The 57671-nt window shown below is 56.4% G+C and carries 52 protein-coding genes and 2 pseudogenes (1 of these 54 cut by a window edge); 34 read left to right on the top strand and 20 right to left on the bottom strand.

Translation table 11 applies throughout. The annotated features are described in order from the left end of the window. Positions 1–31: 31 nt before the first annotated feature. On the bottom strand, positions 32–1255 hold the full coding sequence (locus D9V82_RS01735; protein WP_121910663.1) for an MFS transporter: 1224 nt from the start codon (positions 1253–1255) through the stop codon (positions 32–34). 94 nt (positions 1256–1349) lie between these two features. Between D9V82_RS01735 and D9V82_RS01730 the strand changes: the two genes are divergently transcribed. Next, positions 1350–2063, top strand: a complete 714-nt coding sequence (locus tag D9V82_RS01730) for a TetR/AcrR family transcriptional regulator (protein ID WP_121910662.1) — start codon at positions 1350–1352, stop codon at positions 2061–2063. Positions 2064–2295: 232 nt separating this feature from the next. Here D9V82_RS01730 and D9V82_RS01725 read toward each other — a convergent pair. Further along, positions 2296–3501, bottom strand: a pseudogene (locus tag D9V82_RS01725) (IS3 family transposase). Between the two features lie 175 nt (positions 3502–3676). Between D9V82_RS01725 and pgfA the strand changes: the two are divergent. The 3 genes from pgfA to D9V82_RS01710 all read left to right on the top strand — a co-directional run bounded on the left by pgfA (position 3677) and on the right by D9V82_RS01710 (position 12687). Then, positions 3677–4690, top strand: a complete 1014-nt coding sequence (pgfA, locus tag D9V82_RS01720) for a cell envelope lipid trafficking protein PgfA (RefSeq protein ID WP_121910661.1) — start codon at positions 3677–3679, stop codon at positions 4688–4690. Between the two features lie 374 nt (positions 4691–5064). Further along, positions 5065–8559, top strand: a complete 3495-nt coding sequence (gene rpoB / locus D9V82_RS01715) for a DNA-directed RNA polymerase subunit beta (RefSeq protein ID WP_121910660.1) — start codon at positions 5065–5067, stop codon at positions 8557–8559. A gap of 132 nt (positions 8560–8691) precedes the next feature. Continuing rightward, a complete protein-coding gene (locus D9V82_RS01710; protein ID WP_121910659.1) occupies positions 8692–12687 on the top strand; it encodes a DNA-directed RNA polymerase subunit beta' in 3996 nt (1331 codons plus the stop codon). Positions 12688–12881: 194 nt separating this feature from the next. On the opposite strand, the gene D9V82_RS01705 is transcribed toward D9V82_RS01710, so the two are convergent. Next, on the bottom strand, positions 12882–13610 hold the full coding sequence (locus D9V82_RS01705; protein WP_121910685.1) for an Abi family protein: 729 nt from the start codon (positions 13608–13610) through the stop codon (positions 12882–12884). A gap of 505 nt (positions 13611–14115) precedes the next feature. On the opposite strand from D9V82_RS01705, the gene D9V82_RS01700 reads away from it, so the two are divergent. From D9V82_RS01700 to tuf, 8 genes are all read left to right on the top strand, one after another. Then, positions 14116–14730: an ECF transporter S component gene (locus tag D9V82_RS01700; protein WP_121910658.1), complete on the top strand. Its 615-nt coding sequence runs from the start codon at positions 14116–14118 to the stop codon at positions 14728–14730. 13 nt (positions 14731–14743) lie between these two features. Further along, positions 14744–16171, top strand: a complete 1428-nt coding sequence (locus D9V82_RS01695; protein WP_121910657.1) for an ABC transporter ATP-binding protein — start codon at positions 14744–14746, stop codon at positions 16169–16171. Continuing rightward, on the top strand, positions 16164–16934 hold the full coding sequence (locus D9V82_RS01690; RefSeq protein ID WP_121910656.1) for an energy-coupling factor transporter transmembrane component T family protein: 771 nt from the start codon (positions 16164–16166) through the stop codon (positions 16932–16934). The genes D9V82_RS01695 and D9V82_RS01690 overlap by 8 nt, the downstream gene beginning before the upstream one ends. Positions 16935–16960: 26 nt before the next feature. After that, entirely contained in the window at positions 16961–17512 is a 552-nt protein-coding gene (locus tag D9V82_RS01685) for a nucleoside/nucleotide kinase family protein (RefSeq protein ID WP_121910655.1), read from the top strand. Positions 17513–17774: 262 nt separating this feature from the next. Beyond that, complete coding sequence (gene rpsL / locus D9V82_RS01680) at positions 17775–18146, top strand: 30S ribosomal protein S12 (RefSeq protein ID WP_121910654.1); 372 nt, start codon at positions 17775–17777, stop codon at positions 18144–18146. 6 nt (positions 18147–18152) lie between these two features. After that, the gene (rpsG, locus tag D9V82_RS01675; RefSeq protein ID WP_005276881.1) at positions 18153–18620 is read left to right on the top strand and encodes a 30S ribosomal protein S7; all 468 of its coding nucleotides are present in this window, start codon (positions 18153–18155) and stop codon (positions 18618–18620) included. Positions 18621–18941: 321 nt separating this feature from the next. Next, on the top strand, positions 18942–21071 hold the full coding sequence (gene fusA, locus D9V82_RS01670) for an elongation factor G (RefSeq protein WP_121910653.1): 2130 nt from the start codon (positions 18942–18944) through the stop codon (positions 21069–21071). Positions 21072–21461: 390 nt separating this feature from the next. After that, positions 21462–22652 carry an elongation factor Tu gene (tuf, locus tag D9V82_RS01665; protein ID WP_121910652.1) on the top strand — a complete coding sequence of 397 codons (1191 nt, stop codon included), beginning with the start codon at positions 21462–21464 and terminating at the stop codon, positions 22650–22652. A 370-nt stretch (positions 22653–23022) separates the two neighbouring features. Here the strand turns inward: tuf and D9V82_RS01660 are convergent, their stop codons facing one another. The 4 genes from D9V82_RS01660 to D9V82_RS01645 all read right to left on the bottom strand — a co-directional run bounded on the left by D9V82_RS01660 (position 23023) and on the right by D9V82_RS01645 (position 28729). Beyond that, positions 23023–24729 (bottom strand): ABC transporter family substrate-binding protein, encoded by a 1707-nt coding sequence (locus D9V82_RS01660; protein ID WP_121910651.1) that lies wholly within the window; start codon positions 24727–24729, stop codon positions 23023–23025. Positions 24730–24872: 143 nt separating this feature from the next. Further along, the gene (locus tag D9V82_RS01655) at positions 24873–26756 is read right to left on the bottom strand and encodes an ABC transporter ATP-binding protein (protein ID WP_121910650.1); all 1884 of its coding nucleotides are present in this window, start codon (positions 26754–26756) and stop codon (positions 24873–24875) included. Further along, positions 26753–27745 (bottom strand): ABC transporter permease, encoded by a 993-nt coding sequence (locus tag D9V82_RS01650; RefSeq protein ID WP_121910649.1) that lies wholly within the window; start codon positions 27743–27745, stop codon positions 26753–26755. Before D9V82_RS01650 ends, D9V82_RS01655 begins: the two co-directional genes overlap by 4 nt. Further along, a complete protein-coding gene (locus D9V82_RS01645; protein ID WP_121910648.1) occupies positions 27746–28729 on the bottom strand; it encodes an ABC transporter permease in 984 nt (327 codons plus the stop codon). Positions 28730–29075: 346 nt separating this feature from the next. On the opposite strand from D9V82_RS01645, the gene D9V82_RS01640 reads away from it, so the two are divergent. After that, positions 29076–29774 carry a hypothetical protein gene (locus tag D9V82_RS01640; protein WP_121910647.1) on the top strand — a complete coding sequence of 233 codons (699 nt, stop codon included), beginning with the start codon at positions 29076–29078 and terminating at the stop codon, positions 29772–29774. Here the strand turns inward: D9V82_RS01640 and amaP are convergent. The 6 genes from amaP to D9V82_RS01610 are packed head-to-tail and all read right to left on the bottom strand — an operon-like array spanning position 29763 to position 32983. Beyond that, on the bottom strand, positions 29763–30338 hold the full coding sequence (gene amaP, locus D9V82_RS01635; protein WP_121910646.1) for an alkaline shock response membrane anchor protein AmaP: 576 nt from the start codon (positions 30336–30338) through the stop codon (positions 29763–29765). The two genes, D9V82_RS01640 and amaP, sit on opposite strands and share 12 nt — an antisense overlap. Continuing rightward, positions 30331–30897: a DUF6286 domain-containing protein gene (locus D9V82_RS01630; protein WP_121910645.1), complete on the bottom strand. Its 567-nt coding sequence runs from the start codon at positions 30895–30897 to the stop codon at positions 30331–30333. Before D9V82_RS01630 ends, amaP begins: the two co-directional genes overlap by 8 nt. Then, complete coding sequence (locus tag D9V82_RS01625; protein ID WP_121910644.1) at positions 30890–31954, bottom strand: Asp23/Gls24 family envelope stress response protein; 1065 nt, start codon at positions 31952–31954, stop codon at positions 30890–30892. The genes D9V82_RS01630 and D9V82_RS01625 overlap by 8 nt, the downstream gene beginning before the upstream one ends. Next, positions 31954–32148 carry a DUF2273 domain-containing protein gene (locus tag D9V82_RS01620; protein ID WP_121910643.1) on the bottom strand — a complete coding sequence of 65 codons (195 nt, stop codon included), beginning with the start codon at positions 32146–32148 and terminating at the stop codon, positions 31954–31956. The genes D9V82_RS01625 and D9V82_RS01620 overlap by 1 nt, the downstream gene beginning before the upstream one ends. 2 nt (positions 32149–32150) lie before the next feature. After that, the gene (locus D9V82_RS01615; RefSeq protein WP_121910642.1) at positions 32151–32498 is read right to left on the bottom strand and encodes a hypothetical protein; all 348 of its coding nucleotides are present in this window, start codon (positions 32496–32498) and stop codon (positions 32151–32153) included. A 5-nt stretch (positions 32499–32503) separates the two neighbouring features. After that, complete coding sequence (locus D9V82_RS01610) at positions 32504–32983, bottom strand: Asp23/Gls24 family envelope stress response protein (protein ID WP_121910641.1); 480 nt, start codon at positions 32981–32983, stop codon at positions 32504–32506. A gap of 711 nt (positions 32984–33694) precedes the next feature. Between D9V82_RS01610 and rpsJ the strand changes: the two genes are divergently transcribed. The 11 genes from rpsJ to rpsQ are packed head-to-tail and all read left to right on the top strand — an operon-like array spanning position 33695 to position 38870. Next, on the top strand, positions 33695–34000 hold the full coding sequence (rpsJ, locus tag D9V82_RS01605; RefSeq protein WP_003848085.1) for a 30S ribosomal protein S10: 306 nt from the start codon (positions 33695–33697) through the stop codon (positions 33998–34000). Between the two features lie 23 nt (positions 34001–34023). Further along, the gene (gene rplC, locus D9V82_RS01600) at positions 34024–34680 is read left to right on the top strand and encodes a 50S ribosomal protein L3 (protein WP_121910640.1); all 657 of its coding nucleotides are present in this window, start codon (positions 34024–34026) and stop codon (positions 34678–34680) included. Beyond that, positions 34677–35330, top strand: a complete 654-nt coding sequence (gene rplD, locus D9V82_RS01595) for a 50S ribosomal protein L4 (RefSeq protein ID WP_121910639.1) — start codon at positions 34677–34679, stop codon at positions 35328–35330. Before rplC ends, rplD begins: the two co-directional genes overlap by 4 nt. Next, positions 35330–35632: a 50S ribosomal protein L23 gene (gene rplW / locus D9V82_RS01590; protein ID WP_121910638.1), complete on the top strand. Its 303-nt coding sequence runs from the start codon at positions 35330–35332 to the stop codon at positions 35630–35632. The genes rplD and rplW overlap by 1 nt, the downstream gene beginning before the upstream one ends. A 36-nt stretch (positions 35633–35668) precedes the next feature. Continuing rightward, entirely contained in the window at positions 35669–36505 is an 837-nt protein-coding gene (rplB, locus tag D9V82_RS01585) for a 50S ribosomal protein L2 (protein ID WP_005276935.1), read from the top strand. Between the two features lie 13 nt (positions 36506–36518). Continuing rightward, a complete protein-coding gene (rpsS, locus tag D9V82_RS01580; RefSeq protein ID WP_005276936.1) occupies positions 36519–36797 on the top strand; it encodes a 30S ribosomal protein S19 in 279 nt (92 codons plus the stop codon). Positions 36798–36800: 3 nt separating this feature from the next. Beyond that, a complete protein-coding gene (gene rplV / locus D9V82_RS01575; RefSeq protein WP_121910637.1) occupies positions 36801–37163 on the top strand; it encodes a 50S ribosomal protein L22 in 363 nt (120 codons plus the stop codon). Next, positions 37163–37909 (top strand): 30S ribosomal protein S3, encoded by a 747-nt coding sequence (gene rpsC, locus D9V82_RS01570; RefSeq protein ID WP_121910636.1) that lies wholly within the window; start codon positions 37163–37165, stop codon positions 37907–37909. Before rplV ends, rpsC begins: the two co-directional genes overlap by 1 nt. Before the next feature lie 3 nt (positions 37910–37912). Then, on the top strand, positions 37913–38329 hold the full coding sequence (rplP, locus tag D9V82_RS01565; protein ID WP_121910635.1) for a 50S ribosomal protein L16: 417 nt from the start codon (positions 37913–37915) through the stop codon (positions 38327–38329). Next, positions 38329–38559: a 50S ribosomal protein L29 gene (gene rpmC / locus D9V82_RS01560; protein ID WP_005276944.1), complete on the top strand. Its 231-nt coding sequence runs from the start codon at positions 38329–38331 to the stop codon at positions 38557–38559. The genes rplP and rpmC overlap by 1 nt, the downstream gene beginning before the upstream one ends. A gap of 2 nt (positions 38560–38561) precedes the next feature. Continuing rightward, a complete protein-coding gene (gene rpsQ, locus D9V82_RS01555; RefSeq protein ID WP_005276946.1) occupies positions 38562–38870 on the top strand; it encodes a 30S ribosomal protein S17 in 309 nt (102 codons plus the stop codon). 71 nt (positions 38871–38941) lie between these two features. Here the strand turns inward: rpsQ and D9V82_RS01550 are convergent, their stop codons facing one another. Next, entirely contained in the window at positions 38942–39763 is an 822-nt protein-coding gene (locus tag D9V82_RS01550) for a siderophore-interacting protein (protein WP_121910634.1), read from the bottom strand. A 100-nt stretch (positions 39764–39863) separates the two neighbouring features. Between D9V82_RS01550 and D9V82_RS01545 the strand changes: the two genes are divergently transcribed. The 4 genes from D9V82_RS01545 (at position 39864) to D9V82_RS01530 (ending at position 43837) form a co-directional block, all read left to right on the top strand. Continuing rightward, positions 39864–40814: an ABC transporter substrate-binding protein gene (locus D9V82_RS01545; RefSeq protein ID WP_121910633.1), complete on the top strand. Its 951-nt coding sequence runs from the start codon at positions 39864–39866 to the stop codon at positions 40812–40814. Then, the gene (locus tag D9V82_RS01540) at positions 40815–41894 is read left to right on the top strand and encodes a FecCD family ABC transporter permease (protein WP_121910632.1); all 1080 of its coding nucleotides are present in this window, start codon (positions 40815–40817) and stop codon (positions 41892–41894) included. Continuing rightward, complete coding sequence (locus tag D9V82_RS01535; RefSeq protein ID WP_121910631.1) at positions 41891–42925, top strand: FecCD family ABC transporter permease; 1035 nt, start codon at positions 41891–41893, stop codon at positions 42923–42925. Before D9V82_RS01540 ends, D9V82_RS01535 begins: the two co-directional genes overlap by 4 nt. 84 nt (positions 42926–43009) lie before the next feature. Next, entirely contained in the window at positions 43010–43837 is an 828-nt protein-coding gene (locus D9V82_RS01530) for an ABC transporter ATP-binding protein (protein ID WP_121910630.1), read from the top strand. Positions 43838–43933: 96 nt separating this feature from the next. Here D9V82_RS01530 and D9V82_RS01525 read toward each other — a convergent pair whose 3' ends face one another. After that, entirely contained in the window at positions 43934–44329 is a 396-nt protein-coding gene (locus tag D9V82_RS01525; protein WP_121910629.1) for a multidrug transporter, read from the bottom strand. Next, the gene (locus D9V82_RS01520; protein ID WP_121910628.1) at positions 44326–45210 is read right to left on the bottom strand and encodes a carbohydrate kinase family protein; all 885 of its coding nucleotides are present in this window, start codon (positions 45208–45210) and stop codon (positions 44326–44328) included. The genes D9V82_RS01525 and D9V82_RS01520 overlap by 4 nt, the downstream gene beginning before the upstream one ends. Before the next feature lie 20 nt (positions 45211–45230). Here D9V82_RS01520 and D9V82_RS01515 point away from each other — a divergent pair, with 20 nt between their 5' ends. Together D9V82_RS01515 and D9V82_RS01510 are read left to right on the top strand one after the other, a co-directional pair. Beyond that, the gene (locus D9V82_RS01515; RefSeq protein WP_121910627.1) at positions 45231–46439 is read left to right on the top strand and encodes a glycoside hydrolase family 32 protein; all 1209 of its coding nucleotides are present in this window, start codon (positions 45231–45233) and stop codon (positions 46437–46439) included. A 124-nt stretch (positions 46440–46563) separates the two neighbouring features. Then, complete coding sequence (locus D9V82_RS01510) at positions 46564–48591, top strand: sucrose-specific PTS transporter subunit IIBC (RefSeq protein ID WP_121910626.1); 2028 nt, start codon at positions 46564–46566, stop codon at positions 48589–48591. Here D9V82_RS01510 and D9V82_RS13060 read toward each other — a convergent pair. After that, a pseudogene (locus D9V82_RS13060) lies at positions 48527–49136 on the bottom strand (ABC transporter permease subunit). The gene D9V82_RS01510 and the pseudogene D9V82_RS13060 sit on opposite strands and share 65 nt — an antisense overlap. A 403-nt stretch (positions 49137–49539) precedes the next feature. On the opposite strand from D9V82_RS13060, the gene rplN reads away from it, so the two are divergent. The 3 genes from rplN to rplE are packed head-to-tail and all read left to right on the top strand — an operon-like array spanning position 49540 to position 50781. Then, on the top strand, positions 49540–49908 hold the full coding sequence (gene rplN / locus D9V82_RS01500) for a 50S ribosomal protein L14 (RefSeq protein WP_121910625.1): 369 nt from the start codon (positions 49540–49542) through the stop codon (positions 49906–49908). A 4-nt stretch (positions 49909–49912) separates the two neighbouring features. After that, complete coding sequence (gene rplX / locus D9V82_RS01495; protein WP_005276967.1) at positions 49913–50227, top strand: 50S ribosomal protein L24; 315 nt, start codon at positions 49913–49915, stop codon at positions 50225–50227. Positions 50228–50229: 2 nt separating this feature from the next. Next, positions 50230–50781, top strand: coding sequence for a 50S ribosomal protein L5 (gene rplE, locus D9V82_RS01490; protein WP_023025194.1), 552 nt, complete (start codon positions 50230–50232; stop codon positions 50779–50781). Positions 50782–52362: 1581 nt separating this feature from the next. Here rplE and D9V82_RS01470 read toward each other — a convergent pair. Together D9V82_RS01470 and D9V82_RS01465 are read right to left on the bottom strand one after the other, a co-directional pair. Continuing rightward, positions 52363–55842: a choice-of-anchor M domain-containing protein gene (locus D9V82_RS01470; RefSeq protein WP_121910622.1), complete on the bottom strand. Its 3480-nt coding sequence runs from the start codon at positions 55840–55842 to the stop codon at positions 52363–52365. A gap of 233 nt (positions 55843–56075) precedes the next feature. Beyond that, positions 56076–56477: a sortase gene (locus D9V82_RS01465; protein WP_234456934.1), complete on the bottom strand. Its 402-nt coding sequence runs from the start codon at positions 56475–56477 to the stop codon at positions 56076–56078. Positions 56478–56679: 202 nt separating this feature from the next. On the opposite strand from D9V82_RS01465, the gene D9V82_RS01460 reads away from it, so the two are divergent. Further along, on the top strand, positions 56680–57465 hold the full coding sequence (locus tag D9V82_RS01460; RefSeq protein WP_121910621.1) for a formate/nitrite transporter family protein: 786 nt from the start codon (positions 56680–56682) through the stop codon (positions 57463–57465). A 55-nt stretch (positions 57466–57520) separates the two neighbouring features. Here D9V82_RS01460 and D9V82_RS01455 read toward each other — a convergent pair whose 3' ends face one another. After that, positions 57521–57671, bottom strand: the end of a protein-coding gene (locus D9V82_RS01455; protein ID WP_147446186.1) for a GNAT family N-acetyltransferase. It continues 2411 nt past the right edge of the window; the window shows 151 of its 2562 coding nt (coding positions 2412–2562); the start codon falls outside the window, past its right edge; its stop codon occupies positions 57521–57523.

The following is a 57671-nucleotide window of genomic DNA, read 5'->3' as shown; positions in this document are numbered from 1 at the left end:
TTTATGGTTTTTGCTTCTAATCATAAAGAGATTATTCGCGGAACTCGGGGTGGTAAAAGCTCAGCAAAATCGCTGCAGCTATCAGGACTGTGCAAAATGTCATTGGTAGCCACGGAGAGAGCCCGTAAAGTGCAGTGGAGGCTATCGGTGCCACTACATAGGCTGCACCATTGTTAGCATTAATCAACCCGGCCAGCCCACCTTGCTCTTCGGGCTTCATTTGCAAAGTAGGCGCCGTGTTGTAGCCAGGCATCGCCAGGCCTAGACCAAAGCCTGTCAAGATGCTGGCCGCGATGAACAATCCAAGATTTAGTGGATAAACCAAGAGCAGTAACCCGAGAAGAACGATTATTAATCCTCTTCTAAAGAGCTTTTTAGCACCCCAGTTTAGCCTTGGAGCCACCAAGGCCTGCGCCAGTATCATCACCACACCCATTATTGACATGCACAAAGCGGTGAGCCCTGCTGTGGCGCCGGCCGCTAGCTTCAATACATCCTGCAGCAAAAAGCCGAAAAGTGTAGCCACAGTAGAAAAAGCGGTAAACATTAGGAAACCGCAAGCCAGGAACACGAATACTCTTGAATCAAAATAGGAAACTTTTGCCGGTTGAGCGACTTTTTCTTCTCCACCTGTGGGTTTGAATGTTAGCAGCAAAACGACAACACCTAAAAGTATAACCAGAGGCATCACCATCAAGGGCATCATGAGACCTCCTATAGCTGCAAGGCTGCCGCCCAATAAGGCTCCAAGAATGGACGAGAATCCTTGTGCAGCGCCCAAGACTCCCAGACCTTTTACCCGTTGCGTCTCACTGTAGGTATGAGTCACAACGTAGGTTTGCGCTGCTGGGGATACTGATGCTATAGCACCGCCGTACAGCACGCCCCTAGTTATTACTATTCCTAGAATCAACGCTATGCCGGTGAGCAGACCCTTAAATCCTAGCCACGCCACCATAGCGAATCCGCTTAGAGCCAGGATTCCGGCAAGCATGCCAATAAGCAAGATGCGCCGAGAGCCCCATCGCAATGAGACACGTCCCCACCTGGTGGAGGTAAGAGATAACATAATGGCAGCTAACGAAATAGTGGCGCCAATGTGCCATTCCTTCAACCCGATTTCGCGCGATAGTGGAGCCAGAATTGGATTAAGAATCATCTGCCCCATATATGCCAGTAACACCGTCAAAAACAAGGGAAATAGTCCCGTTATTTTTGATTCGACTTTCTTGTCTCTTTCATTAGTGGCGCACATTAAAACATCCTTTCCAAAGTGGGCTGCCAATCAAGCTAAAACAATACTAGAACAATGTTCTAGTATTGTCGAAGTTTGAGGGTATGCTGTTTTCATGGGAAAAAAAGACAAGCGGGTAAACACGGGTAGACGCGTCTGGCTGACGCAGGAAAAGATTATGTACGCCGCGATGGAACTGACCCGAGAGTGCGGTCTAGAAAAATGGTCGATTCGCGACCTTGCGCAGCGTCTGGGAGTAGTTCCCTCTGTCATCTACCATCATTACCAGAACCGTGACGCCATTACCGCTTCTGTAATCGGCGAAATCACTAGCACCATCGAGCTACCGGACGAGCAGCTGGAATGGAAAGATTGGTTCATCTCCCTAGCAGGAAATGTAAGGCCCGTATTTCTTGAATTTCCCGGAGTTACCGACAAACTGATGTATGGGCATATGGACGCCGCGTTGATTCCAATCTTGGAGGTGGCTTACGAAAAACTACGGGACGCTGGTTTTAGCCAGTACATTCACATCGCATACTCAATTATCATCAACACGATGCTTTGGAGCCTTGCTGCTCGCAACTTGCGCAACCCAACCAGGCAGGAACAGCGCCACGACCTAGGCCAAATGATTACCCGGCTTCAGCCCCTAGCTGCCTGCTCCACAACGCTGGCCGACATCCTCCAGAGTTACTTAATTCCGCTAGCCAACCCGGAAAACGAAGACCGCATGAGTCAGGAATACTTTGAAATCATCATAGAAGTCGTACTCGCCGGTTTAGAGATAGCGATCTTGCCTCGCGAAAAACGCCTAACGAACCTGTGAGCAAGAGATTTCATCAATACGCATAAGATATTGCCCAAAATCGGAAGGCGTCCAGCTAAAAGCAGAGCCTTTTCAGCCTTTTCCTCTATTTCCTGCATTTTCCAATGAATACAAGAAAATCCACCATGTCCAGAGCTTCCCAAATAACTGGTACGACTGCGTCAAATACGGCACAACCAATGAACGGACCTGAAGGGCTCGACCCATGAAAAGTGGACACGTTGGGGGTTAGCTATGCGGCTTTAGTCAGTGTAGCTGATGTGAGTGCTTCGAAGCCATCGGGGGCTAGAAGGTTGCACCAGGAGTGGCGCCTGCGGGTGTTACAAGCGCATGCACCACCGGAAGACTTCCTGACGGCAGGTGATTGGGTTGTCAAAGACTTTCCGATTTCGCATCACTTCTCGCTTTAAGGTGGCGTTAAACGATTCTGCTAGGGCTTCTATCCGCACTCGTTCCTACCGCTGTCATGGACTGGCGCACTCCCAGTGACGAGCAGTAGTTCCTAAAGGCTTGTGAGGTGTACACGCTGCCGTGATCGTCAATGGAAAACAAGCCCCGTCAAGACTGCCACGCACACCGTGTGTGTGGGATAGAGCATCGATGACCAGTAAGCCTTGCATGTGGGCTGCGAATGCCATAACCGGCACGTTTCCGTGAATAGGTGTCAATGACTGTGGCCACATACATGTTGTTGCCTCCCTTGTCATAAGCAGGTAGATACATGTTGCCGACATAGACACGGTTCGGCTCGTCAGCGGTGAATGTACGACCTACTAAATCTGGCATGACACGGTGGCCAAGCTTACGCCTAGTAGTGATACATCGGCGGCGTTTAATAAAGCCCTGAAGTCCCATGGCTTGTGATGATTCGTGCAACTTACTTGTGATTGACCGGGGTATACGCTGGGTCTTCCTTTGAGGGGTGCGGCGATGCGTTTGGCACCATAAAGACCGTGCTCATCATCAAAGATGGTCTTGATTTGTGCACCAATAAGAGCATCAGAGCATATCTTTAACCTGCGTTCTTGACGGGTGTAGACCCATGTGTAGAATGAGGAGCAATTGAGCTTTAACACGTGACACATCCGTGTGAGACGAGTACTCGGTTCGGTAGTCATAGCCACACTGGAAGCGCAACTCCCGTGAGTCTGCTTTTAGCAAAATACTTAGCAGCCTTGCGCAAAATATCGCGTTCTTCGCGCAGCCGCGCGTTCTCTTTTTCAAGCTGACGGATTCGCTCAAAATCAGTCGTCGCCTGGGCTTGATCGTGCACGGCTTTTATGCGGGCACGTTTGCCGGTGCCGTACTTTTTGACCCAAGAATGCAGCGAGGCTCGATTGATATCGAGCTTGGCTGATGCTGCGTTCAGCGAGAGGTCCTCGTTGTTTTCATAGAGGGCCACACCGTCGCGTTTGAACTGTTCGGAGTACCTGGACATGGTGGTAGATTACCAACCTTGCCAGCCCGACTGGGCTGGATATCAGGTGTCCACCAAATGGGGGTCAGGTCCGAGGGCTATGTGCCCCAGAAGTCACCGGACTCCGCGTCCAAAACCCATGAACATAACATGTGGAAACTAGGATCTGGGGTTTAGCGCTGTAGAATTGGCCCCCATGCTGCCCAAGTCTCGCATTTTTTCCGTCCTTTTACTTGGCCTCGGCGTAGCGCTGGTGGTCGCCGGAGTAGCGGCGCCGGCATTTTTGGATTTCTCGCCGCGGTTGCCGTTGGAGCTTAAAAACACCACGTGGACTCTTAAAGATGAGTCTGCTGATTCCCAAGTAGTGAACAAGGATGGAATGTCGCCTTATTCAGGGCCGATGACCTATCAGATTAACGCGAGCATCCAAGAGCCTTCGAATGAAGATACCGCGACGCTGCGCATAGGGGAAACGCGCCTGCGCGGCGATGGGCAAGGCCTCGATGATTTAAGCCGGGCGCAGGTGTGGACCTATCCCATCGACCGTTTAAGCGGTGAGGCCGAGGGTGAGGCAAGCCTGAGCCACACTTTGGCTAGCCCTGAAGAAAAAGTGTCCATCGATGGGTACTGGTTGAAATTCCCGGCGAATGCGGAAAAGACGAATTACCCAGTTTTTGATCCGACGCTGCGCAAGGCGGTGGACGCAGTCTTTGAAGAAGAGACTGAAGTAGAAGGTCGGACGGTATATCGCTATCACCAAGAAATTGAACCAACGAACGTAGCGCAGCTTTATGCGGCCGATGGAAATACCACCTCCTTCCCCAAGGAAGATGGGGGTCAGGAGCCCGGATATTTGATGCACTCGGGAAGTAGGGATTTCTACGTCGATCAAGCCACGGGCCTGGTGGTGGGCATGGAAATGGATATCGATGACTACTACGCGGACCGCGAGGGCGTTGGGCGCGAACCAGCTTTCGTCTTTAACGGTTCTAGCTCAGAGGGGGCCCGTGTGGCGCTGCTCGAGGAAGCAAAAACATTTCCGCGCAACCACGTGGCGGAGATCGTGCGCTGGGTTGTGCTGGGTATCGGTATTGTGCTCACGTTTATTGGGGTCATTGGAGCACTTGGAGTATATGATCGCAAAAACAAGCATGTGCGCCGACGAGGCAAGAAAAGCGTCAGTGAAATAAAGAGTGAAAGTTACAGCTAAGAGCCTTAAGCGTGGTTTGGGTTGCGGGTAAATGAGTTTTTAGTGGTACGGTGCTCGTGGTTGCCGCGTTAGTAGCTATGCAGTGATACTGCCGTGTTGGCGCAGTGGCGAGCGAGAGCTTGCCCCCTAGCACGGCGAAAAGAGCCGTAAAAGCGGTTGGTCTTTACATATCTGATTTTTTCCTATACACTATTTCGTTGCGCTGGAATCTGGATCTTCGGCGTACATTTAGCCTTTCGAGTTGGTGATGGCAAAACCGACTTGACAAGGTGATTTTGTGCATTCTGAACCCAGACACTCCACAGCAGACCGAATGCTAAAAATACCAGCGGTTTTGTTGCTCGTCGGCCAGGGCGAATAGCAATCCGCGTGAGGTGCTGGAAGGACCCATCTTGGCAGTCTCCCGCCAGACCAAGTCTGTGGCCAATATCCCCGGAGCCCCGAAGCGATACTCGTTTGCAAAAATTAGCGAACCTATCGCCTTACCGGGTCTCCTTGACGTACAACTCGATTCCTTTGCTTGGCTCGTCGGATCGCCAGAATGGCGCGAGCGTGAGCAGGCTGAGCGTGGCGATAACGCACGCGTGACGAGTGGCCTTGAGGACATCCTCGAAGAGCTCTCGCCGATTCAAGACTACTCGGGCAATATGTCCCTGTCCTTGTCGGAGCCTCGCTTCGAGCCGGTGAAAAACACCGTTGATGAGTGTAAAGAAAAGGACATCAACTACTCCGCGCCGCTGTACGTGACCGCAGAGTTCATTAATAACGATACCCAAGAGATTAAATCACAGACCGTCTTCATCGGTGATTTCCCGATCATGACGGATATGGGTACGTTCATCGTAAACGGCACCGAGCGCGTTATCGTCTCCCAGCTGGTGCGCTCCCCGGGCGTGTACTTCGATCGTTCCATCGATAAGTCCACCGAACGGCCGCTGCACTCCGTGAAGATTATTCCTTCCCGCGGTGCTTGGCTGGAGTTCGACGTGGACAAACGCGACACCGTCGGCGTGCGCATTGACCGTAAGCGCCGCCAGCCGGTGACCGTCTTGTTGAAGGCGCTGGGTTGGACCGAAGAGCAGATCAAGGAGCGCTTCAGCTTCTCTGAACTCATGATGTCAACCCTGGAATCTGACGGCGTATCCAATACTGATGAAGCGCTGCTGGAAATCTACCGTAAGCAGCGCCCGGGCGAGCAGCCTACCCGCGAGCTGGCGCAGTCCTTGTTGGATAACTCCTTCTTCCGCGCCAAGCGCTATGATCTAGCCAAGGTTGGCCGCTACAAGGCTAACCGCAAGCTAGGCCTTGGCGGTGACCACGATGGCCCGATGACCCTAACTGAGGAAGACATCGCCGTCACCCTGGAATACCTGGTACGCCTACACGTTGGCGAGCGTGAGATGAAGGCGCCAAACGGCGAGATGATCTCGCTGAACACCGACGATATTGACCACTTTGGTAACCGTCGTCTGCGCACCGTGGGTGAACTCATCCAGAACCAGGTCCGTGTTGGTCTGTCCCGCATGGAGCGCGTTGTGCGTGAGCGCATGACCACTCAAGACGCCGAATCCATCACGCCGACGTCCCTGATTAACGTGCGGCCAGTCTCTGCTGCTATCCGTGAGTTCTTTGGCACCTCGCAGCTCTCGCAGTTCATGGACCACAACAACTCGCTGTCTGGTCTGACCCACAAGCGCCGCCTATCTGCGCTGGGGCCAGGCGGTCTATCCCGTGAGCGTGCCGGCATTGAGGTGCGAGACGTTCACGCTTCGCACTACGGCCGCATGTGCCCGATTGAGACCCCTGAGGGTCCGAATATTGGTCTCATTGGTGCGCTGGCATCCTACGCCCGCGTGAACGCCTTCGGCTTTATCGAAACCCCTTACCGTAAGGTCGTTGATGGTAAGGTGACGGACCAGGTGGAATACCTCACCGCTGATGAGGAGGACCGTTTCGCCATCGCTCAGGCCGAGGTTGAGCAGGACGAGGAAGGCCGTCTGATTGGCGAGCGCATCGAGGTCCGCCTGAAGGAGGGTGACATCGGAGTGACCGATGCCTCCGGTGTGGACTACGTAGACGTCTCCCCGCGGCAGATGGTCTCCGTTGGAACCGCCATGATTCCGTTCTTGGAGCACGATGATGCTAACCGTGCCTTGATGGGTGCCAACATGCAGAAACAGGCGGTTCCGCTGGTTCGTTCCGAGGCCCCACTGGTGGGTACTGGTATGGAGCAGCGCGCCGCCTATGACGCTGGTGACGTGGTCATTACGCCAAAGGCCGGTGTGGTTGAAAATGTCACCGCGGACGTCATCACCATCATGGACGATGAGGGCCAGCGTGATAGCTACGTCTTGCGCAAGTTTGAGCGAACCAACCAGGGCACTAACTACAACCAGACCCCGCTGGTTTCCATGGGGCAGCGCGTAGAGGCCGGCCAGGTTTTGGCCGATGGCCCCGGTACCCACAACGGTGAGATGTCGCTGGGCCGCAACCTGCTGGTTGCGTTCATGCCGTGGGAAGGCCACAACTACGAAGACGCCATCATCCTTAACCAGCGCATTGTGGAAGAGGATATTCTGACCTCCGTCCACATTGAGGAGCATGAGATCGATGCTCGTGACACCAAGCTAGGTGCCGAGGAAATCACCCGTGAGATTCCAAACGTCTCCGAGGACGTCTTGAGCGACCTCGATGAGCGCGGCATCATCCGCATCGGTGCTGATGTTCGCGCCGGCGATATTCTGGTCGGTAAGGTCACCCCGAAGGGTGAGACCGAGTTGACTCCGGAAGAGCGCCTGCTGCGCGCCATCTTCGGCGAGAAGGCCCGCGAGGTTCGCGATACCTCCATGAAGGTTCCGCACGGTGAGGTGGGCAAGGTCATTGGCGTTGCTCGGTTCTCCCGCGATGATGACGACGACTTGGCACCTGGTGTCAATGAGATGATCCGCGTGTACGTGGCACAAAAGCGCAAGATCCAGGACGGCGATAAAATGGCCGGCCGGCATGGCAACAAGGGTGTTGTGGGCAAGATCCTGCCGCCAGAGGATATGCCGTTCATGGAGGATGGCACCCCGGTAGACATCTTGCTGAATACCCACGGTGTGCCGCGTCGTATGAACATTGGTCAGGTGCTGGAGCTGCACTTGGGCTGGTTGGCTCACGCAGGTTGGAAGGTCGACACCGAGGATCCAGCTAACGCCGAGCTCCTTAAGACCTTGCCGGAAGAGCTTTACGATGTCCCTGCGGACTCTTTGACCGCCACCCCGGTCTTCGATGGTGCCACCAACCATGAGATCGAGCGCCTTTTGGCATCATCCCGTCCGAACCGCGACGGCGACGTGCTGGTTGATGAGCACGGTAAGGCCACGCTTTTTGATGGCCGCTCGGGCGAGCCGTACAAGTACCCCATTTCCGTGGGTTACATGTACATGCTGAAGCTGCACCACTTGGTAGATGAGAAGATTCACGCTCGTTCCACCGGTCCTTACTCTATGATTACCCAGCAGCCACTGGGTGGTAAGGCACAGTTTGGCGGCCAGCGTTTCGGAGAGATGGAGGTGTGGGCAATGCAGGCTTATGGCGCTGCCTACACTCTGCAGGAGTTGCTGACCATCAAGTCCGATGACGTGGTAGGCCGCGTGAAGGTCTACGAGGCCATCGTGAAGGGTGACAATATTCCAGATCCGGGCATCCCTGAGTCCTTCAAGGTGTTGCTCAAGGAGCTGCAGTCTCTGTGCCTGAATGTGGAGGTTCTTTCCACCGACGGTACCCCGATGGAGCTATCTGGCTCGGATGACGATGACATGGAAAGCCCGTCGCTCGGCATTAACTTGTCTCGCGATGAGGGTTCTTCCGCGGACATTGCCTAAATAGATTCTCGGTCCACTGCGGAATCTACGGTTCCGGTGTTTATCACCGGTGCCGCCGCCGGCGGGCAATAAAGATTAATTCATTGAAAGCCATCAATTCCTCACATAACGAGGATGAAAGGGAGACATTACGTGTTTGACGTAAATCTCTTCGACGAGCTCCGCATCGGTCTAGCCACTGCCGACGATATCCGTCGCTGGTCTAAGGGCGAGGTTAAAAAGCCCGAGACCATTAACTACCGCACGCTGAAGCCGGAAAAGGACGGCCTGTTCTGCGAGCGCATTTTCGGACCCACCCGCGACTGGGAGTGCGCTTGTGGTAAGTACAAGCGCGTCCGCTACAAGGGCATTATCTGTGAGCGCTGCGGTGTTGAGGTCACCAAGTCCAAGGTGCGCCGTGAGCGCATGGGCCACATCGAGCTGGCTGCTCCGGTAACGCACATTTGGTACTTCAAGGGTGTTCCTTCCCGCTTGGGCTACCTGCTGGACCTGGCCCCGAAGGACCTTGAGCGCATCATCTACTTCGCTGCCAACATCATCACCTCCGTTGATGAAGAGGCTCGCCACAACGATCAGTCCACTCTGGAAGCAGAAATGTTGCTGGAGAAAAAGGACGTTGAAGATGATACCGAGTCCGAGATCGCTGAACGCGCTTCCAAGCTGGAATCCGACTTGGCGGAGCTGGAGGCAGCCGGTGCGCGGGCAGATGCCCGCAAGAAAGTCCAGAACGCTGCCGATAAAGAAATGCAGCACATTCGCGAGCGCGGCGAGCGTGAAATCGCACGCCTGGATGAAATCTGGAACACCTTCCTGAAACTTGCTCCGAAGCAGATGATCATTGATGAGACCATCTATGAAGAGCTGGTTGATCGCTACGAGGATTACTTCACTGGCGGCATGGGTGCAGAAGCCATTCAGACGTTGGTGCGGAACTTCGACCTCGAGGCAGAGGCTGAGGAGCTGCGTGAGATTATCAACAACGGCAAGGGTCAGAAGAAGATGCGTGCGCTCAAGCGCCTCAAGGTTGTTGCTGCCTTCCTAAATTCCGGCAACGACCCGGCAGGTATGGTGCTAGACGCTATTCCGGTTATTCCGCCTGAGCTGCGCCCGATGGTCCAGTTGGATGGTGGCCGCTTCGCCACCTCGGACCTGAATGACTTGTACCGCCGCGTTATTAACCGCAATAACCGCCTGAAGCGCATGATCGACTTGGGTGCACCAGAGATCATCGTGAACAACGAGAAGCGCATGCTGCAGGAATCTGTGGACGCGCTCTTCGATAACGGCCGCCGTGGCCGGCCGGTTAGCGGGCCGGGCAACCGCCCGTTGAAGTCTCTGTCTGACTTGCTCAAGGGTAAGCAGGGTCGTTTCCGTCAGAACCTGTTGGGTAAGCGTGTTGACTACTCCGGTCGTTCTGTTATTATCGTCGGCCCGCAGCTGAAGCTGCACGAGTGTGGTCTGCCGAAGCTGATGGCGCTCGAGCTGTTCAAGCCTTTCGTCATGAAGCGGTTGGTTGAAAACGATTACGCTCAGAACATTAAGTCCGCAAAGCGCATGGTGGAGCGCCAACGCCCAGAGGTTTGGGACGTACTGGAGCAGGCCATTTCTGAGCACCCTGTGATGCTCAACCGTGCGCCTACGCTGCACCGCTTGGGTATTCAGGCCTTCGAGCCGAAGCTGGTTGAAGGTAAGGCGATTCAGCTGCACCCGCTGGCCTGCGAGGCCTTCAACGCCGACTTCGACGGTGACCAGATGGCAGTTCACCTTCCTCTGTCCGCAGAGGCGCAGGCAGAGGCCCGCGTGTTGATGCTGGCTTCCAATAACATCCTGTCCCCGGCATCCGGTAAGCCCCTGGCTATGCCGCGTCTGGACATGGTGACCGGCCTGTACTACCTCACCATGGATAAGGCAGAAAATGAGATCGGGGGCAACGGTCGCTTCCGCGAGGCTAGCGATGATTACCCGGCAACTGGGGTGTACTCGTCTTACGCTGAGGCTCTGATGGCCTATGACCGGGGCACGGTAGGGCTGCAGGCACCGATTAAGGTTCGTATCGACCATCTGCGCCCGCCAGCGGACATTGAGGAAGAGCTTTTCCCCGATGGCTGGTCCAAGGGTCAGGCATGGTTGGGCTACACGACCATCGGACGCATCATGTTCAACGAGCTGCTGCCCTGGAACTACCCTTACCTCGAGGGCATCATGGTCCGCAAGGGCGGCGGCTCAGACGGCAAGGTGCTCATTGGTGACGTGGTCAATGACTTGGCCGCCAAGTACCCAATGATTACCGTGGCCCAGGTTTTGGATAACATGAAGGACGCTGGCTTCTACTGGGCAACCCGTTCGGGTGTAACCATTACGATGTCTGACGTGCTTGTGCTGCCGAATAAGACCGAGATCCTCGAGTCTTATGAGAAGGAAGCAGAACGCATTGAGCGGAAGTATTGGGAGCAGGGTGCTCTGACGGAGCGCGAGCGTTATGATCGACTGGTTGAACTGTGGAAGGACGCTACTGACACCGTCGGTGAGGCCGTGGAGAGCATCTACCCGGATTACAACCCGATTCCGATGATTGTGAAGTCGGGTGCGGCCGGTAACATGCGTCAGATCTGGACGTTGGCCGGTATGAAGGGCATGGTCGTGAACTCGCACGGTGATTACATCACCCGTCCGATTAAAACCTCCTTCCGCGAAGGCCTGTCCGTGCTGGAGTACTTCAACAACTCCCACGGTTCCCGTAAGGGTCTGGCCGATACCGCGCTGCGTACCGCTGACTCCGGTTACCTCACCCGTCGCCTGGTGGACGTCGCGCAAGACGTTATTGTTCGCGAAGAGGACTGCGGCACCCGCCAGGGCGTGCGCGTTCCTATCGGCGAGGTCTCCGGTGACAAAATCGTCTTTTCCGAGCTATGGGAGACCTCTGCTTCCGGTCGCGTGCTCGCCACTGATGCCAAGGACGAGAACGGCGAGGTCGTCGCAGAAGCTGGTTCGGATCTGACCGAGGAGCTTACGCAGAAGCTTCTCGATGCCAAGGTCACCGAGGTCAAGGTCCGCTCCGTGCTGACCTGCCAGACCCCGGCCGGTGTCTGTGCTAAGTGCTATGGCAAGTCCATGGCATCTGGCCAGTTGGTCGATATCGGTGAGGCCGTCGGCATTGTGGCTGCACAGTCCATTGGTGAGCCTGGTACCCAGCTGACGATGCGTACCTTCCACCAGGGTGGTGTCGGTGGCGACATTACCGGTGGTCTGCCGCGTGTCCAGGAGCTCTTCGAGGCCCGTAACCCGAAGAATCGCGCACCGATTGCCTCCGTCGATGGCACCGTGTCCCTGTCCGATGAGGGTAACTTCTGGACGTTGACCATCACCCCAGATGACGGGTCTGATGACGTTGTCTACGAGAAGCTCTCTAAGCGCCAGGGCCTGGCCCAGGTGCGTCGCCCGATGGAATCCAACCCGAACGCGATGATCGAGCGTTCCTTGAAAGACGGTGATCACGTTGAGACCGGTGACCGGTTGATGCGTGGTGCAGCTGACCCGCACGACGTGCTAGAGGTTCTGGGCCGCCGTGGCGTGGAGCAGCACCTCATCAACGAGGTGCAGGCCGTCTACCGCACCCAGGGTGTGGCCATCCACGACAAGCACATCGAGATCATCATCCGCCAGATGCTGCGCCGCGGTACCGTCATCGACGCCGGTACCACGGAGCTGCTGCCGGGTAACCTGATCGACCTTTCTGAGGCCAAGCAGATGAATGCTGCTCAGGTTGCAGAAGGCGGCGAGCCAGCGCAGCTGCGCTCGGAGATTATGGGTATTACCAAGGCATCTTTGGCTACCGAGTCCTGGCTGTCAGCGGCTTCGTTCCAGGAGACCACGCGTGTGCTTACTGATGCCGCTATTAACAAGCGCTCCGATAAGCTCATCGGCCTCAAGGAGAACGTCATCATCGGTAAGCTGATCCCGGCCGGTACTGGTATCTCCCGTTACCGTAATATCTCCGTCAAGCCGACCGAGGCTGCGCGCAACGCCGCATACTCGATTCCGACTTACGGCGATTCCATCTACGGCGACGATGGCTTCGGTGAATTCACCGGCGCTTCCGTCCCGCTGGATGAGGACTTCACCTTCTAAGTCCTAGAGCGCTGGTGCCCCGCGGCACCGCGTCCAAGTAGAGCCCCCGCTTCCGTTCACAACGGTATGCGGGGGCTCTTTTAGGAAATTTTACTTTTAATGCAGAGGGCATATACATTACCTCTGTTTCCAAGTATGCCCGTTGTTTGGAATAAGAGTTAGTGTCGCCTTAAACGAGGATCTTTTTGCAGAATTCAAGGAAGGGGATCGCTCGCTGAAAAATATTGAAGAACGATAGGATCCAAGCAGTTGAGTAATTCAAAAATCTCTTTCCTGTAAATGCCGCAATCGATATCGATCATTGACTCTTGGTGGCTAATTCTATTTCTAAGCAAAACAGCGTGATGCATGATATAGCTTGCTCGGTCAGGAGAAATAGTTTTAGGGCCAGATGACAGCGCCCGGCTAGTTATATTCTTGTACACGGACTTGAGATTCCTATAGGTGGTCTCGTTGGGGTAATACTTGCGGGTACCATCGGGGCGATTTTTTGGTTCTCGGTAGAAGAACGCTTCCTTCCATTGAGTTAAGGTGACTTGTGCAATAATGTCATCGCGGTTAATGGGTTGGTCTTTTCGCGGATGGGGTCCTTCGATGAGCCCAGTTCCGTTGTCGCGAATCCCTTTAGCATTCTTGGCTTTTGCTAGGGCTCTATTGGCGATTTGTTGGCTGACTTTGTCGAGAGGGAAGGACACATTGCAACTGGGATGTTCAATCCAATTCTTATTGCTTTGAGGCTCCTGCTCATCGCTCCATTCATCGATTGCTTTGCAAATCTTGTTTCTGAGGACAATCTCGAAAACGGATAGTAAGTTCCAAAGCGCGGCAGATAGTTGAAGGTCCCACCTATAAAGCTCCAGGGCTCGACCAGCATGATATCCCATTTGGGCTAAATATTTTTCAGTGCGCTGTTCTCCCAACATCTGTAGTACATGCTGTTCATGTCTGGATCCGTGCATTGTTTCGTCTTTCTCGGCATCGCGGAATAGTTTATCTTGTCATTTTGTGCTTTTTGGTCTATCCTCGGAGTGGAGAGAGTGATATAGCCGTCTAGGATCTTAATTCACTCCAGTAGGAAGGGTCACGTCCGAACACCGGTTATAAACCGAAGCATTGGACGGGGCCCTTTCGTCTTGGGAATGTCTGATGGTTTGAGTCTAGGTTTCATTACTAGGTGCCCATTCGGCCGCAGAATCGATTGTGGGCACTGGTATGGGTGGCTGCTAGTATGAGTAAAGTCGGTGGCTCAGATCAGTAAAATTTGGGCCCTGGGCTACTTGATTTACACCAGTACACGGGAGCTTTCAGAATTTGTGGGCCCGCAAGCCCACAGGCCGCACAGGCACAGAAAATGAAGGCTGAGATACTGCGATATGACGCGGTGAACCGTTGAACCTGATCCGGGTAATTCCGGCGAGAGGGAGAGAAATGACTACTAATACTTCTGGGGCCGCAGCACCAAAGCGTAACTTGGATTGGCGCGTGGTGGATATCGTGGTGGCATCCGTCTTGGGTGTTGCCTGCGGTTTCGTATTCTTGGGCTGGAATGCTGTGGGATATGCTTGGTACCAAGCGATGGACGCACTCACACCAGGTCTAGGCGGTTTGGCCACTGGTATCTGGCTTCTCGGCGGCATTCTGGGTGGGCTGGTCATCCGCAAGCCGGGAGCAGCGGTGTACGTAGAGGTTCTCGCGGCTACCGTATCCGCCGTCTTGGGATCGCAGTGGGGCATTAGCACCTTGTATTCGGGCTTGGCACAAGGCATTGGTGTGGAAATCATCCTCGTCATCTTCATGTACCGCCAATTCAACCTTGGCGTGTCCATCCTGGCTGGTATGGCAGCAGGCTGGGGTGCCTTTGTCCTGGAGCTGTTTACTTCCGGTAACCTCGCGAAATCCTTTGAATTCAACATTATCTACTTGAGCACTCTTACCATTTCCGGTGCCATCTTGGCAGGCGCCCTGGGTTTCTATGTGGTCCAGGCATTGGCTAAGACCGGTGCCCTTGATCGCTTCGCAGTAGGCCGCGAACAGCGCGTTTAGGGCCTAGACTGCTGTGACTGATTTTTCCCACTTAGCGGCAAACGCCACAAAAATCACGGCTCGCGGCTATGGGTGGACACATGCTGGGCGCTCCCAACCGGCGCTGCACGACATAGATCTGGTCATCGAACCCGGTGAAAGGGTTTTGCTGTGCGGGGACTCCGGTTCCGGAAAGTCCACGCTACTGGCCGCGATGGCTGGTGTCTTAGGTTCCGATGAGGAAGGAACGCGCACCGGCGAAATCATCTTGGAAGATTCTGCTGGCACGGTTGAAGAACCAGGCCGGACTATACCGGTGGGGTTGGTCCTGCAGGATCCGGATTCGCAGGTTATTTCCGCGCGCGTGGGCGATGACATCGCCTTTGGCTGCGAGAACCTGGCTTATCCGCGCGAAGAAATCTGGCGCCGGGTACAACAAGCCCAAGAGTTGGTGGGTCCCTATGTAGAACTAGATTTTTCTACGACGTACCTCTCAGGGGGGCAGAAGCAACGCCTGGCGTTGGCCGGGGTCATCGCCATGGGCGCAGGCGTGGTCCTATTGGACGAGCCCACCGCCAACCTGGATCCGGAAGGTGCGAAGGACGTGGTGCGGGCCGTCGGCAAGCTGGTCGAGCACACGGGCGCCACATTGGTGGTGGTCGAGCACCAACATATGGCGTGGGAAAGCGTGCTGGACCGCGCGGTCGAGCTGCAGGATGGGCGTATTATTTTCGATGGCCCCTTCGCTGACGCTGCCCGCAAGCGCCAGGTCACCGGTCTCTTACAGACAAAATCATTGGGAAGCGATGCGCTTGCAGAGTCCACCGCGGCGCTATGGAGCCAGGATTTGGTAACCTGCTATGGACCGCCCCGATCCATCTCTTTGCCGGCCGGGGCCTCGACCGTCATCACCGGCCGCAATGGCGTGGGGAAATCCACGTGGCTGATGACAATGGCGGGCCTATTGCCCGCCGAATCTGGGGAAATCGGCGTTGCTGACTTCATTCGCCGCGGAGTCAAGGGCTCGCCGTACCAGTGGAGATCCCGCGAATTGGCCGACCGCATTGGCTTTGTCTTTCAAAATCCGGACCACCAATTTGTCGCGCGCACCGTGGAGGAAGAATTGCGGGTTGCGCCCAAGGTCATGCGCGTCGAACCCCCAGAAGAACGCATTGCGCAACTGGTGGAATCGCTGCGTTTGGGGCACCTGCTAAAAGCTAATCCCTTTACCCTATCCGGCGGCGAAAAACGCCGCCTTTCGGTAGCAACAGCGCTGGTGACTGCGCCGGAGGTGCTGCTCTTGGATGAGCCAACCTTTGGCCAAGATCCCGGAACCTTTGTGGAATTGGTCGGCCTTCTGCGCCAGCTGGCTGATGACGGCATCACCATCGCCTCCATTACCCATGACCCGCTCTTTATCGCCGCCTTGGGCGACCACGAGGTGGAGGTGCGCGGTGCCTAATCTTTTGCGCAATGTAAACCCGCTGACTCGCATCTTCTTGATGTTTGTCTGGGTTACGCCTTTGCTTGCCTCCATCGACTGGGTTTCGGCGGCGCTATCGCTGAGCCTGACGCTCATCTTTGCGCCATTGTGTGGTGTCTCTTGGGTGCGTTTGTGGAAGGCCGGCTGGTTTCTCGTCTTTTTAGCTCCGCTTTCGGGAATTTCCATGCTACTTTATGGTGCGCCCGGGGGAGACGAGTACTTTAGCTGGTGGCTGGTTACGGTCACGGAAAACTCGCTTAGCCTGGCCATTGCGATTACGCTGCGTGTGTTGGCCGTCGCATTACCCATGGTGGTGCTCGCGCGCGATATCGATCCCACCGCGCTTGGTGATGCCCTCTCGCAGATCCTCCATCTTCCCTCCCGCTTCGTCATCGGCGCTGTGGCCGGCGTGCGCATGATGACGCTTTTGAAATCGGATTGGCAATCGCTCGGCATGGCGCGCAGGGCCCGCGGGCTCACGGATGAAGGCCGCTTCAAACACTTGCTCACGATGTCTTTTGGTCTACTGGTGATTGCTCTGCGCCGCGGCGGCAAGCTAGCGACGGCGATGGAAGCGCGCGGTTTCGGGCGCACCCCGCCCGGAGAAAGGCAGCGGACCTGGGCCCGAGAATCCAGGTTGCATGCCTGCGATGGGTGGGTCATGTTGTGCGGCCTCGCCTTTGCTTGTGTACCGGTGGTAACTTCGTTACTTACTGGGGCCTGGAGATTCTTTGGCCTTTAATCCGCGAAAGCAGTGATTCAAGCACTATGGATATTGATGCCGCACAAGCGCACCTTTTGGAGGACATCGTTAAGCTAGCCGCCTCGCGAAAGCGTGCGTTTAAACCCATCACGGTGCTTATTGATGGCCCTTCAGGCTCCGGCAAAACCTGGACCTCTGCCGCCTTGGCAGACCGCACTCACTGGCGGGTGGTTCACCTCGATGAATTCTATCCCGGTTGGCATGGCCTAGAGAAGGGTTCCAAGATGGTGGGCGAGCAGGTATTGCGTACCATGAACCCCGGCTATTGGCGCTGGGATTGGGAATCCAATTGTCCCGGTGACTGGGCCAGCCTCGATGTCCGCGATGATCTAATTGTTGAAGGCGTCGGTTCCGTGACTGCGGATAATATTGCGGCGGCGAAAAAGCGCGGGGCGGTAGTAACTGTGCGCATCGATGGTCCCCGCGAGCAGCGCTATGAGCGTGCAATTGCGCGCGAGCCAGCCTATGAGAAGTGGTTTACTACCTGGGAAGAGCAGGAAAAATCCTACTTTTTTAGCAAGGCTGCGGAGCCAGACCTGGCGTGGGAGTGGCGCTAGCCTCTCCACATCGCTGGTAGAGCGCACTTCCTGTTTGTATTTCGAGCGCTGGTTTTGCTAGTCTCACTCTTAGTTCATTATGTACCTTTCGCCCTGTATCGATATGATGTGCGAAAAGCGTAGTGAAAAGTCTGATACTTAACAAGGTGCCAGCCTTGGGAAGATTTCTGGACATGCGGAAGCGCCCCGGGAAAGAGCGCCCATTTTTGCATGTTTGGTTACCTTCTTGAGAATCGGTACAATTCGACAGAAAGACTGTTTAATGCCAACTATTCAACAGCTGGTCCGCAAGGGCCGCCAGACCAAGCGCAAAGAGGTCTCTACTGCTGCGCTGAAAGGCTCCCCGCAGCGCCGTGGCGTGTGCACCCGCGTGTACACCACGACCCCGAAGAAGCCGAACTCCGCTCTTCGTAAGGTCGCCCGTGTGCGCCTTACCAGCGGCATCGAGGTTTCGGCCTACATCCCCGGTGAGGGTCACAACCTGCAGGAGCACTCCATGGTTCTCGTTCGCGGCGGCCGTGTGAAGGACCTCCCAGGTGTTCGGTACAAGATCATCCGTGGCACCCTGGATGCTCAGGGCGTCAAGGACCGTAAGCAGGCGCGTTCTCGTTACGGCGCAAAGAAGGGACAGTAATAAACAATGCGTAAGAATGCTGCTCCGAAGCGTCCTGTAGTAAAGGACCCGGTATATAACTCCGAGCAGGTAAGCATGCTCGTCAATAAGATTCTCCAGGACGGCAAAAAGTCCACCGCTGAGCGCATCGTCTATGGTGCACTTGAGGCTTGCCGCGAGAAGACCGGTACCGATCCGGTTGGCACGCTGGAGAAAGCACTGGGCAATATCCGTCCGGACCTCGAGGTTCGCTCCCGCCGCGTGGGTGGCGCTACCTACCAGGTGCCGGTGGAGGTCCGTCCGGACCGTGCCAACACCCTGGCACTGCGTTGGATGGTGACCTTTACCCGCCAGCGTCGCGAGAACTCCATGATTGAGCGCCTCGCCAATGAGATCTTGGATGCCTCCAACGGCCTCGGTGCTTCCGTTAAGCGCCGTGAAGATACTCACAAGATGGCTGAAGCAAACCGCGCCTTCGCCCACTACCGCTGGTAATTTTCCAGCCCCTTCACCAATGGCCTAAGCAACGAGAAATAAGTTTCGCGCTGAATTTCGGGTTACCCGGCGGCGATTTAAAACTTCATATCTCCTGCTTGGGCCATTTTGGTGGCACTGCGTGTGATTTAGGCCAGCTCAACTGGCCTAGTCCAGCGTAGTCGCTTTGTCTCCAGTACACTAAAGCGATAGAAGTCTAGGAGCCGCAGGGCATCTAGCATGGCCACTCAAATGGCAATCTTTTCAAAGACCTTATCCATTCAGGCGTCTTAGCCAGAATTCTGGTCACGGCGTCGACGACTATTAAGTTGGGGTATAAACGTGGCACAAGAAGTGCTCAAGGATCTGAACAAGGTCCGCAACATTGGCATCATGGCCCACATCGATGCTGGTAAGACGACCACTACCGAGCGTATTCTCTTCTACACCGGTATCAACCGCAAGGTGGGCGAGACGCACGATGGTGCATCCACCACCGACTGGATGGCACAGGAGAAGGAACGCGGCATCACCATTACCTCCGCTGCCGTTACCTGCTTCTGGAATAACAACCAGATCAATATCATTGACACCCCGGGTCACGTCGACTTCACCGTTGAGGTTGAGCGCTCCCTGCGTGTCCTCGACGGCGCGGTTGCCGTCTTTGACGGTAAAGAGGGTGTTGAGCCCCAGTCCGAACAGGTGTGGCGCCAGGCCGCTAAGTATGACGTTCCGCGTATCTGCTTCGTCAACAAGATGGACAAGTTGGGTGCGGACTTCTACTACACCGTTAAAACCATCGTTGAGCGTCTGGGTGCTAAGCCGCTCGTTATGCAGCTGCCAATCGGCGCTGAGGATGACTTCGACGGCGTTGTTGATCTCCTGAACATGCAGGCCATTACCTGGCGCGGCAAGGTTGAAACCGGTGCTGAGCCTACCTACGAGGATATCCCTGAAGACCTCAAGGAAAAGGCTGAGCAGTACCGCGAGCAGCTCGTTGAGACCGTCGCAGAGTCTGACGAAGAACTCATGGAGAAGTACTTCGGCGGCGAAGAACTTACCATCGACGAGCTAAAGGCTGGCATCCGTAAGCTGACCATCAACTCCGAGGTTTACCCCGTGTACTGCGGTACCGCTTACCGCAACAAGGGTGTCCAGCCGCTGCTGGACGCTGTCGTGGATTTCCTTCCTAACCCGCTGGACGTGGGCGAGGTTATCGGCCACGCTGTGGGTGATGAGGACCAGCAGCTTACCCGTAAGCCTTCCGTTGAGTCTTCCTTTTCCGCATTGTCCTTCAAGATTGCAGCTCACCCGTTCTTTGGTCAGCTCAACTTCGTGCGTGTGTACTCCGGCCAGGTCACCCCTGGTACCGAGGTTATGAACTCCACCAAGGGCAAGAAAGAACGCATCGGTAAGCTCTTCCAGATGCACGCCAACAAAGAGAACCCAGTGGATCAGGCTGATGCCGGCAACATCTACGCGGTTGTTGGTCTGAAGGAAACCACCACGGGTGACACCCTGTGTGACAAGAATGATCAGATCATTCTTGAATCCATGGACTTCCCAGAACCGGTTATCAAGGTTTCCATTGAGCCGAAGACCAAGGCTGACCAAGAGAAGCTGGGTAATGCGATCCAAAAGCTTGCTGCTGAGGACCCAACCTTCACCGTTGAGCTGGATGACGAAACTGGCCAGACCGTTATCGGTGGTATGGGCGAGCTTCACCTAGACGTCCTGGTTGACCGCATGAAGCGCGAATTCAAGGTCGAGGCAAATATCGGTAACCCGCAGGTTGCGTACCGCGAGACCATTCGCCGCAAGGTGGAGTCCATCGAATACACCCACAAGAAGCAGACTGGTGGTTCCGGCCAGTTCGCAAAGGTTATCTGCACCATCGAACCGTACAACCCGGACCCAGAAACCCTGGAAGAGGGCGAGTCCGCAACCTACGCTTTCGAGAATGCAGTGACTGGTGGTCGCGTGCCGAAGGAATATATTCCTTCTGTTGACGCTGGTATCCAGGACGCTATGCAGTATGGCTACCTGGCTGGCTTCCCGATGGTCAACATCAAGGCAACGCTGGAAGACGGCGCCTACCACGACGTTGACTCCTCCGAGATGGCCTTTAAGCTGGCCGGCTCCCAGGTATTCAAGGAAGCAATGGCGAAGGCAAAGCCTGTTTTGCTTGAACCAATGATGTCTGTGGAGGTCGTGACCCCTGAGGAGTACATGGGTACTGTTAATGGTGACATCTCCTCCCGTCGTGGCCAGGTCTTCGCTATGGAAGACCGCTCCGGTGCCAAGGTCGTTAAGGCAAAGGTCCCTCTGTCTGAAATGTTCGGCTACATCGGTGACCTGCGTTCTTCTACCGCAGGCCGAGCTAACTTCACTATGGTGTTCGACTCCTACGCGGAGGTTCCTTCCTCCGTGGCTCAGGAGATCATTGAAGAGCGCACTGGCGGCGCTAGCTAGCAGCGACTCCCGTGCCCGTTCAGCGGTGGCTAAGGGCTGGTAGTCTCTGCCAGTAGATGCCATCCCCACCGCTGAATATGGCAATTGGGCCAGGGTAGTGGCGGGCTGAGTTTGCAGCCAAACCATTGGTTGTGAATTGAGCCAGCCGTTACCCTCCCAGGATCCTTCATTTGAAACTCTTGTTGAGGGAAATGGCCGCGAAGATACGCGGGGTTACCTCCTATAATGACGGTTTGAAAAAACCGCGGGATAAATCTAGGATCGTGTAACTGGCACGTAAAGAAAGCGTCATTAGCGCTTTGTCCCTAACAATGGGTCAGGTGCCAATGACAACTGTCAACCACGTGGCTGCGAAGGTCGTAGCCACCATATAGTCCAGGAGGACATACAGTGGCAAAGGAGAAGTTCGAGCGTACGAAGCCGCATGTGAACATCGGCACCATCGGACACGTCGACCACGGCAAGACCACCACCACCGCAGCGATCACCAAGGTTCTGGCTGACCAGTACCCTGACGAGAACACGGCGTTCGCGTTCGACATGATCGACAAGGCTCCTGAGGAGAAGGAGCGCGGTATTACCATTAACATCTCCCACGTGGAGTACTCCACCCCGAAGCGTCACTATGCACACGTTGACGCCCCGGGCCACGCCGACTACATCAAGAACATGATTACCGGCGCAGCTCAGATGGACGGCGCTATCCTGGTTGTTGCTGCAACCGATGGCCCGATGCCGCAGACCCGCGAGCACGTTTTGCTTGCTCGCCAGGTTGGCGTTCCGTACATCCTCGTTGCACTTAACAAGTGCGACATGGTCGATGATGAGGAAATCATCGAGCTCGTGGAGATGGAGATCTCCGAGCTTCTTGGAGAGCAGGACTATGACGAGGATGCTCCTATCATTCACATCTCCGCTTTGAAGGCACTCGAGGGTGACGAAAAGTGGGTACAGTCCATCGTTGATTTGATGGATGCCTGCGATAACTCCATCCCTGACCCGGAGCGTGCTACCGACCAGCCGTTCCTGATGCCGATTGAGGATATCTTCACCATTACCGGCCGCGGTACCGTTGTTACCGGCCGTGTTGAGCGTGGTCGCCTGAACGTCAACGAGGACGTTGAGATCATCGGTATCCAGGAGAAGTCCCAGACCACCACCGTTACCGGTATCGAGATGTTCCGCAAGATGATGGACTACACCGAAGCTGGCGACAACTGTGGTCTGCTTCTGCGTGGTACCAAGCGTGAGGACGTTGAGCGTGGCCAGGTTGTTATCAAGCCGGGCGCTTATACCCCTCACACCAAGTTTGAGGGTTCCGTCTACGTCCTTAAGAAGGAAGAGGGCGGCCGCCATACCCCGTTCATGAACAACTACCGTCCTCAGTTCTACTTCCGCACCACCGACGTTACCGGTGTTGTGAACCTGCCTGAGGGCACCGAGATGGTTATGCCTGGCGACAACGTTGAGATGTCCGTCGAGCTCATCCAGCCTGTTGCTATGGACGAGGGCCTGCGCTTCGCTATCCGCGAAGGCTCCCGCACCGTCGGCGCTGGCCGCGTTACCAAGGTTCTCGACTAATCGAGGCTGCGTAACCGCTCAGTAGAGCTTCACAAGTCCGCTGCACCCCATGTTGGGTGCAGCGGACTTTTTGATCTTTGTCCCTCTGTGTTTCTCGGTTTTGCCCGCGCGGCAGTGCCGATCATTAACTGCTCGGGTATGTTGCACTGCCCGGGTGCGGCCTATACTCGGCTAGTTTGATGTTCACACGGATGCCCTACCTCCGGTCTTTTCGCGGCGGGATCTCGAGCCTTATTAGTCCGCAGGCCGGTCTCACATACCGGGTATCCACCTAGCGGTGGCGGAGGGAGAACCCTAAAAGCCGAAGAAAGGCCTTCCACCTCGTAATAAAAGCGAGTGGAAGGCCTTTCCTCAGTAAGGGAATTGGCTATTACTTCTCCCAGCCGATGTTTTCCTTAGGGATGACGGCGAATCCGAGAGCACCCATGTTGGCGATGCCTTTCTTCAGACCGACCATTTGTGGACCGTTAGCGTATGGCAGCATTCCGTACTCTGCGAAGGCTTCCGACTCGAGTTCGTTGATGCGTTTAATTTGTTCCTCGCGAGTCGGCAACTTCTGCATCTCTTTAATCTTCTTATCGAATTCTTCGGTACCGGTGCCGGACTTGTTGAGAGTCGAGTCGCTGGCGTAGGTCTGGCCGAAAAATGCCGGGCCGAATGGGTCACTTGCGGCGAAGCCGGAGAGCAAGAGGTCAAAGTCGCGCTCGCTGATGATCTTGGAGAAGTCCGAGCTCGGGCGTTCCTCAACTTTCAGGTCAATACCGGCGTCCTTCAGCATCTTTTGGACAGCGGTAGCGGTGGACTTGGAAACCTCATCATCGCCGATGAGGATGTAGCGGAGGGACAACTTGTCCCCGTCCTTGGCGTAGTAGCCGTCACTGCCCTTGGAGTAGCCAGCATCTTCGAGCAGGCTCTTAGCTTTTTCTACGTCGTATTCAAGGACCTTAGAAAGGTTGTCCTTGTAGTCCTCCTGGGTTGGGTAGAGGGTCAGGGAGCCAGGCATTTCCTCCTCGTAGCCAAGACCGTTGTAGCGGATTTTTGCGAGCTGGTCGCGGTCAATGGCAGCGAAGACGGCGTGGCGAACATCCTTATCTGCCAGCTGCGGAGTCTTCGAGTTCAGGGTGAATAAGACGCTAGCTGGGCGGGTGGCTGCACGGATGTCGATGGAATCACCCATGTCTGCAGCGATGCTCAGGTTATTCTTGCTGCCCACACCCGCGGCGTCGATTTCGCCGGCCTGGAACGCGTTGATGGTTGCTTGGGCTTCCATTGCACGGAAGTTCACCTTATCTAACTTAGGTTCATCGCCCCACCACTTTTCGTTAGGAACGAAGGAGACGGTGTCGCCACGGAAGTCAGCGTTTTCAACCTTGAACGGACCGGCGCCGTACTGTGGGTTGAGTTTGCCCAGGTACTCCTGGTCAAATTTCTCGGCGGTATCAATTGCAGGGTGCAGGATGTCGTTAAAAAGACCTTGCCACCATGGGTATGGGCCTTCGAAAGTGACGATGGCTTCCTTGTCGTTTTTGCCCTTTTTTACAGATTCAATAAGTTCGTAGCCATCGGTGGAATTGACCTGGACCTCCATGTCCTTGCCATTATTGAAGCGCCAGGTGTTCTCAAACGCGGTCCAGTCGATGGGGGTGCCATCGTTGAAGATGGCGTCATCGTTGATGTCGTATGTAACGACGGTCTTATCGCCCTCGGTGGATTCGTCTACCGAATCCAGGTAAGCCGGGTTTGGAGTGTAGTTACCTTCGCCGTCATACAGCGCCATTTGCGGGTTGTACCAGCTCCATACGGTGCTGGTATCCACGGTCATATTGGCGTGGAATCTGTTCTGCTGCTCAGTTAGCTCGCCTAGCGCGAGAGTGAGCTCACCGCCGTCCTTAATCTCATCGCGCTCTTTTTCGTTGTAGTCACCGGCGGGCTTAACATCGATTTCGAGCCCGCCGACGGCCTTGTTGGAGGAACCTTGGCCGTCGCTACCGTCAGAACTCGAGCAGGCGGTGAGTGCAAGTGCCGTGGCGGAGACAGAGGCAACCGCAGCTGTGCGGAAGCGACCGAACTTATTCATTGGGATTACTCCTTGCGTGGGAGGAAGATGAAGTTGGTATTAACGGAGTGATAAGTAACCGCAAACTCCAACGGTGTGAATAACTATACATTATTCAAAATTGTGTCTGCAATCACTTCTAAAAAATGTCGGACCTAGGGTAGTTAGGCTCGCGACTTTTCCCTGCGTGAGCGGGCAATCGTGGGGTCTGGATTCGGGATGGCGTCCAAAAGTTTTTTGGTGTAGTCATCCTGGGGGTTATCGAAAATATCATCCGTTGCGCCAGACTCGACGAACTTGCCCTTATACATCACCGCAACGCGGTCCGAAAGGTGCCGAACAACGGATAGATCGTGGGCAACGAAAAGATAGGAGAGGCCGAGTTTGCGTTTCAGATCCTCGAGCAGGTTAATGACACCCGCCTGGATGGACACGTCCAGGGCGGAGACGGGCTCATCGAGCACGAGGACCGAAGGCCGCGTGGCTAGGGCACGTGCTAAGCCGATACGTTGGCGCTGGCCACCGGAGAAGTGGCTAGGGAAACGGTCCAGCTGTGAGGAGTCGAGGCCGACCAAGCCCATGAGCTCGTTAACGCGGGCATCGACATCGCCGTCGTAGCCTAAGGAATTAAGCGGTTCCGCAATGACCTCGCGAACGGTCAGCCGGGGATTGAGAGAGCTCATTGGATCCTGGAAGACGATCTGTATGTCCTTGCGGGCCTCACGGCGCTCGGATCCGTTCATGTCATTAGCATTCCTGCCATTGAGGACGACGGCGCCATCGTCTGGACCAAGGTCCATGATCTCCAGCAGCGTAGTGGTCTTACCGCAGCCAGACTCGCCGACGATAGCCAGGCACTCGCCTTCGCGGATATCGAATGAAATGCCGTCGATGGCCTTTACCGTGCCCACTTTGCGTTTGATTAACGCGCCCTTAGTAAGCGGGAACTGCTTGCGCAGTTCTTTTACGGCGAGGGTAGTCTTGCGATCTTCGCGGGGGACGTTGGCCAAGATGTCATCAGCAAGCAGCGGCGGTTTGAACATCAGCTCGCCATTAATCTTGCGGTTGTGGATCTCCGGCGCGCGCAGGCAGGCACTGCGGTGAAAGATGTTTTCGTCCTCTAGCGGAAGCAGCTTCGGCTCGCTGTTTAGGCAATCGTCTTGCGCTACGGGGCAGCGTGGGGCGAATTGGCAACGATCCTTCAGGTCCACCAATACCGGTGGGTTGCCCTCGATGGGAGTCAGGGGATCTGAAGCCGAGGCATCAGGGCGTGGGGTGGAACCAAGCAGGCCCACGGTGTAAGGCATACGGGGGGTAGAGAAGATGGTATCGACGTCGCCATGCTCTACCGGTTGGCCGGCATACATGACCATGACATCATCGGCGGTTTCTGCCACCACGCCCATATCATGGGTAATCATGATGGTGGCGGCGCCGGTTTCGCGCTGTGCCAGCCGGATGACGTCCAGGATTTGGGCCTGGATGGTAACGTCGAGGGCTGTCGTTGGCTCATCGGCGATGAGTACGCGTGGGTTATTCGCAATCGCAATAGCGATAACCACGCGCTGGCGCATACCGCCGGAAAACTCGTGGGGGAAGGACTTCAGGCGAAGGTGGGGTTCTGGAATACCCACCAGATCCAGCAGCTCGGTGGCTTGTTTCAGCGCTTCTTTCTTACCGATGTCCTGGTGGGCCTGGATGGCCTCCACCAGCTGGGAACCAATATCAAAGACTGGCGTAAGTGCAGAGAGCGGATCCTGAAAGATCATGCCGATGCCATTGCCGCGGACGCCAGACATTTCCTTGTCAGAAAGTCCGAGGAGTTCGCGACCTGCAAATTTAACGGAGCCTTCTACCTTGGCGTATTCCGGTAGCAGGCCCATGATGGACATGGAGGTCACGGACTTACCGGATCCGGATTCGCCGACGATACCCAGGGTACGGCCTGGATGCAGGTCGAAGCTCACACCGCGCACCGCAGAGACGGTACCCGCTTCAGAGGGGAAGCTGACGCGTAAGTCATTGACGGATAAGATAGGCGAAGTCATAGTTTTCCTCCGGATTTGGAGTTGGGATCGAGTGCATCGCGCAGACCGTCGCCGATAAATGCCATGGAGACGGTCAGCAGCGTCAAGGTAGCGGCGGGGAAGTAGAACTGCCACGGTGCGGATTGCAAGGAAGCGGTTCCGCCCTGCAGCAACGTACCCAGTGAGACATCAGGAAGCTTCACGCCCAAGCCCAGGAAGGATAGTGCGGTTTCGGAACCCACGGTGCCCACCACGCCGAAGACAAACTGGATGATAAGCAGCGAACCAATGTTGGGAATGACGTGGCGGACGATAATGCGCATCTTGGATACGCCCATATAGCTTGCGGCGCGGACATAGTCCTGTTCGCGGACGGTAAGGGCTAAGGACCAAATCACACGGGCCTGATACATCCAGCCGAAAGCGATAAGCACGACCATCAAAAGCTTCCAGTCACCCCCGGAATCTGCAACCACGAGCGCGATGAGCAGGAAGGTTGGGATGGAGAGAAGGAAATGGATAACGGCGAGAACGGCCTTTTCTGCGGTTCCGCCCCATAAGGCCGCGGCACAACCAATGAATGCGGAGATGACCAGAGTGGCGAAGGATACCACGATGGCGATGGTCAAGGACCTGCCAAGACCGTGGATGGTTTGGGCATAAAGGTCATTGCCGGAATCGTTGGTACCAAACCAGTGCTCGGGGCTAGGTGGCTCAGACAAAGCGAGGAAGTCCGGTTCCGTATAGTCCCACTGGGCAAAGAAATTGCCAAAAAAGGCGGCAAAGATGAGGAATCCTAGGATAACGACGCCTACAGTAGCCAACTTGTTGCGGAAGAAGCGGCGAACATAAAGCTTGTACCGGGCAGTGCCGCGAGGGACCTCTGGCAGCGTGGCCACGCGCTCAGCATTTTCCGTACCCAAAGGATCTTCGGATATGACCTCGGTGCGTGTAGACACCTCGCCACGGGGCTGTGTTTTGGAGATTTTTGTTTCTTTGGGATTTGTCATTTAGCTCACCCTTACTCGCGGATCCAAGGCGACTACAACGAGGTCAGCCAGGACGGCGGACACGGCCGTCATCGCGGCACCGAATGCAGCCACGGCTACCGCGCCATTGATGTCGTTCTTACTGATGGTCTGGATGAAGTATTGGCCCATTCCGTTCCAGCCGAAGATGCGCTCAGTCATCACAGTGCCAGTAAAGATGCCGGGTACGGAGAAAGCGACGGAGGTCGCTACCGGAATGATAGAGGTGCGCAGCGCATGTTTGCGGATGGCCTGCTGACGGGTAAGGCCCTTTGCGCGTGCGGTGCGGACATAGTCCGCATTGAGGTTATCGAGCAAAAGCGTGCGCTGGGTCATATGGTAGCTGGCGTAGCTGATTATCACTAGAGAGACCGTGGGCAAGACTAGATGCTGAGCGGAGTCCAAAAGCTTGGGGAAAAATCCCTCCACGCCCAGAGAACTAGAACCAACGACGTAAAAGATTTTCTTACCGGTCAGGTCGTTGATCTCCAGCGCGGCCCATACAACGGCGATGGAGGCGACAACCACGTGGGTATTCATCGCAATGATGGAAATCCCCTGCCACACGCGGTCACCGGTCTTGTACTGGCGGGAGGCGGTGTACACACCAACCGCCACACCGATGACGATGGACAGGATGGTGGCGAGTAAGAGCAGCTGCGCAGATACCCAGATGCGATAGCTAATCTCTTCATTGACTATTTCACCGACCGGAGACTGCCCCCAATCCCAATTCGTGAGGATGTTGGTCAGCCAAGTCCACCAGCGCTCCAGGAGCGGGGTTTGTGGGCTGAGGTTATAAGGCTCAAGGAGGCTATTGATTTCCTCATCTGACAGTGGTGGACGGCGTTCGGTGTAGTTAGAACGCGGGTCCAAAAAGGAGGCTGCCAAGAAATAAGCCAAGTTAGTGGCTAAAAAGATCATGAGGAACCAGCTCAGGACCTTTTTTATCAGATACTTAGTCATGGGGAGATTCTCCGTGCGCGGTTAAGCAGGAAACAGTGCAAATAAATATGAAGTCAAGGATAAAGTCATTGTATGTGACCAATCTAATAAGATATAAGCGAGGACACAATTCCCGTCTCCGGGTGACGTACATCGCCAATCAGATGACAGGTATTTTTTAGTCTAGCTGGTTTGGGTTCTGCGGAGAAAAATAGGATTCAGCTGCAGATTTAAAAACTCGAATTGCTCAGCAGTGATAAGCGAGACTTACCTGAAAATAAGTAAAAACGGGGGTAACCAAGCGACGAGAGATGGGTGCTGTCCCTTAACTGCAGTAGGGCCGACCGGGTCAGTAGGCTAGTATCCCATGGAAGATCCCACTCGCATTGATCCGACTCTGGCTGCACTGCGCAGGGCATGGGAGGGGCGGCCTGACATGAGCCTGCCTACTCTTTTTGCCTCATTGGCCAACCGTGGCATCGGCTGGGGTGTAAGCGATGTAGAGTTAGTCGCCGAACTTGAGCGGCAGGCCGAGGTTCACCCACCGTTATTGCCCCTCGAAAATCGCCGCATCGGATCAGACGTGTGGCTCGTGCTTAGCGATTCCCCCACCTGTCGCATCACCATGGATTCCTCCCGCATTATCGTGCGCACGGCCAATACTCAGCCGGTGGTGTGGGATTATAGCGCCATTAGGTCAACGGGGCCTGGTCGGCCCTTCGTGGTCACGGATACGGAAGGTTTTGAACACCGCCTGGGAATCGTTTCCAGCATAATGCGGTTGGATGAACCGCTGGCAGGACTAGACGGTCTGACCCGGTATGAGTTGGGTGACTTCGTCTATGTCCTCCGCTTGGAGGCCGCAATCAGGGTGTTAGACCACGGGTTGCATCTGTTCCACAAGGAAAATCGGCGAGTCGTTGCGCGCGATTATGCGTGGAGAAGAATAGAAAAGTGCCGCCCTGGAGAGGAATTAAAATTACTCCTCGAGGGCGGCGAGTATGCGCAACTAGGCAAGGTGGTTGAGGTCCTTATTGCAGAGACCCCAAACCCTTTATTCAGCTAAATCCTTCAACGGCTTCACCTTAGTGAAGTGCAGCTTATAGCTAGTATCCAGATCAGCGTCAGGGAAAGCATCCCGGAAGTCGCGCTCGTTGGTTTCTACAGCGTTAATCAGGCGCTCCAACGGTGTGTCTGGGTTAGCAACCACCGTGTACTGCAGCGTAGGGCGGGCTCGGTCGTACGCAACCAAGCGGTCGACACGCTCCACACCGGACAATGAATCTAGGTCCTTGGCCACCGCGGAGGCGATGGCGTTCATGGATGCAGAGATTGCACCTTGTTCATTAGAGGCGGCCGATTCCACAGTATTAAAGCGGCGTTGCCGAAGGTTTACGACGACGAGCCACAAACCGATGATCAGCAATAGTGCAGAAGCGCCGGCCAAGGCCCAGACCCACCAAGTATTGTCGCTCAAAGTGCGCCACGTATCGTGGTCTACCCACTCGGCCAAGTATTCAGCAAACTCAACATTGAATTTAATGAGGATTGGCCATACACCGAGCGCGATGAGGATAATACCAAGCAAGCCGAGGAGGATTCGGTCAAAGGCAGCAAGCTTTTTAGACATGATTATCCATCTCCGGAATCTTCTCAACGGCTACGGTGACCTGTGTTGGCTGTTTAAGCACGTCCAAAGCACGGGTGACGGCTCTTTCCACACGCCCTGGCAATTCGGGATCCTGTTCGTCGCCATTGACGGTGACCTTTGTGCGCTTGGTATCTGCGGACGTCTGCGCGGAAGCCACTCCCGGAACACGACGTGCTACGGCAGAGCTTAATCGCGCGACATCAACCGGGCGCATCCACATGGATGCGTACTCCGAAGCAACTTGAACATGGGTCGTGCGCCGCGTCTTTACGGCCGCGATAACGAAGATGAGACCAACCACTATGGAGCCCACACCAGCCCAGATCATCCACATCTCCAATTGCTCGGTGGCAATGAGGTTGAGGACGGGTTGGACCCATGATTGAGCGTTTGCATCTGTGCCGACGAGCCAGGTTTCACGTACGCCCACAATACCTACGGCAAGCAGTACGATACCCAGAATTACAGTCCACGTACGCACGACAGGAGACGCCTTAGGCTGCTGCCCGAAGTGTTCAGGCAAGTTCACTTTAGCCATTATTGCCTCCTTGCTTGTGGAACGGGGTAATGGTAATGGCACGCAGTGGCTCAGGCCGCGGCGCGTAGACGTGGAGCGTGCGCTTGCTAGCTGGCGATATCTCAATGCGCTTTAGTGGCTCCTGACGCGGTGCCTGGACCTTGCGTAGTAAGGCGGGCTTAGGCGTCTGGACGCGCTGCTCGCTGCGGGAATTGTTGATTTCTATCTTGCGCAGCGGCTCCGGTCGGGGAACAGAGACCTTTGAATTCTTAGCGAAACGGCGTACCTGTCCGCTCGGGAGCAACCTGCCAGGGCGTGGAGCGCGAACGCTGCGTACCCGTGTGGGCCGCGGATCGAGGATGCGACGCGGTTCGTGATCTTCTGGAGCGCTAATTTCTCGCAGCTTGTGATCTGGAAGATCAGCGGAAATGCTGCGCACCGGTACCTCTTGCGGCGTGTCGACAGAGCGCACCTGGGTGTCTCCAGCCGGCACCGATACTCCGCGAACGGCAACTTCGTTCCCAGTAGAGATGCCCCCGATTTCCGCTATAGGTGGAGCAGAGATTCCGCGAACAGTAGCCTCTCGAGGTGTTTCGACCTGACGGACCGCGGTTTCTTCCGGAGCTACGATGTCTCGCAACTCAACCGAGTCCTGGGTGACCGGATGGGTCACGGTGGAAGGGGTTACCTCCGGTGTGGAAGCCGAGGCGGCCGGTCGCTGCGCGATCTGTTCTGCGGTAACGCGAGTATCCGACACCGATTCACCAACGGTGACATTGACACGGGTGGTGGAATAGCCGGTATGGGCAGCGATAGCTTCTGAAATGGCGGTACGCGTACTTTCCGCGACTGCGGTAACTGGGGATGGCCATACGACAGCAATGGTCGCGCTCACGGCGGCGACTTCACGCTCAGGGTCCATCTGTACCGAAACCCGTGGATAACCGCGTCCGCCAATGCCAGCAAGCTTGGCATCCAAATCTTTTGTGCCAGGCACGCTAGCGATTGCGGCGGTCACGATTCGTTCCATGGTCCGCAGCGAGAAACGCGTGTGGCCCTTAGTGGAACCTTCTGACATTAGCCTTGGCCTTTCCCCTTGCCAATGAGGCTATTCCACACAGCGCCTAGGTCAATGCGTCCATCAAAATGGGAGCCGACGAGGCCACCGATAGCCGCAAACAGAACGGCGAGCAGCGTCCAACCCCAGCCTAAGTACAAGAAGAAAGCGAGGAGGAGGCCGATGACAATGCCCAATTTGGTGTAATTTTTCATATTTAATCCTTCGAGGGAGCAGCGGATAAGCCATCTACGGCGTCAGAAAACTCAACGTCGACCCGTTCTAGTTCCGTACATGCCTTGCGGGCAGTCGAGCGGATTTCTTCCGCCAGACGGTATAGATCAGGCTGCGCACTGATATCAACAAGAATATTGATTTGCAGGTGGCGACCGTCGCGGGGATTGGGTCGACGCATGCCGGTAACCCTCTCCCCCGGGAAGAGCAGGCTCACCGAGCCGTATGGTCCGCCGTCAAGGCCTGCGACACCGCTGAGCTTTTGCACCGCTTCCGCAATTGCGTGAGCATGGCTTACCTCGAGCTCAAATTGTGCTCGGGGTTGAGACATTGTTTTTATGCCCGGCCTTGGTTCAGTGCAGCCTGCTCTTCAGACTCGGAGTCTTCCTTCGGCAGCTTGACATCGTGGACTACGACGTCAACGCTCTCTACGGTGAGGCCGGTCATGCGCTCGACGGCGTTCATAATGTTGCGGCGAATTGCCTCAGCCAGCTCGTGAATAGCAACGCCGTACTCAGCGGTGATGGCGACCTCGATCTTTGCGGAGCTGTCTTCAACTTCTACGTCAACACCCTGGCGTACGTCCTCGGATGCGCCGAGGGACTCGCGGATGTTGCCAATCATCCGAGCGCCGCCGCCACCGAGGGCGTCAACGCCGGAGACCTCGCGGGCTGCAATGCCGGCGATCTTAGATACGACGACGTCATCAATGGTGGTGGTTCCGTACTGAGTTTCCAGGTTCTTGTTTACCTCGTCCTCTTTGGAAGCGGCAACGCTGTTCTCAGACTGCTTTGCAGGAGTTTTCTTCTCAGACATAGTCTTAAAGACCTTTCTTTAAGTATTGTTTTGCATGGTCGCAATATGAACTTGGAGGACCTAGAACCCCACGGTTCAAAATCCGTTCTCGAGTGTACCCACCGGCACGAGCCACGTGGGTTCTGCGTTAACAATATTTACCAAAACGTGATTATTGGCACTAACGCCGAAATGGTTTGAAAAATGCCGATCCATCGTGCTTAAATGTTGAGGTTGCTTTAACAGGGCAGCGCTAAACTTAGCTACGTCGTCTTACACGCTTAGCTTATTGCGAATGCGCTGAGCTGGTAAAGCGAACATGACACCTTCGTTGTTATCGTGCTTGAGAGCTTTCTCGAGACACGGACTGGAAGGTCATCTAATCGGGCTAGGTCCGCGCTAGAGCAGAGACATCCCGAGATGATGGACCGGAGGAGGGGCATGGCAAATAAACAGCGGCAGTTAGCGAATAGGACGCTCTCCACGTGTAATGAGTGAAAACCGTCCTCTTCACAATGTTCTGACTACGGGTCTTGTCCACCTTCAGGAGCACTGCAGACTGGAATTTCCATGCACTGTATCTCTTGGTTGTCATGACAGTCAGACCACTGGCGTTGTGTCAGGCCCCTGGCCCGGACAACGTTATAGAGAAATCGAGAAGCAATTTCCCACCGCTTCACGCCCCGGAAACGCCGGGAATGTGAAAGTGGGGAAGCGAGGAAGAGGATAAGCGTGGCGGGACAAAAGATCCGCATTCGGCTGAAGGCCTATGACCACGAGGCGATCGATGCTTCTGCAAAGAAGATCGTCGAGACTGTTACCCGTACGGGTGCTCGTGTTGTTGGCCCAGTGCCGCTCCCAACCGAGAAGAACGTGTACGCAGTGATTCGTTCTCCGCACAAGTACAAGGATTCTCGCGAGCACTTCGAGATGCGCACGCACAAGCGCCTAATCGATATTCTCGACCCAACCCCGAAGACCGTTGACGCTTTGATGCGCATCGATCTTCCGGCAAGTGTCGATGTGAACATCCAGTAAGCGACTTTGGTGGAGAACTAATCATGAGTGAAAACGAGATTAAGGGCATTCTGGGCAAGAAGCTCGGCATGACCCAGGTCTTCGATGATGAGAACCGCGTTGTTCCGGTTACCGTCGTTGAAGCGGGGCCATGCGTTGTCACCCAGATTCGCACGCCCGAAACCGATGGCTACAGCGCCATCCAGATCGCCTTTGGTGAAATTGACCCGCGTAAGGCAAATAAGCCTGAAAGTGGTCATTTCAAAAAGGCTGGCGTAACCCCGCGTCGTCACGTTGCGGAAATCCGCATGGACGACACCTCGGCATACGAGGTAGGCCAAGAGGTCAAGGTAGACATCTTCGAAGGCATCACCTTCGTTGACGTCACCGGCCAGACCAAGGGCCACGGCTACGCTGGTGCTATGAAGCGCCATGGCTTCCAGGGCCAGGGTGCAGCTCACGGTAACCAGGCCGCTCACCGCCGCGTGGGTGGTATCGGTGGAGCTGCTACTCCAGGCCGCGTGTTCAAGGGCAAGCGCATGGCTGGCCGCATGGGCCAAGACCGTGTGACGACCCAAAACCTGAAGATTCAAAAAGTCGATGTCGAGTCCAACCTGCTGCTCATCAAGGGTGCTATTCCTGGTGCGCGCGGTGGCCTCGTCACCGTTAAGACCGCAGTGAAGGGCGGTGCACACGCATGAGCAACCTCAAGCTAGACGTCCACACCTCCGAAGGTAAGACTAATGGATCTGTGGACCTTCCAGCGGAAATCTTTGACACCGAGGCATCCATTGCTTTGATGCACCAGGTTGTCAACGCACAGCTTGCTGCTGCTCGTCAGGGCACCCACGCCACCAAAACCCGCGGCGAGGTCCGCGGCGGTGGTCGCAAGCCTTTCCGTCAGAAAGGCACGGGCCGTGCACGCCAGGGTTCTATCCGTGCGCCGCACTACACCGGCGGCGGCACCGTCCACGGCCCGCAGCCACGCAGCTACGCCCAGCGCACCCCTAAGAAGATGATCAAGGCTGCTCTCTTCGGTGCGTTGTCTGACCGTGCTCGCAACGAGCGTATACATGTCATCGAAGAGTTGGTCCCCGGCCAGAAGCCTTCTACGAAGGCGGCCAAGGCTTTCCTCGAGTCCCTGACCGAGCGCGATAACGTGTTGCTCGTTATCGGCCGCGAGGACATCAACGCTCGTCGTAGCGCTAATAACCTGCCGAACGTTCAGATCCTGGACGCCGGTCAGCTCAACACCTACGACGTTCTCTACTCGGATGACGTTGTGTTCTCCGTTGAGGCGCTACACACCTTCATCACTCGCGCTACCGGCGCGGATAAGGAGGAGAACTAATGGCTAAGATTTCTAACCCGCGCGATGTCATCATCGCCCCGGTTGTATCTGAGAAGTCCTATGGTCTGATGGAACAGAACGTCTACACGTTCTTCGTTTCCCCAGACTCCAACAAGTCCCAGATCAAAGATGCCGTCGAGCAGATCTTTAACGTGAAGGTCGACTCCGTGAATACCGTAAACCGTGCAGGTAAGCGCAAGCGCACCCGCACCGGCTTCGGTCAGCGTAAGTCCACCAAGCGTGCATATGTGACGCTCCGTGAAGGCAGCGACTCCATCGACATCTTCGGCGCAGGCGCCTAAGCGTCCCCGGAGAGCCGAAAGGAATAAGGAAAAATTATGGCTATTCGTAAGTACAAGCCGACAACTCCGGGTCGCCGCGCCTCCTCCGTATCTGAGTTTGACGAGATCACTCGCTCGACTCCGGAGAAGTCCCTGCTGCGCCCGCTGAGCAAAACCGGTGGTCGTAATAACTACGGCCGCATTACCACGCGCCACATCGGCGGTGGCCACAAGCGCCGTTACCGTCTGATCGACTTCCGTCGAAATGACAAGGATGGTATTCCGGCAAAGGTTGCTCACATCGAGTACGACCCGAACCGCACCGCTAACATCGCATTGCTGCACTACGTTGACGGCGAGAAGCGCTATATTATCGCTCCTAAGGGCCTGAAGCAGGGCGCTGTTGTCGAGTCCGGCCCGAACGCAGATATCAAGGTGGGCAACAACCTGCCGTTGCGCAACATCCCGACCGGTTCGACCATCCACGCTGTTGAGCTCAAGCCTGGCGCTGGCGCTAAGCTAGCTCGTTCTGCAGGTGCTTCTATCCAGCTTTTGGGTAAGGAAGGTAAGTACGCTGTTTTGCGTATGCCGTCTTCCGAAATCCGCCGCGTAGACATCCGTTGCCGTGCCACGGTAGGCGAGGTTGGTAACGCCGAGCAGATGAACATCCGCTGGGGCAAGGCCGGCCGCATGCGTTGGAAGGGCGTTCGCCCGACCGTCCGCGGTGTCGTTATGAACCCAGTTGACCACCCACACGGTGGTGGCGAGGGTAAGACCTCCGGTGGTCGCCACCCAGTGTCCCCATGGGGTCACAAGGAGGGTCGCACCCGCAACCCGAACCGTTATTCCAACAACATGATCGTGCGCCGTCGTCGCCCGAACAAGAAGCGCTAAGAGGAGGTAAACAATGCCACGCAGCCTTAAAAAAGGCCCGTTCGTCGATGAGCACCTCCTCAACAAGGTGGATGCTCAGAACGATGCAGGCACCAAGCAGGTTATCAAGACCTGGTCTCGCCGCTCGACTATTCTCCCCGATTTCATCGGACACACCTTCGCCGTCCATGACGGCCGCAAGCATGTGCCGGTCTTCATCGAGGACTCCATGGTCGGCCACAAGTTGGGCGAGTTTGCACCAACCAAGACCTTTAAGGGTCACGTTAAGGATGACAAGAAGGGACGTCGATAAGCGATGAGTGAGACCATCACCTCCGCCTCAGCCACGGCCCGCTACGTCCGCGTTACCCCGATGAAGGCGCGTCGCGTGCTCGATCTGGTCCGGGGCAAGTCCGTAAGCGAAGCTTTGGCAATCCTGAAGTACGCACCACAGGGTGCTTCCACGCCAGTTGCCAAGGTTGTTGCTTCCGCAGCTGCAAATGCTGAGAACAACTTCGACCTCGACCCACGCACCTTGGTCATCTCCGAGGCATACGCCAACGAGGGTCCAACTATGCGTCGTTTCCAGCCGCGAGCACAGGGGCGTGCATTCATGATTCGTAAGCGCACCAGCCACATCACCGTGGTTGTCGAAAGCCAGCAGGAAGGGGCCAAGTAATGGGCCAGAAGATCCATCCTCACGGCCTACGTTTGGGCATCACTTCCGACTGGAAGACCCACTGGTTCGCGGATAAGGACTACGCGAACTACGTAGCCGAAGATATTAAAATTCGTAACTACCTCAACAAGGGTCTCGAGCGCGCCGGCATCGCCGACATCGTTATCGAGCGCACTCGTGACCGCGTCCGCGTTGACATTCACACTGCTCGCCCGGGCATCGTGATCGGTCGCCGCGGTGCCGAGGCAGACCGCATTCGCCGCGAGCTGGAGAAGCTTACCGGCAAGATGGTTGCCCTCAACATCCTCGAGGTCAAGCAGGTAGACGCAAACGCTACTCTCGTTGCACAATCCATCGCCGAGCAGCTTGTTAACCGTGTCGCATTCCGCCGTGCAATGCGCAAGGCTATTCAGTCCGCCATGCGCCAACCGCAGGTTAAGGGCATCAAGATTCTGTTGTCCGGTCGCCTGGGCGGTGCTGAAATGTCCCGCGTTGAGCGCTACCACGAGGGCCGCGTTCCACTGCATACTCTTCGCGCGGAGATTGACTACGGCATCGCAGAGGCCCACACCACCTTCGGCCGCATCGGCATCAAGGTGTGGATCTACAAGGGTGACGTCGTCGGTGGCGTACGCGAGTCCGAACTGAACGCTCCGGCACAGGGCCGTGGCCGCGGTGACCGCAATGGTCGCTCCCGCCGTGGCGGACAGCGCCGCCAGCGTGCACAGCAGAAGCAGGAGGGCTAATCCATGCTGATTCCTAAGCGTGTTAAGTACCGCCGTCAGCACCGTCCAGGCCGTCGTGGCGTGTCCAAGGGCGGCAACCGTATTAACTTTGGCGATTACGCAATCCAGGCACTGGAACCCGCGTACATCACCAACCGTCAGATTGAGGCCGCACGTATTGCCATCAACCGCCACGTTAAGCGTGGTGGCAAGGTGTGGATCAACATCTTCCCGGACCGTCCGTTGACCCAGAAGCCGCTCGGCGTTCGTATGGGTTCCGGTAAGGGCCCGGTTGAGAAGTGGGTGGCCAACGTAAAGCCTGGCCGCGTACTTTTCGAGATGAGCTACCCAACTGAGGCTGTTGCGATCGAGGCTCTGCGCCGCGCTGGCCAGAAGCTTCCTTGCAAAGTCCGCATCATCAAGAAGGAGGACCAGTTCTAATGGCAACCGGTACCCCCGCCCACGAGTTCCGTGAGCTCGACAACGCAGAGCTGGAAACCCGTCTGAAGGATGCGAAGGAAGAACTGTTCAATCTTCGTTTCCAGAAGGCCACCGGCCAGCTGACCAACAATCGCCGCATCGGCACGGTTAAGCGCGACATTGCCCGCATCTACACCGTTCTGCGCGAGCGCGAGCTGGGCCTGTCTGTCGCTCCGGGAGCTGAGGCTTAATCATGAGTGAGGCTAACGTGACTGAATCCAAGAAGGGACCAACTCCGAAGAAGGAGAAGGTCAAGGGTGCTCCTAAGGTCCGCACCGGCTACGTTGTTTCGGACAAGATGTCCAAGACCATCGTCGTCGAAATTGAGGACCGCAAGCAGCACGCTCTGTACGGCAAGATTATGCGCTCTAACAAGAAGGTTAAGGCGCACGATGAGGAAGAAATCGCAGGCGTAGGCGATCTCGTACGTATCGCTGAGACCCGCCCGCTGTCTAAGGACAAGCACTTCCGTCTCGTAAAGATCATCGAGAAGGCTAAGTAAACTCTAGCCAGCGCAGCCCCTGTACCGGACCAGATGGTTCGGGGCAGGGGCCTCTCGCTGTTTTAGGGCTCTTAAGGACGGGCCCTTCCATAAAACCAATAGGGCACCCAGGTGACGTCGTCGGTGGGCAAGCCCCAGCCTTTCACCGCGAGGCCGCGGACCTTCTTTGCCAAATCTCCCTCGCCGGAGACCCACACGTACCCTGGCGCCGGGACGCCGGCATAATCTGCTTCCAGAGCGGCAACGACGGAATCCGCCTCCTGGTGCGGCTCAGTGCGAAGGACACGCAAGCTGCGCACGCTGGGCTCCCACCTGGCCGTGAGCCCGGGCTCTACTTCGTCATCGCTGGTGACCACGGCCACGACATCGGTGGAAGCGAGCTTCGCCGGGTAAAGTTCCTCTTGGTAGGCAAGGATATGCCGCAGGGCTGGCAGGGCGGAGGCATCGGCGATCAATAGCTGCGCATCCTCGGTAGGCCGCCACATCTTGTTGCAGGTAAAGAACCCCGCTGTATCGCCGGGCTGCGCGCGCAGAATCCACCGCGAGCCGGGGCCGGAATCGCCGTGGGTGACCACATCGACATCGACAGTCGCGTCCTCAGGGTGCAGCGCGCGGATGGTATACCAGCGCAGATCCGGCCGCACCTCCTCGTCCATAGCGGCCACCGCCGCACGGATATTGACCCCATCGACGGGGAAGGGTCTAAATTCCTGCCCGGCTTGCGGCATGACGAGGCCAAAAAATTCATCGGGGCCGGCAAGCTCATACGTCCGGAACGCCTCAGCGTGAAACGTCAGGCGGTGCAGCCGCGGCCGGATCTGCTCATTGGCGGATAGCGTAACGGGAATTAATTCGTGTTCAGGCATCGTGGACGATTGTAAGGAAGAGTTCATACGTCCAACATACTTGTGCACAGTTAAGCCTTGCTTAATTCTTTCTGGGCGGATAATATATGCCACGTCATTTACCTCCTCTATTGAAAGGGTTAGCCTCATGAAGATTTTCGGACGCCGCACCATGGGTGTTGTGGCACTGCTGTCCGCCGGAGCCGTGGCCTTAGCCGGCTGCTCGCGCGGTGAGGGCGATGAAAGCACGCAGTCGTCCACCGATGCCGCAGCCGAGGAGCGCGTGGCCAGCCTGGGCTTGGGCGATGCCGATACGCTGCTCGCGCTGGGCATCACCCCCGTGACGGTGGCGCCGTGGGGCGCTGAGGGTGACGGCGATCCTTCCGGCGTTGGCCCGTGGTCAAAGAAGCTGCTTGGCGATGCCAAGCCTGAGACTATCTACAACACCGCAACCGGCTTTACTGCGGAAACCTTGGAGCAGATCACCGCGGCCGACCCCACCAAGATCATTGCTGTGAACCAGGCGGTGGATGCGCGCGCGAAGGAATCCCTGGAAGAGATCGCACCGACCACCGTTAAACCGGATGGGTATAAAGATTGGCAGATTCCCTGGGAAAAGCAGGTAGAGACCATCGCGGACGCTGTGGATATGAAAGACAAAGGCGATAAGCTTATCGCTGATACCGAGAAGGCCTTCGAGGAATTCCGCCGCGAGCACACCGAGTTGCAGGGCAAGTCCGCGGCCATCGTCATGCCTTATGATGGCAAGATTGGCCTGTACACCGATGAGGACGGGCGCGGACAGTTCATTGAGGATCTTGGCATGGAGATCCCCGATGAGTTGAAGGGCGATGGCAGCAGCTTTTTCGTCGACTTTGCTCCGGAAAACTACGCCAAGCTGAACCAGGTTGATTACCTCTTTGTCCTAGATTACAACGGCTCTGTGGATGCCTTGAAGAAGGATAAGACCTTCCAGGGCCTCGATATTGTCAAGGATGGGCGTGTGCGCTACCTGGACACGGATACCGGCAACGCCATGAGCATGCCGAACCCAGTAACCATCCCCTGGGCAATAGATAAGTTTGAAGAGAAGCTGTAATTGTCAGCAACCACGAAGGGTGGCCAGAATATTCAGACGGGTTCCACAGCGCAAAACCCCACAGCCACACCGGTGATGGCGCGGGGAAAGGGGCGCACGACGTTCCTTGTCGCCCTTATCCTCGCCAGCCTGGCGCTGGCGGTGGCGTCCTTGGCGCTAGGATCCCGTTCGATTCCACCCGATGAGGTCATCGCCGCGCTGCGCGGGGCAGGCGAACAGGATATCCGCGATATCGTGTGGAACCTGCGCATGCCGCGCACCTTCTTGGCCTATTTCGCCGGCGCGGCCCTTGCCGTCGCCGGTGTCTTGGCGCAATCGTGGACCAGGAACCCGCTGGCGGACCCGGGTTTTATCGGCATTACCGCAGGCGCATCGTTCTTCGTTGCCCTGGGCACGGCCATTGGCATCGCCACCACCACCGGTATGCGCACCACCCTCGCGCTCGTTGGCGCGGGCATTACCACGCTGCTGGTTTTGGCCGTCTCGCGGCGGTTCCAGGATCCGCTAACGCTCATTCTCGTCGGCGCCGGCGTCTCCGCCGCCCTGGGATCGGGCGCGGTGATCATCGGCCTTTATTCCACGGATGTTCTCGATAGCATGCGGCGGTGGACCATCGGCTCGACCTTTGGGCGCGGCCCAGAAGACGTCGCCATCGCTGGGTTAGGGCTGCTCATCGGCCTGGCGTGCGCGGCGATGGCGGCTAGGCCGCTCGACCTTTTGGCCATGGGGGAGGAGTCCTCGCTCGCCTTGGGCGGATCCCCTACCATCGCGCGGGTGGGCGCGGCACTGAGCGTCGTGGTGCTGGCCGGCAGCGCCACGGCGGCGACGGGTCCCATTGCCTTCGTCGGCTTCGCCATCCCCCACATCGTGCGGCGGGTGGTTGGCCCCAGCGTGGCCACGATGATCTTGCCCTCCGCGCTCTTGGGCGGTTGCGCCGTGCTTGCCGCTGATATCATCGGCCGGCTCATCGTGGGTAACTCGGAGCTAGAGATGTCTATCGTGCTTGCCATCGTGGGCGCGCCCTTCCTCATTTGGGGCGCCCACCGCGGCGTGGGCAGAGCGTGGGGCGATAACGCATGACAACAATTAGCAGTATCCTGCAAGCGCAGCAGCGCCGCAGGCACGTTCGCGTGCTCGCCTCTACGCTCGTATTTGGCCTTATCGCGCTTGCCGCCTACCTGGTATTGCTGGGGCAAGGGCCGCTGGAATTGAGCCCGCAGCAGGTCCTCGATGTGCTCACCGGAGGCGGCAGCGAGAGCCACATCAGGGTGGTGTGGGACTTGCGCCTGCCTGTTGCCATCGCCACCGTCATCGTCGGTGCCGCCCTCGGCGTGGCCGGTGCGTGGACGCAGACCATGGCGCGTAACCCGTTGGCATCGCCGGATATTTTGGGCGTTACCGGCGGCGCATCGGTGTTAGTAGTGCTGGGTACTGTGCATTCGCGCCCCAGTTTCGCAGATAGCATTCCGGACTTCTGGTGGCGTGCATGCTTGGCGATGATCGGTGCCCTCCTGGTGGTTATCCTCCTCGCCGTACTGGGTGGTATCGGCACGAGCAATCGCATTGTCATCGTCGGCATTGCCTTATCGTTGATGTTTCATGCCGTCGTGGCGTATTTGATGCGCAGCGCCCAGATTCAGCGCGCGGCGGAGGCACAAACATGGCTCGCGGGCTCGACCGGGTTCGTACGCATGGAAGTCATAGTGCCGTTGTTAGCTGCGCTGGCGCCGTTCCTCGCCATAGGCATCTGGTGCGCGCGGGAGTTGCCGCTGCTTGCCCACGATGATTCCTCCGCGACCACGCTGGGCGTGAATATCTCCCGCCAGCGCGCCCTGCTGCTGATTGCGGCAACCGGTATCTGCGCCGTGGTGGTCTCGGTGGTAGGACCCATTGGGTTCATCGCGCTTTTGGCACCGCACCTGGCGCGGATGGTGGCGCGCACGCCCACGCCATCGCCGGCGGCATCGGCACCCGCGGGCGCGGCTCTGCTCACCGTGTGTGCCGTTATTGCGGGTGCGATTCCGGTCAACGCCCCGGTGGGTGCGGTCTCCTCGGTCATCGGCGGCTGCGCCTTGGTGGTATTGGTGTGGAATGCGGCCCGGCGCATCTAAATGCCGTGGCGCGGCGCAGCGAAGTTCAGCCCAGCGCGCCACCCAAATAGTGCTACACACTCGTACGCGGATGAAGGAAAAGATATGACGGATAATCAGCCCACGAGCCCGAAGCGTCGGTGCAGCCTCCGGGCTACCGGCATCCATGCGGGATATAAGGACGGCGAGGTTATCCTCTCCGGCGTCGACCTGCACGCCCGCGCCGGTGAGGTCACCACGCTCATCGGTCCCAATGGCTGCGGCAAGTCCACGCTGCTCAAGACGCTGTCTAAAATCCTGGCCCCGCGGCGGGGCAGCGTCCTGGTCGGGGACGCTGATCTGCATGCGATGAACGCGAAGGAAGCCGCGCAGCAGGTGGCGCTGCTGCCGCAGCACCCCGTGGCCCCCGATGGGCTGCGCGTAGGCGAGTTGGTCGCGCGCGGGCGCCATCCCTATCAGGGCAGGATGCGCGGCCTTTCTGCCACGGACAGGGGGATTATCGCCCAGGCTTGCGAGGCCACGGAGATTGTGGACTTCCTCGACCGCGATATCGCCTCCCTGTCGGGCGGGCAGCGCCAGCGCGTGTGGCTGGCTTTGGCGCTGGCGCAAGATACGCCGGTGCTGCTTCTTGATGAACCCACGACCTTCCTCGACCCCGCCCACGCCATGAGCATGCTGGAGCTGGCTCGCGCACAGGCCCGCGCCGGCAAAACGGTGGTTGTGGTCCTGCACGATCTCATGCTCGCGGGCCACTACTCCGATTCCATGGTCGTGATGAAGGCCGGCGATATCATTGCGCGCGGCGCACCGAAGCAGGCGCTGGCCCCCAAAGTATTGGCGCAGGCCTATGGCATCGAGGCGGAGGCCTGGGACGATCCGCTTGGCGATGCCCCCATTATCGTCCCCCGCCGCGTCCTGCCTAGCGACAGCTGAACGCTTCCCGCTCTAATCGCCGGGAGCGTGTGGCGTTCGGCTCCGCTTTGCGTTTGGCGCAGCCTGGCGGTGGCCCCACCTTCGCGGTTGGCCCGGTTACTGCCGCGCCAACCGGCGGATGTCCAAAACCGAAATGGCAATGATGAAGAGGTTGAGTACGCAGCCCACGCTGAGCAGGAAATTGCCAATGCGGTAGGTTCCCGTGCCCACCGCTGCCATATTGCCGTAGATGTAGAACCAGATTACCCAGCCCACCAGCAGCACGATGCTGGCAATGCCGGATAGCAGCTTTAAGCTGCGCGGGGAGGCGGGGGAGAAGAACTTAAAGGCGGCATCGATAAGCGCGCCTGCTGCAAGGAGAATACTCAATCCGCCCGAGAGCCAGAGCGGGAGCAGAGCCGTGGTGCCAATGATAACGGGGAGGATGAATGCGAGGAATGCTAAGAGAAATAACCCCAGGTGTAGCCACAGCGTGCGTTTGGTGTAGTTCATAGGGCAGACTCTACTTCTTTGCGCACTGGGGGATTAGCGCCGGTGCGGGAGACGGTGATTCCGGCCGTGGTCGCGGCGAAGTGGAGGATATCGCGCCACTTTTCGGTGCTTAGTGCTGCGGCCTTTTCTGCATTGAGGCCGCGTTCATCTAGTTGGGTTAAAAGGGCGGCCATGATGGTGTCGCCGGCGCCGATGGTATCGGTGACCTCGACCGCGGCAGCGGGAACGTCAAGGTAAGTATCCCCAGCCCTGAGGCTAATTCCCTCGCCGCCGCGGGTGGTGACCACGATGGGTACCTGGTTGGTAAAGTCTTTGCCTAAAAAGTCCGCTTCTTCATCCGATAGTTTCAGCACAGAGACGTGTGGTAATAATTCCGTCAAGAACTTCTTATGCGCCTCGGTGGCATAAAAGGGCCGAATATTGGGATCCAGGGCCACTAGCGTTCCCTGTGCCGCGAAGTCTTTCAGTAGCTGCGCGTACCGGGAGGCGCCCGGTTCCAAGGCTAGGGAGACAGTACCGAAGCAGGCGATATCTGCCGGGACTAGCGTGGGTTCAACGAAGCGATCTGCGGTGCCTTCCACATAAAAGTTATAGGAGGCTGTGCCGTTATCCGCGATGGTGGTTACCGCTAAGGTAGTCGGTTCCTCCCCGCGCTGCACGTAGGAGGTATCGACGCCTTCTTCCTCAAGGCGGCGGAATAATTCCTGACCAAACCCATCGGTAGAAATCCGCGATTGAAACTCCACGTCCGCGCCCAGGCGTGCCGCGGCGATGGCCACGTTAAAGGGGCCGCCGCCCAACGCCGGGGTGAGGTCATTTAAGCGGCCAGGAGATACCGGAACCAGGTCCACGAGGCCTTCGCCGCACACATGAATAGTCATAGTTCCATAGTATCGGGGGCATGCACCACCGACCGAACTTTCACCTTGCCCCGCCGCTTGGCCGCCTCAATGACCCTAATGGACTTTTTGTGGATGGCGATATTCTGCACGCGTATTACCAACATGACCCTGCCTTTCCGCACAAGCCCAAGCGAACCGGCTGGGGGCATGCCATCACGACGGTATCCACGCCCACTCCGTGGCGGCATTATCCCGATGCACTCTATCCTGACATGCCCTATGACAAGGATGGGTGCTACTCCGGAGGGGCTGTGGTTGACGGCACTGACGTGTGGCTTTTTTATACGGGAAACTTGAAAGAAGACGGGCGCCGCATCCCGTCGCAGAACCGCGTGCGGGTTATAGACCCTTCCGGGCCGGAAGGCGGGATCTATGTCCGCGATACCGACAACCCGCTCATCGCTGATTCTCCGGAGGGATATACCGGCCACTTCCGCGATCCCCATATCTCCCGCGCCGCACAGGGATGGCGCATGGTCATTGGTGCGCAAACGGAAGATGAGCGTGGAGCCATCGTGCTGTATTATTCGCAGGATTTAAAGCAGTGGGATTTTCAGGGCGAGCTTGTTTTTGATGATCCCGCGCAGCTTCCCGGTGGCTATATGTGGGAGTGTCCTAACCTGCTGACTTTTGGGGATAAGCACGTTCTGATCTTCTGCCCACAGGATGAAACGGACCGCTGTGGCTATATCATCGGGACCTTGGATGGGCTTATATTCCACGTCGAGCGCGGCTTTACCCTGCTGGATCACGGCACGCAGTTTTATGCGCCGCAGGCAACCGAGGAAAATATCCTGCTGGGCTGGATGGGCATGCCCGCTCACGATGAGACACCAACGCAGGGGTGGGTGCATACCCTGACCATTCCGCGGCGGCTGTGGTTGGAAAATAACTACCTGTGCCAAGAACCGCTGTGGTCTGCGCTGCCGGAAACTCGCGGCAGGGAGGGCTTTGGCGCAACCATTGATGTCACGGGCGAGGGGGCCTATGCGCTTGTCGATGCCACCGGCGCGGAGGTATTCCGCGTGGTGCAGGGAGGTGGGACCATCTCTTTCAATAACGGTGAGCCGATTGCGTGCCCCGATGGAGAAATGCGGCTGATTGCTGATGGTTGCGCCGTGGAAGTTTTTGCCGGCGGTGGTCGCATTGCCGCGGCATTCGCGGTGTTTGGCGATGCCGCGTGGCAGGCGTGGGAGCCATTGGAATAAGGCCCTGCGGGATCACGGTTTCCAGCTTTTTGTTTTGTGGACATTTAGGCCGAAACAGGCTTAAATGAGAAGTAGTCAATCACATTCGGTCATTTAATGTGACGAAAATTACAAAGGTTGGTCCATGGAGCATAAAGAGGTTGCCGCCCGCACCCTGAAGGCATTAGGCGGCGAAGAAAACATTATTGCCCTTGCCCACTGTGCCACGCGCTTGCGCATGGTGTTGGATGATTTGGGCAAGGTAGACACCGCAGCGCTAGACAACGATCCGGATCTGAAGGGCACCTTTGAAACCGGTGGCGTGTTTCAGGTCATCGTGGGGCCGGGCGATGTCAATATCGTCTACCAAGAAATGACCAAGTCCATTTCCAGGGATGTCGCCGTATCCACCGATCGCCTGAAGGATATTGCGGCGGAATCCGGAAACTGGTTTTCCCGTGCAGTAAAGGTCTTGGCGGATATTTTCGTTCCGCTCATCCCAATCCTGCTCGGCGGTGGTCTATTGATGGCATTAAATAATGTGCTCACCGCGCCGGGACTTTTTGGGGATCAATCCGTCATTGAAATGTATCCTTCGTGGGAAGGGTTCGCCGGACTAGTCAACCTCCTGGCATCCGCTCCGTTTGCCTTCCTTCCTATCCTCGTGGGCTTTACTGCTACTAAGCGCTTTGGAGGTAATGAATTCCTCGGCGCGGGCATGGCCATGGCCATGGTCATGCCAGATTTGGTCAGTGGCTATAACGTTGCCGAGGCCATTGATAACGGCGAGATGTCCTACTGGGATATCTTTGGTATCGGCGTTGCCCAAGCCGGCTACCAAGGCTCTATCTTGCCCATTCTGGTCATCGCCTGGATCTTGGCGACGATTGAAAAGTTCCTGCACAAGCACCTCAAAGGGACCGTGGATTTCATGCTCACGCCCCTGCTTACCCTGCTGGTGACGGGCTTTATAACCTTTATGGGGTTGGGGCCCATCTTGCGTACTGCCGGTGAATGGTTGGGTATGGGGCTGGCCGCCCTCTATGATTTTGCCGGTCCCGTGGCTGGCTTGCTTTTCGGTCTGGTTTATTCACCGATCGTCATCACCGGACTACACCAATCTTTTCCGCCCATTGAGACGATGCTGTGGAATGAGGGCGGTTCCTTCATTTTCCCCATTGCCTCGATGGCCAATATTGCCCAGGGTGGTGTGGCCTTGGCGGTGTACTTCCTGGCGCGTTCCGAAAAGCTCAAGGGCTTAGCCGGAGCCTCCGGTATCTCCGCGGTGTTTGGTATTACTGAGCCCGCGATCTTCGGCGTTAACCTGCGCCTGCGTTGGCCGTTTTATATCGGTATGGCGGCATCGGCCATCGCTTCTACATTCATCGCCATTTTCGGCGTGCTTGCGGATGCCCTCGGTGCCGCCGGCTTCATTGGTTTTGTTTCCGTTCCCCGCTTTGTCCCAACCTTCCTGCTATGTGGTGTTATCTCCTTCGCCGTGGCATTCATCGGGGCCTACCTGTACGGGCGCGTGCTCATCCATCGCAACGGCACCATTGATCCTGATGAGAGCAATCCTCCCGCCGCACAGGTTTTGGCGGCCGAGGCCGCTGCGGCGTCTACCGTCAGTGCCTCCGCCGCCGCGAATGCCGCCACAATATTTTCTCCGCTAGAGGGAAAGGCTGTGCCGCTATCCAAAGTTAAGGACCCTATGTTCGCCGGAGGGAAGCTAGGGCAAGGCGTCGCCATCGAACCGACGGTGGGCAAGCTTGTTGCGCCTGCCGATGGCACCATCACCGTGACTTTTCCCTCCCATCACGCCTATGCCCTGCGCGTGGAGGACCCAGCGGTGGGGCCAATCGACATCCTTATGCACATTGGCTTCGATACGGTCAATCTCAAAGGCGAACATTTCACCTCGCATGTCAATAAGGGCGATACCGTCAAGCAGGGCGACGTCCTGGCTGAATTCGATATCGAGGCCATTAAGGAAGCAGGACTGCCGGTGACGACACCAGTTGTTGTGTCCAATGCCAAGAAGACAGGCCCTGTAATTCCCGCCGCGGACTTCCGCGAAGGCGAGCTCATCGGTTGTGGAACGGAACTATTTACTGTTGATCCAAAGGCGCAGCAGCAGACTGCGGAGACTTCTGCGAAGGAAGCAACGTCTTAAAACTGGGCTCAAGGATAATCACCGTGAGTATAATGGCCACGGTGTCGAATTGCTGATGACCATAGGAAACCGTCCGGTCACCGATGCCGCCGCTACCGATGGTGCCCGCCATCGCGGTGACAGAAATCAAGGTGATGGTGGATGTAGTCAGTGTCAAGATTATCGAGGCCTTAGCCTCCGGCAGTAAGAAATAGCGGATGGTTTGCCATAGGGAAGCGCCCATGGATTCCGCTGCTTCTAGGATGCCTTCACCAACTTCCAGCACCGATTGCTCGATGAGGCGAGCCATAAACGGCGCTATGAAGGCGCTATGAAGATGGTAAGCGGCACCAGCGCACCGTATTGACTAGGAAGTCTGTGATCCTGAACAGCACACGGTTGGGGTACATGCCTTGTGGGTGAGCAAGGACCAGGATGATTCCCAGGGTAACTCCGCCTATTGTCCCCAGGAAGAGGGAAATGCCCACCATATAAAGGGTTTGCCAGCTGGCCTCTAGATACTGATCGATAGAAACCTTAGTATCGAAAATTTCGGTTAAGTCCATTAGTTCATTACTTCTGCATTGAGCTGACCCTGCCGCTGGAAGATGCCGTGGAAGCACGGTCTTTACCAACTGCTGAGTCAGGGGTTGCTGAGGGGCAGAGGAAAGGCTGGATTCAAAGAGTACGAGGTTTACCACGGGCTACAGATGCACCCCGCTAAAGGACGCAACCCCTGTGAAGTGAAAACCCTGCTTTTTGTGTTTTGGAAGTAGCTAGTTTATGTGGTTCAATATGTTAGTTGCGAGAGCTGGTCGGTCCGCAGTGGTGCGTTTCCGAATCGCCGGTCCGAGACCCATCGACGCCGTACGGTGTTCGTTGTAAAAGTTCGCGCACAGCAAGTTTGTAGACCGCGTGTGGCAAGGACGGAAATCTTGCCGCACATCAATCCAGGTCAGGAGACCCATAGTGATTCAGCAGGAATCGCGTCTGCGCGTCGCCGACAACTCTGGTGCACGTGAACTTTTGTGCATCCGCGTTCTCGGTGGCTCAGTCCGACGCTTCGCTGGCATCGGCGACGTAATTGTCGCCACCGTCAAGGACGCTGTTCCAGGCGGCAGCGTAAAAGAAGGCGATGTAGTTAAGGCAGTTATCGTCCGCGCGAAGAAGGAAACCCGTCGTCCGGACGGCTCCTACATCCGCTTTGATGAGAATGCTGCAGTTATTCTGAAGGGCGATAGCGAACCTCGCGGTACCCGTATCTTCGGCCCGGTTGCTCGTGAACTTCGTGATAAGCGTTTCATGAAGATCGTTTCTCTAGCACCGGAGGTGATCTAATCTTATGAAGATCCATAAGGGAGATATGGTGATTGTCATTTCGGGCCCAGATAAGGGTGCGAAGGGCAAAGTTATCGAGGCGTACCCGAAGCGCGAAAAGGTCCTCGTTGAGGGCGTTAACCGCATCAAGAAGCACGTCGCAAACTCCGCTACTGAGCGTGGCGCCGAGTCCGGCGGAATTGTTACCCAAGAAGCCCCGATCCACGTGTCCAACGTAGCCATCGTTGACTCTGAGGGTAACCCGACCCGCGTGGGCTACCGTTTCGACGAGAACGGCAAAAAAGTCCGCATCGCGCGTAGCAACGGGAAGGACATCTAAAAATGAGCGAGAACTACACCCCGCGTCTGAAGACTCGCTACCGCGAGGAAATCCGCAAGAACCTGAATGAAGAGTTCAAGTATGACAACGTCATGCAGATCCCTGGCGTCACCAAGGTCGTAGTCAACATGGGTGTTGGCGAAGCCGCTCGTGACTCCAAGGTTATCAATGGTGCTCTCGAGGACCTGACCGCTATCACCGGTCAGAAGCCACAGCTGCGTCGCGCAAAGAAGTCCATCGCGAACTTCAAGCTTCGTGAGGGCATGCCCATCGGCGCACGCGTTACCCTACGTGGTGACCGCATGTGGGAGTTCCTGGACCGTCTGCTGACCATCGCGCTGCCACGTATTCGTGACTTCCGCGGTCTGTCTGATCAGCAGTTTGACGGCCATGGCAACTACACTTTCGGCCTGTCCGAGCAGTCCATGTTCTACGAAATCGACATTGACAAGATCGATCGTCCCCGTGGTATGGACATCACCGTCGTTACCAGCGCTACCAACGACGAGGAGGGCCGTAAGCTTCTGCGCGAGCTCGGCTTCCCGTTCAAGTAAATAGAGCGCTAAAAGGTCCCAACTCCATGGAAGGAGTTGGGACCTTTTAATTTTGTTGTCATCTGTGGATTCTAGGGGTCATTGCAACGATGACGGTTACTTGGGTGTGATACTACCGGTTTGTGTCAGGGCGTTGGTCAGGACTTCGGCTGATGTGCGCCAGTTGAGTGCTTTGCATGGTTTGTGATTGGTGGCGATCATCTCTAGGTTCTCGGCGCTGTAGATGGACAGGTCACTGTTTTAGCAAGGTTTCTTCTGAGCCTGCCGTTGGTGTTTTCGTTGCTGCCGCGTTCCCACGGCGGTCCTGGGTGGCAGAAGTAGATGGGAATATCAGTGGCCATGGTAAAGGCTATACGGCCAGACACTTCACTTTCATGGTCCGGTCGTGTTCTCCTTATTAAGCTTTAAAAACATAAGGAACGTCGAAGCTATCATGAGCCCAACGGCGAATGTGTAGTTTGAAGCATTCATTAATCCGCCAAAAATGGATAGTACAAACCCGACGATAAAAGTCCCGGATTCCGATCTTGGGTAAGAATCTCTACGTATAAAGGCGTAGTGCAGGGCCATGTATTTTACTGCCATAGCAAGAGGGAACAGCCTTAATTCTCCCCAGAAAAACCCGCTACACAAGTGGATACAAGAATGCTGGCAGGAAGTAAAATAGAATTCGATATGCGACTAAACAAAGCTAATCACATTCCTCACGGGAAGCTTTCTCCCATCCAATGTTCATGAATTGGCTTAGGTCATAGCATTGATCGTCACGGTCCCATTTCCGCTTAGCAGTCAATTTATTCCACGCTGCGGTTACAGCAACGCTACATGCGGTGTCGAATCTTACCGACTTTCCTAAGTGCCCGCAGACAGTACCTGCAAACCCAGAAGCACCAAGGCTCTAAAACTCCTCGCCTGCCATGGAAATACGGGGACCCCAGTCCCATTCGAACCTTACGAAAGAAGCCGGTGAAGTTATCACAGGCTCGCCCAGTACGTCGTACTCTACAGAAATTCCTTCCGGGAAAGCTTTTTGTAGGTTTCCGTCTTTCTTCCGTAGAGGATTTCTTCAGATTTCTTTTGGAAAGTATCACGCTTTAGCTGGGTTCGCCGTTTATGTGGGTCGTGGGAATACTCGTCTCCAAATTCGAACAATTCAACATAGTTTTCGGAGGTGACGGCGGAAGGTTCCTGAGCAGTGGCGGGAGATATAGCTGCAGTGATGATTAAAGGTGCGGACAAGGGGCGGACGAGGCGATTGGGCTAAATATACTTCGCATAATGTTTCTTCGTTAATTGGGAACGAATCAGGAAGCTTGGTAAAACCCAGCCTATCCCGTTGAACTATATCAGTGCAGCGCTTCAGTTTAGCTTCCACCGCGATCCGGGGAGAGATTAAAAGGCTTGGTGCGTAAATAACCACTTTACAGCGCAAAATGAGCCCGGCCCGAGCTGGTACTCGACCCTTTTCAAGGCTCAGATCTGCGGTATAGGTTGATGCTTATTGGTTTTTAAGGTCGTGGATCAGTTCCAATTGAGAGGCCGTCGCAATGGGATGGTGCAACGGCCTCTGGAGTAAAAGGGCTATTTACTGTTCTTGGAGCGCTTTTTCATCAGGGCTATGCCGGCGCCAATAAAGACTGCGGCGAGGACGAGTACCCAACCGACATTGGCACCCGTGGAAGCCAGCGAACCTTTGTGGGAGTTGGAGGAACCTCCACTGGATCCGGACCCAGGTCCAGAGCCCCCGCTCGCCGCGCTCTTAGCGGTAGTGGATTTGCTGGATCCTTCTGACTTTCCAGCGCTATTGCCCTTGGCCGCCTTGGCGCCCGCATTTGATCCAGATGAGTTAGAGGACTTGGACTTATCGGAGCCCGGCTTATTAGTGCCGGTGCTATTCGGGCCGTTATCCGGTTTGGTAGCACCTGGTTGCTTATCCGTCGAGGAGTCTGCGGGCTTGCCCTCTTCCTTCCCGCTTTCTTCGGCAGCGCCTTTTCCGCCGGGTTGCGTGGTTGGATCACCCACGAGGAAGGTAACGGTGTGCCAGTCAGTAAGTTTGTCACCGTTGCGGTTGACGGCACGCATGTCCATCTCATAGCGGCCTGGTTGGGTAAAAATCCAGTGCGCGTGGACATGGAAAGGACCATCCTCAACGCCCTTAATCGTATGGGTACCGTTGCTATCGGCCAAGGTTCGTTCCGGTGTATTCAGGGAGGCAGTGTGGCCGGCCCACCATTTTCCGTCCTTAGGCGCTGACTTAGGGCGAACCTCGATAGCAGCGTCACGGTAGTCTTGCCCGACCTTGATCGTGTCCCATCCCGGCCACACAGCATTGTGATCCTGTTGTAATGGCAGGTGGTAAATCGTTGAGCCAGTCTTTACCATTCCGGTAAAGGACAGCGTCTTAGCCAGAGAGTCAGCGACCGGCACGCGTTGCGTATCGTGAACGCGTAGCGCTACGTCTTCAGGCACGTTGTGGCGGTCGTCTTCGTTGACATAGAAGCCGAGCTTATTGTCCACAACCTTTGGCCCGAAGTCGATGTGGCCCTTGGTAATCTCGCGCTTCTGGGACGGTGTTGCGCTGGGAGCAGGTTCCGTTGTCTCTGGGTTTCGTTCTTTCGACGGCGCGGTGCTTTCCGTGCCGTTATCGGCGGAGCTTCCGGCATCGTTCTCGGTCGTGCCATCGGTACTGTCGTTGGATCCGCCTTCAGACGCATTGTCGTTTCCCTTAGTTGGTGGGGTAGCAGATGATGAATCCTCGCTAGCTACCTTGAAACGCAGAACGGCCTTTTTCGCGGTTTTGCCGTCTTTTTCGGCTACCGTGACACCAACTTCATACGTACCGGGCTTGTTGAATGCCCAGTTAAGGTGCATGTGGTCTGGGCCTTCGGTGGTATAGGAATGCGTACCATCGCTGCCGGCAAGGCGCTGGTCCAGGCCGGTTTGATCAGCCAGGTATGCCAACCATTCGCCGTCCTTCGGGGCTTTGACGGGGGTGAAGGTAAAGGTGTAATTCTTCTTGGTGTCCTGGTAGGCATCTTCGGTGCTTATCCCAGGCCACACCACGCCGGTGCGCTGTGTCTCTGGCAGGACGTAAGCAGCGCTGCCTTTCTTTCCAAAGTGGGGGATGTCTTTGTCCAAGGTGGTCTTGACCTGCTTGGGAACGCTGAAAAAGACATCGGATGGCTTACGCCAGATTGCACCAATGTAGTACAGGTTCGTCTCGTCCTTGATGCCCAGGTGCAGCTCACCATCCTCGTGGATAGGGGCGATATCGACGTGGCCCCGGTGCAGATTGAGCTCCTTGTTGGGGGCGTCCTTATCCTTCGGGCCCTGCGGTTTGGGTTTGGGGACATTGGGAACAGAAGGCTTCTGGGTCGTGGAAGGTGCCGCCGGGGAAGACTCTTCGGTTGGGGCGGAGCCCTCTGACTCCTCTGCTTCTTCCGAATCCTGCGGCTTATCTGGTGTGTTGGAGTCTTCTGGCTTCTCCGTTCCTTCTGGTTTCTGTGCGCCCCCGGAAGCGGAAGCCTCCGGGAACGAGACGGTGGTCTCAGCTATCGGCTTATAAGCGTCTTTGTGAGTATGGCTAAATAGCGTGGCGCCGCCGGCATTGGAGCGCGAATCAGGAACGATGCGCAGCATGAGCTGGTAGCCAGGCTGCTTACAACCCTCGATGAGTTGCTTGCTCGTCCTTAGCCCCGGCCCGGAAGTAAAGCCGATTTCGCAATCTGCAATAGCGTTCTGCGGCAGGCTAGTCATCGGTTCGCCATCTACTTTGTAAAAGCCGCCGGTAACGCGCACCGTGGTGCGATCATCCTCGGGAGCTACGGTGATGTCGATATTACGGTCGTCCTCACCGTACACTTTACTGGTGGAAACGGTGATATCCGGGCTCGTGATCTCAAAGGGATCGGTCTCAAACGGCTCTATCTCTTCCATCTCTGGGGTAGGAAGCTCGCCGCTTTTCGTTGTATAAGCTTTGGCATCTTCACCGTCCTTTTCCCCGTCGGTGCTGGTCCAGAACTTTATGGGTTCAGATACCCAGCGTGGGCTTGGGGAATTATTGTCAGGAATAAAGATGGCTTGGAAATCGGATTCTTCATCACCAATCATTTCATCCCACGAAGCCTTACCGCCTTCTACCTTGCGCTCGGCAAGATAGTGGCCGTTGATGGTGAATACGGCGCGGCCGGAGTCTTTGGCATTGCCGGTATCGAGGGAAAGCGTGGTGAGGATGCCTTCCTTCGCGCCCTTGGTATCAGCCGTGGAGGGGGCCATCTTAAACATAGGGGTGTTGGTCTCGCCTGCGGAGCCTTCAGACTTGGCGTCGTTAAAAGCAGCATCAAGGTCGGTAATCGTGCGCTCGGCGGGGTTGGTGCCGCCTACCTGCCATACCAGGGTTTGTGGCTCGGAGTGGATGAAGGTGCCATCCTTCTTTCGAGCCGAAGCGCGGTAGGTTACTTCGTAGTGGCCAGGACGGGTAAACGTCGTGGCGTTATGCGTATGCGTGCCTGCATTAACCCAGGTGGTACGGAATCCCGGGTCGTGGGAGGACCAGAGGCGGTTGAGGGGATAGTTCTCGTCGCTGTAGGTAAACAGCTCCATGCGGCCGGGGCCCTTAAAATCAACGATTTCCATGTTGAAGGATTTATCGCGGAATTGATCGGTGGGAAGATCTGCGGCGGCACCGAACCCAGCCCAGATGGGCATGGTGTTTTTCGGGAAGCCGACCGCGGGGCCGCCGTAGTACATGAGCTGGTTTTTCTCGGCATTGAGAAACTCGAAGCGCGGATCATCGGGAACGCGCCAGGCATAGGCCCCCAAGCCTCCATCGACGCGGCCGTGGCTGACCCAGTTGATCGTGTCCTCGATGGGGACTAGGCCCGCACTATTGGACATGAGTTTGAAGTTTCCGTCCTGCCACACCGCGTGCGGGGAATCCACGTGCGTTTGGGTGCGGACAAGTGGGGCGTCCTCAGCGAGGGCGAAGGGGGCGTGGAATAACGCGAGCGCCAAGGCCACGACTATGGTGGCAAGGCGCGTTAAGGAGGAGGGCAAAGGCATAAGGTTCTCCCAAGGTGAAGTGCAGTGAACTTTTATACAGTTTGGGACGAATACTACACTACTGCAAACGGTTATCGTTACCACTGTTGAAAATGGTGATCCTCTGCCCGTGAGCTGGGAAAGAAGATATAGAAATTTCCTACCTCCGGTTGCGGAAGCGGGGACTGTGTAAGGCTGAGGCATAGGGGCGAATAAGCGGAAGGCGGGCGAGTGACCGCAGCGTTGCTGAGCGGTTAAGCTTTGTCGTCTGCGGTGCGGGTAGTTCCCCCGTGTCCCCATATGCTTGAGTCCCCGGCTAGGCCTTGTTTATTGGGGTCATGGAGATCGGTTGCGGTATAGATGAGCCAGTTCTGGACAGAATTTCTAGTGCGCACGTATACCTTGTCGCCGATGGTGATCTTGTGTTCGTTAGTTGACCCATCGTAGAGATTATTAAAAACGGCAGGTACGCCGCCGCCGGTTTGCTCAGCGATAATGACGATATCGTCGGCATTTGTTTCAGGCAGGGAGTAGTGGCAGTCTTCGGCAGTATAAGTGCAGGCCTTATCCATGGTGTCGGGATCTATAGCGCCATCGACTACCCGGCATGCGCCCGCGACAAATTGCGCATGGACGTCGATGGCAAGGGTAACCAATTCTACAGCTGCAGATGGTTCGATTACGGGAGCATTTTCTGCAGAAACTTCGTTAGTATCTATTCCTTCAGGCGAGCTGATGCTGAATTCGGGCGTATTGATGCTGCGATCTATCGTGCTGATGATTAGGATCGTTGCAACGACCCTCTGAACTCAAGACGATGTATGGGTCGATTTTGCTCCTCTTTCAAGGATTGTCTGCATGTCTCTCAATGAGTCCGTGGCCGCCGCGGTCACGAAGAAAACCGCTCTGCTTGACCAGTCGCCGTCGCGCTTTATCGTGCGCGCCATCCTGGCTGGCGTGTACCTGCTCATCGGCACGGCCTTTGCCGGCGGCGTGGCACAAGCGGTGGAAAAGAACTTCGAAGGCTTGGGCAGCGTCGCCTTCGCCTTCCTCTTCGGCCTCGGCCTGTTTGCCATCATCATCTTGGGCGCTGACCTTGCGACCGGCAACATGATGTTCATGGTCTACGGAGCCGCCAATAAGCAGGTGAAATGGGCAAAGGCATTCTGGCTCATTATCGTGACCACGGTGTTCAACCTCGTGGGTGCGGCGATCCTCGCCGCCGCGTTGGGGGTCTCCGCGAAGTTCGGCAACCTGCCGGTCGATCACATCATCGTCACGCTCACCGACGCCAAGCTGGCGAAGGGGCCGGCGGGCATGCTCGTCGAGGGCATCCTGGCCAACTTCGTGGTCAACATGTCCATCGTGGGTGGCATCTTCGCCAAGGAGATCATCTCGAAGTTCATCGTCATCGTCCCGCTCATCGCGGCGTTCGTGGGCATGGGCCTCGAGCACGTCATCGCGAACTTCTGCCTGGTTTGCCTCACGTTCTTTGACGCGGGCGCGTTCCCGGAGCACTTCACGCTCGGCGCGGTGCTGACCAACTGGGCCATCGTTTGGGTGGGCAACGTCATTGGCGGCGGCTTCCTCATCGGCGGTGTGTACGCCTGGCTCAACAAGGGCCCAGAGGCATACCGCGACTAGGCTGCGGCGTAGTACGCGAGAAGGCCAACCCCGCACGAGTGGGGTTGGCCTTTACTTATCGCGCCGTCGATTCTGAAGAATGCAACGGGTTGTCCATGTCCCCGGCGTAGATGAGCGAGGACTCCTGGTCGCCCAGGTTTACCATCGATAGCGGGTTGCGCAACTGCAAGCGGTTGAGGCAGGAGTGCTTGAACTGCGACGCGAGC

This window comes from Corynebacterium macginleyi, assembly GCF_003688935.1.
Classification (GTDB): Bacteria; Actinomycetota; Actinomycetes; order Mycobacteriales; family Mycobacteriaceae; genus Corynebacterium; species Corynebacterium macginleyi.
Note: the sequence above shows the minus strand (reverse complement) of the source record. Positions and strands in the feature narration are given on the sequence as shown.

What these genes read in the sequence shown, in the direction of transcription:
- D9V82_RS01735 (WP_121910663.1), bottom strand. Translation starts at nt 1,255, where the DNA reads ATGTGCGCCACTAATGAAAGAGACAAGAAAGTCGAATCAAAAATAACG.
- D9V82_RS01730 (WP_121910662.1), top strand. Translation starts at nt 1,350, where the DNA reads ATGGGAAAAAAAGACAAGCGGGTAAACACGGGTAGACGCGTCTGGCTG.
- pgfA (WP_121910661.1), top strand. Translation starts at nt 3,677, where the DNA reads ATGCTGCCCAAGTCTCGCATTTTTTCCGTCCTTTTACTTGGCCTCGGC.
- D9V82_RS01705 (WP_121910685.1), bottom strand. Translation starts at nt 13,610, where the DNA reads ATGTTGGGAGAACAGCGCACTGAAAAATATTTAGCCCAAATGGGATAT.
- D9V82_RS01700 (WP_121910658.1), top strand. Translation starts at nt 14,116, where the DNA reads ATGACTACTAATACTTCTGGGGCCGCAGCACCAAAGCGTAACTTGGAT.
- D9V82_RS01685 (WP_121910655.1), top strand. Translation starts at nt 16,961, where the DNA reads ATGGATATTGATGCCGCACAAGCGCACCTTTTGGAGGACATCGTTAAG.
- rpsL (WP_121910654.1), top strand. Translation starts at nt 17,775, where the DNA reads ATGCCAACTATTCAACAGCTGGTCCGCAAGGGCCGCCAGACCAAGCGC.
- rpsG (WP_005276881.1), top strand. Translation starts at nt 18,153, where the DNA reads ATGCGTAAGAATGCTGCTCCGAAGCGTCCTGTAGTAAAGGACCCGGTA.
- D9V82_RS01660 (WP_121910651.1), bottom strand. Translation starts at nt 24,729, where the DNA reads ATGAATAAGTTCGGTCGCTTCCGCACAGCTGCGGTTGCCTCTGTCTCC.
- D9V82_RS01655 (WP_121910650.1), bottom strand. Translation starts at nt 26,756, where the DNA reads ATGACTTCGCCTATCTTATCCGTCAATGACTTACGCGTCAGCTTCCCC.
- D9V82_RS01650 (WP_121910649.1), bottom strand. Translation starts at nt 27,745, where the DNA reads ATGACAAATCCCAAAGAAACAAAAATCTCCAAAACACAGCCCCGTGGC.
- D9V82_RS01645 (WP_121910648.1), bottom strand. Translation starts at nt 28,729, where the DNA reads ATGACTAAGTATCTGATAAAAAAGGTCCTGAGCTGGTTCCTCATGATC.
- D9V82_RS01640 (WP_121910647.1), top strand. Translation starts at nt 29,076, where the DNA reads ATGGAAGATCCCACTCGCATTGATCCGACTCTGGCTGCACTGCGCAGG.
- amaP (WP_121910646.1), bottom strand. Translation starts at nt 30,338, where the DNA reads ATGTCTAAAAAGCTTGCTGCCTTTGACCGAATCCTCCTCGGCTTGCTT.
- D9V82_RS01630 (WP_121910645.1), bottom strand. Translation starts at nt 30,897, where the DNA reads ATGGCTAAAGTGAACTTGCCTGAACACTTCGGGCAGCAGCCTAAGGCG.
- D9V82_RS01625 (WP_121910644.1), bottom strand. Translation starts at nt 31,954, where the DNA reads ATGTCAGAAGGTTCCACTAAGGGCCACACGCGTTTCTCGCTGCGGACC.
- D9V82_RS01620 (WP_121910643.1), bottom strand. Translation starts at nt 32,148, where the DNA reads ATGAAAAATTACACCAAATTGGGCATTGTCATCGGCCTCCTCCTCGCT.
- D9V82_RS01615 (WP_121910642.1), bottom strand. Translation starts at nt 32,498, where the DNA reads ATGTCTCAACCCCGAGCACAATTTGAGCTCGAGGTAAGCCATGCTCAC.
- D9V82_RS01610 (WP_121910641.1), bottom strand. Translation starts at nt 32,983, where the DNA reads ATGTCTGAGAAGAAAACTCCTGCAAAGCAGTCTGAGAACAGCGTTGCC.
- rplC (WP_121910640.1), top strand. Translation starts at nt 34,024, where the DNA reads ATGAGTGAAAACGAGATTAAGGGCATTCTGGGCAAGAAGCTCGGCATG.
- rplD (WP_121910639.1), top strand. Translation starts at nt 34,677, where the DNA reads ATGAGCAACCTCAAGCTAGACGTCCACACCTCCGAAGGTAAGACTAAT.
- rplW (WP_121910638.1), top strand. Translation starts at nt 35,330, where the DNA reads ATGGCTAAGATTTCTAACCCGCGCGATGTCATCATCGCCCCGGTTGTA.
- rplB (WP_005276935.1), top strand. Translation starts at nt 35,669, where the DNA reads ATGGCTATTCGTAAGTACAAGCCGACAACTCCGGGTCGCCGCGCCTCC.
- rpsS (WP_005276936.1), top strand. Translation starts at nt 36,519, where the DNA reads ATGCCACGCAGCCTTAAAAAAGGCCCGTTCGTCGATGAGCACCTCCTC.
- rplV (WP_121910637.1), top strand. Translation starts at nt 36,801, where the DNA reads ATGAGTGAGACCATCACCTCCGCCTCAGCCACGGCCCGCTACGTCCGC.
- rpsC (WP_121910636.1), top strand. Translation starts at nt 37,163, where the DNA reads ATGGGCCAGAAGATCCATCCTCACGGCCTACGTTTGGGCATCACTTCC.
- rplP (WP_121910635.1), top strand. Translation starts at nt 37,913, where the DNA reads ATGCTGATTCCTAAGCGTGTTAAGTACCGCCGTCAGCACCGTCCAGGC.
- rpmC (WP_005276944.1), top strand. Translation starts at nt 38,329, where the DNA reads ATGGCAACCGGTACCCCCGCCCACGAGTTCCGTGAGCTCGACAACGCA.
- rpsQ (WP_005276946.1), top strand. Translation starts at nt 38,562, where the DNA reads ATGAGTGAGGCTAACGTGACTGAATCCAAGAAGGGACCAACTCCGAAG.
- D9V82_RS01550 (WP_121910634.1), bottom strand. Translation starts at nt 39,763, where the DNA reads ATGAACTCTTCCTTACAATCGTCCACGATGCCTGAACACGAATTAATT.
- D9V82_RS01545 (WP_121910633.1), top strand. Translation starts at nt 39,864, where the DNA reads ATGAAGATTTTCGGACGCCGCACCATGGGTGTTGTGGCACTGCTGTCC.
- D9V82_RS01535 (WP_121910631.1), top strand. Translation starts at nt 41,891, where the DNA reads ATGACAACAATTAGCAGTATCCTGCAAGCGCAGCAGCGCCGCAGGCAC.
- D9V82_RS01530 (WP_121910630.1), top strand. Translation starts at nt 43,010, where the DNA reads ATGACGGATAATCAGCCCACGAGCCCGAAGCGTCGGTGCAGCCTCCGG.
- D9V82_RS01525 (WP_121910629.1), bottom strand. Translation starts at nt 44,329, where the DNA reads ATGAACTACACCAAACGCACGCTGTGGCTACACCTGGGGTTATTTCTC.
- D9V82_RS01520 (WP_121910628.1), bottom strand. Translation starts at nt 45,210, where the DNA reads ATGACTATTCATGTGTGCGGCGAAGGCCTCGTGGACCTGGTTCCGGTA.
- D9V82_RS01515 (WP_121910627.1), top strand. Translation starts at nt 45,231, where the DNA reads ATGCACCACCGACCGAACTTTCACCTTGCCCCGCCGCTTGGCCGCCTC.
- D9V82_RS01510 (WP_121910626.1), top strand. Translation starts at nt 46,564, where the DNA reads ATGGAGCATAAAGAGGTTGCCGCCCGCACCCTGAAGGCATTAGGCGGC.
- rplX (WP_005276967.1), top strand. Translation starts at nt 49,913, where the DNA reads ATGAAGATCCATAAGGGAGATATGGTGATTGTCATTTCGGGCCCAGAT.
- rplE (WP_023025194.1), top strand. Translation starts at nt 50,230, where the DNA reads ATGAGCGAGAACTACACCCCGCGTCTGAAGACTCGCTACCGCGAGGAA.
- D9V82_RS01470 (WP_121910622.1), bottom strand. Translation starts at nt 55,842, where the DNA reads ATGCCTTTGCCCTCCTCCTTAACGCGCCTTGCCACCATAGTCGTGGCC.
- D9V82_RS01460 (WP_121910621.1), top strand. Translation starts at nt 56,680, where the DNA reads ATGTCTCTCAATGAGTCCGTGGCCGCCGCGGTCACGAAGAAAACCGCT.